At 48.4% G+C, this 57,671-nt stretch carries 55 protein-coding genes and 2 riboswitches (2 of these 57 only partly in view); of the genes, 37 read left to right on the top strand and 18 right to left on the bottom strand.

What is annotated here, in order from left to right:
- On the bottom strand, window positions 1–733 hold the 5' portion of the coding sequence (locus tag B3S86_RS11740; protein WP_290752776.1) for a 5'-nucleotidase C-terminal domain-containing protein. It extends 1,364 nt beyond the left edge of the window; the window shows 733 of its 2,097 coding nt (coding positions 1–733); the start codon lies at window positions 731–733; the stop codon falls past the left edge of the window.
- Between the two features lie 371 nt (window positions 734–1,104).
- Between B3S86_RS11740 and B3S86_RS11735 the strand changes: the two genes are divergently transcribed.
- The 3 genes from B3S86_RS11735 to B3S86_RS11725 all read left to right on the top strand — a co-directional run bounded on the left by B3S86_RS11735 (window position 1,105) and on the right by B3S86_RS11725 (window position 3,328).
- Window positions 1,105–1,227 (top strand): hypothetical protein, encoded by a 123-nt coding sequence (locus tag B3S86_RS11735; protein WP_290752773.1) that lies wholly within the window; start codon window positions 1,105–1,107, stop codon window positions 1,225–1,227.
- A 322-nt stretch (window positions 1,228–1,549) separates the two neighbouring features.
- On the top strand, window positions 1,550–2,359 hold the full coding sequence (locus tag B3S86_RS11730; RefSeq protein WP_290752770.1) for an ABC transporter permease: 810 nt from the start codon (window positions 1,550–1,552) through the stop codon (window positions 2,357–2,359).
- Between the two features lie 15 nt (window positions 2,360–2,374).
- Entirely contained in the window at window positions 2,375–3,328 is a 954-nt protein-coding gene (locus B3S86_RS11725; RefSeq protein WP_035410435.1) for an ABC transporter ATP-binding protein, read from the top strand.
- A gap of 153 nt (window positions 3,329–3,481) precedes the next feature.
- On the opposite strand, the gene B3S86_RS11720 is transcribed toward B3S86_RS11725, so the two are convergent.
- Complete coding sequence (locus B3S86_RS11720; protein WP_290752766.1) at window positions 3,482–4,063, bottom strand: TIGR00730 family Rossman fold protein; 582 nt, start codon at window positions 4,061–4,063, stop codon at window positions 3,482–3,484.
- A 78-nt stretch (window positions 4,064–4,141) separates the two neighbouring features.
- Here B3S86_RS11720 and B3S86_RS11715 point away from each other — a divergent pair, with 78 nt between their 5' ends.
- Together B3S86_RS11715 and B3S86_RS11710 are read left to right on the top strand one after the other, a co-directional pair.
- A complete protein-coding gene (locus B3S86_RS11715; protein ID WP_200934380.1) occupies window positions 4,142–4,315 on the top strand; it encodes a hypothetical protein in 174 nt (57 codons plus the stop codon).
- A gap of 292 nt (window positions 4,316–4,607) precedes the next feature.
- Window positions 4,608–4,988, top strand: a complete 381-nt coding sequence (locus tag B3S86_RS11710; protein WP_290752760.1) for a hypothetical protein — start codon at window positions 4,608–4,610, stop codon at window positions 4,986–4,988.
- Window positions 4,989–4,991: 3 nt separating this feature from the next.
- Here the strand turns inward: B3S86_RS11710 and B3S86_RS11705 are convergent, their stop codons facing one another.
- Entirely contained in the window at window positions 4,992–5,870 is an 879-nt protein-coding gene (locus B3S86_RS11705; protein ID WP_035410425.1) for a helix-turn-helix domain-containing protein, read from the bottom strand.
- Window positions 5,871–6,243: 373 nt separating this feature from the next.
- Between B3S86_RS11705 and B3S86_RS11700 the strand changes: the two genes are divergently transcribed.
- The 3 genes from B3S86_RS11700 to B3S86_RS11690 all read left to right on the top strand — a co-directional run bounded on the left by B3S86_RS11700 (window position 6,244) and on the right by B3S86_RS11690 (window position 8,632).
- A complete protein-coding gene (locus tag B3S86_RS11700) occupies window positions 6,244–7,449 on the top strand; it encodes a hypothetical protein (protein WP_290752755.1) in 1,206 nt (401 codons plus the stop codon).
- A complete protein-coding gene (locus tag B3S86_RS11695) occupies window positions 7,442–8,179 on the top strand; it encodes a class I SAM-dependent methyltransferase (protein WP_290752752.1) in 738 nt (245 codons plus the stop codon). The genes B3S86_RS11700 and B3S86_RS11695 overlap by 8 nt, the downstream gene beginning before the upstream one ends.
- Before the next feature lie 141 nt (window positions 8,180–8,320).
- A complete protein-coding gene (locus tag B3S86_RS11690; RefSeq protein ID WP_290752749.1) occupies window positions 8,321–8,632 on the top strand; it encodes a hypothetical protein in 312 nt (103 codons plus the stop codon).
- Between the two features lie 37 nt (window positions 8,633–8,669).
- Here B3S86_RS11690 and B3S86_RS11685 read toward each other — a convergent pair whose 3' ends face one another.
- Window positions 8,670–9,089 carry a helix-turn-helix domain-containing protein gene (locus B3S86_RS11685; protein WP_035410414.1) on the bottom strand — a complete coding sequence of 140 codons (420 nt, stop codon included), beginning with the start codon at window positions 9,087–9,089 and terminating at the stop codon, window positions 8,670–8,672.
- Window positions 9,090–9,296: 207 nt separating this feature from the next.
- On the opposite strand from B3S86_RS11685, the gene B3S86_RS11680 reads away from it, so the two are divergent.
- Together B3S86_RS11680 and B3S86_RS11675 are read left to right on the top strand one after the other, a co-directional pair.
- Window positions 9,297–9,821 (top strand): VanZ family protein, encoded by a 525-nt coding sequence (locus tag B3S86_RS11680; protein ID WP_290752745.1) that lies wholly within the window; start codon window positions 9,297–9,299, stop codon window positions 9,819–9,821.
- A 16-nt stretch (window positions 9,822–9,837) separates the two neighbouring features.
- Complete coding sequence (locus tag B3S86_RS11675; protein WP_290752742.1) at window positions 9,838–10,833, top strand: ATP-grasp domain-containing protein; 996 nt, start codon at window positions 9,838–9,840, stop codon at window positions 10,831–10,833.
- A gap of 66 nt (window positions 10,834–10,899) precedes the next feature.
- Here the strand turns inward: B3S86_RS11675 and B3S86_RS11670 are convergent, their stop codons facing one another.
- Window positions 10,900–11,658 (bottom strand): homing endonuclease associated repeat-containing protein, encoded by a 759-nt coding sequence (locus B3S86_RS11670; protein WP_290752739.1) that lies wholly within the window; start codon window positions 11,656–11,658, stop codon window positions 10,900–10,902.
- Between the two features lie 29 nt (window positions 11,659–11,687).
- The gene (locus tag B3S86_RS11665) at window positions 11,688–12,956 is read right to left on the bottom strand and encodes an O-antigen ligase family protein (protein WP_290752736.1); all 1,269 of its coding nucleotides are present in this window, start codon (window positions 12,954–12,956) and stop codon (window positions 11,688–11,690) included.
- A gap of 338 nt (window positions 12,957–13,294) precedes the next feature.
- Here B3S86_RS11665 and B3S86_RS11660 point away from each other — a divergent pair, with 338 nt between their 5' ends.
- The 13 genes from B3S86_RS11660 to B3S86_RS11600 are packed head-to-tail and all read left to right on the top strand — an operon-like array spanning window position 13,295 to window position 27,728.
- Complete coding sequence (locus B3S86_RS11660; protein ID WP_231496901.1) at window positions 13,295–13,930, top strand: YveK family protein; 636 nt, start codon at window positions 13,295–13,297, stop codon at window positions 13,928–13,930.
- A gap of 21 nt (window positions 13,931–13,951) precedes the next feature.
- A complete protein-coding gene (locus B3S86_RS11655) occupies window positions 13,952–15,817 on the top strand; it encodes a polysaccharide biosynthesis protein (RefSeq protein ID WP_290752731.1) in 1,866 nt (621 codons plus the stop codon).
- Window positions 15,818–15,831: 14 nt separating this feature from the next.
- On the top strand, window positions 15,832–17,091 hold the full coding sequence (locus tag B3S86_RS11650; protein ID WP_290752728.1) for an oligosaccharide flippase family protein: 1,260 nt from the start codon (window positions 15,832–15,834) through the stop codon (window positions 17,089–17,091).
- A gap of 12 nt (window positions 17,092–17,103) precedes the next feature.
- Entirely contained in the window at window positions 17,104–18,390 is a 1,287-nt protein-coding gene (locus tag B3S86_RS11645; protein WP_290752725.1) for a phospholipid carrier-dependent glycosyltransferase, read from the top strand.
- Window positions 18,380–19,414, top strand: a complete 1,035-nt coding sequence (locus B3S86_RS11640) for an NAD-dependent epimerase (protein ID WP_035410391.1) — start codon at window positions 18,380–18,382, stop codon at window positions 19,412–19,414. Before B3S86_RS11645 ends, B3S86_RS11640 begins: the two co-directional genes overlap by 11 nt.
- Window positions 19,404–20,753, top strand: a complete 1,350-nt coding sequence (locus B3S86_RS11635) for a phenylacetate--CoA ligase family protein (protein ID WP_290752719.1) — start codon at window positions 19,404–19,406, stop codon at window positions 20,751–20,753. The genes B3S86_RS11640 and B3S86_RS11635 overlap by 11 nt, the downstream gene beginning before the upstream one ends.
- A gap of 12 nt (window positions 20,754–20,765) precedes the next feature.
- Window positions 20,766–22,109 (top strand): nucleotide sugar dehydrogenase, encoded by a 1,344-nt coding sequence (locus B3S86_RS11630; protein WP_035410385.1) that lies wholly within the window; start codon window positions 20,766–20,768, stop codon window positions 22,107–22,109.
- A complete protein-coding gene (locus B3S86_RS11625; RefSeq protein ID WP_035410382.1) occupies window positions 22,097–23,206 on the top strand; it encodes a glycosyltransferase family 4 protein in 1,110 nt (369 codons plus the stop codon). Before B3S86_RS11630 ends, B3S86_RS11625 begins: the two co-directional genes overlap by 13 nt.
- Window positions 23,207–23,221: 15 nt before the next feature.
- Window positions 23,222–23,842 carry a sugar transferase gene (locus B3S86_RS11620; RefSeq protein WP_290752713.1) on the top strand — a complete coding sequence of 207 codons (621 nt, stop codon included), beginning with the start codon at window positions 23,222–23,224 and terminating at the stop codon, window positions 23,840–23,842.
- Entirely contained in the window at window positions 23,823–24,893 is a 1,071-nt protein-coding gene (locus B3S86_RS11615; RefSeq protein ID WP_290752710.1) for a lipid II:glycine glycyltransferase FemX, read from the top strand. Before B3S86_RS11620 ends, B3S86_RS11615 begins: the two co-directional genes overlap by 20 nt.
- Entirely contained in the window at window positions 24,890–26,041 is a 1,152-nt protein-coding gene (locus B3S86_RS11610; RefSeq protein WP_290752707.1) for an aminotransferase class I/II-fold pyridoxal phosphate-dependent enzyme, read from the top strand. The genes B3S86_RS11615 and B3S86_RS11610 overlap by 4 nt, the downstream gene beginning before the upstream one ends.
- Window positions 26,038–26,808: a hypothetical protein gene (locus B3S86_RS11605; RefSeq protein ID WP_290752704.1), complete on the top strand. Its 771-nt coding sequence runs from the start codon at window positions 26,038–26,040 to the stop codon at window positions 26,806–26,808. Before B3S86_RS11610 ends, B3S86_RS11605 begins: the two co-directional genes overlap by 4 nt.
- 29 nt (window positions 26,809–26,837) lie before the next feature.
- Window positions 26,838–27,728, top strand: coding sequence for an LCP family protein (locus tag B3S86_RS11600; RefSeq protein ID WP_290752701.1), 891 nt, complete (start codon window positions 26,838–26,840; stop codon window positions 27,726–27,728).
- Between the two features lie 275 nt (window positions 27,729–28,003).
- Here the strand turns inward: B3S86_RS11600 and B3S86_RS11595 are convergent, their stop codons facing one another.
- Complete coding sequence (locus tag B3S86_RS11595; protein WP_290752698.1) at window positions 28,004–28,609, bottom strand: AmiS/UreI family transporter; 606 nt, start codon at window positions 28,607–28,609, stop codon at window positions 28,004–28,006.
- 145 nt (window positions 28,610–28,754) lie between these two features.
- Window positions 28,755–30,008: an SH3 domain-containing protein gene (locus tag B3S86_RS11590; RefSeq protein WP_035410361.1), complete on the bottom strand. Its 1,254-nt coding sequence runs from the start codon at window positions 30,006–30,008 to the stop codon at window positions 28,755–28,757.
- 172 nt (window positions 30,009–30,180) lie between these two features.
- On the opposite strand from B3S86_RS11590, the gene B3S86_RS11585 reads away from it, so the two are divergent.
- Window positions 30,181–31,092 (top strand): Gfo/Idh/MocA family protein, encoded by a 912-nt coding sequence (locus B3S86_RS11585; protein ID WP_290752693.1) that lies wholly within the window; start codon window positions 30,181–30,183, stop codon window positions 31,090–31,092.
- A gap of 66 nt (window positions 31,093–31,158) precedes the next feature.
- Here B3S86_RS11585 and B3S86_RS11580 read toward each other — a convergent pair whose 3' ends face one another.
- On the bottom strand, window positions 31,159–31,779 hold the full coding sequence (locus tag B3S86_RS11580; protein ID WP_290752690.1) for a hypothetical protein: 621 nt from the start codon (window positions 31,777–31,779) through the stop codon (window positions 31,159–31,161).
- Window positions 31,776–32,465 carry a hypothetical protein gene (locus B3S86_RS11575; RefSeq protein WP_290752687.1) on the bottom strand — a complete coding sequence of 230 codons (690 nt, stop codon included), beginning with the start codon at window positions 32,463–32,465 and terminating at the stop codon, window positions 31,776–31,778. Before B3S86_RS11575 ends, B3S86_RS11580 begins: the two co-directional genes overlap by 4 nt.
- A gap of 133 nt (window positions 32,466–32,598) precedes the next feature.
- Here B3S86_RS11575 and B3S86_RS11570 point away from each other — a divergent pair, with 133 nt between their 5' ends.
- Together B3S86_RS11570 and B3S86_RS11565 are read left to right on the top strand one after the other, a co-directional pair.
- A complete protein-coding gene (locus B3S86_RS11570; RefSeq protein ID WP_290752684.1) occupies window positions 32,599–33,672 on the top strand; it encodes a glycerate kinase in 1,074 nt (357 codons plus the stop codon).
- Between the two features lie 63 nt (window positions 33,673–33,735).
- The gene (locus tag B3S86_RS11565; RefSeq protein ID WP_214852305.1) at window positions 33,736–34,305 is read left to right on the top strand and encodes a hypothetical protein; all 570 of its coding nucleotides are present in this window, start codon (window positions 33,736–33,738) and stop codon (window positions 34,303–34,305) included.
- Window positions 34,306–34,350: 45 nt separating this feature from the next.
- Here the strand turns inward: B3S86_RS11565 and B3S86_RS11560 are convergent, their stop codons facing one another.
- Complete coding sequence (locus tag B3S86_RS11560; RefSeq protein WP_035410348.1) at window positions 34,351–34,830, bottom strand: glutathione peroxidase; 480 nt, start codon at window positions 34,828–34,830, stop codon at window positions 34,351–34,353.
- Window positions 34,831–35,000: 170 nt separating this feature from the next.
- Here B3S86_RS11560 and B3S86_RS11555 point away from each other — a divergent pair, with 170 nt between their 5' ends.
- The 6 genes from B3S86_RS11555 (at window position 35,001) to B3S86_RS11535 (ending at window position 41,264) form a co-directional block, all read left to right on the top strand.
- A complete protein-coding gene (locus B3S86_RS11555) occupies window positions 35,001–35,195 on the top strand; it encodes a hypothetical protein (protein WP_023469379.1) in 195 nt (64 codons plus the stop codon).
- Window positions 35,196–35,436: 241 nt separating this feature from the next.
- Window positions 35,437–35,590: riboswitch (cyclic di-AMP (ydaO/yuaA leader) on the top strand.
- Window positions 35,591–35,811: 221 nt separating this feature from the next.
- Window positions 35,812–35,892: a potassium-transporting ATPase subunit F gene (locus tag B3S86_RS15415; RefSeq protein WP_081780413.1), complete on the top strand. Its 81-nt coding sequence runs from the start codon at window positions 35,812–35,814 to the stop codon at window positions 35,890–35,892.
- Window positions 35,893–35,915: 23 nt separating this feature from the next.
- Window positions 35,916–37,556: a potassium-transporting ATPase subunit KdpA gene (kdpA, locus tag B3S86_RS11550; RefSeq protein WP_290752677.1), complete on the top strand. Its 1,641-nt coding sequence runs from the start codon at window positions 35,916–35,918 to the stop codon at window positions 37,554–37,556.
- Between the two features lie 17 nt (window positions 37,557–37,573).
- Window positions 37,574–39,643: a potassium-transporting ATPase subunit KdpB gene (gene kdpB / locus B3S86_RS11545; protein WP_414651174.1), complete on the top strand. Its 2,070-nt coding sequence runs from the start codon at window positions 37,574–37,576 to the stop codon at window positions 39,641–39,643.
- A 14-nt stretch (window positions 39,644–39,657) separates the two neighbouring features.
- A complete protein-coding gene (gene kdpC, locus B3S86_RS11540) occupies window positions 39,658–40,179 on the top strand; it encodes a K(+)-transporting ATPase subunit C (protein WP_290752674.1) in 522 nt (173 codons plus the stop codon).
- A complete protein-coding gene (locus B3S86_RS11535) occupies window positions 40,176–41,264 on the top strand; it encodes a universal stress protein (RefSeq protein ID WP_056063215.1) in 1,089 nt (362 codons plus the stop codon). Before kdpC ends, B3S86_RS11535 begins: the two co-directional genes overlap by 4 nt.
- Before the next feature lie 331 nt (window positions 41,265–41,595).
- Here the strand turns inward: B3S86_RS11535 and B3S86_RS11530 are convergent, their stop codons facing one another.
- Window positions 41,596–45,183 (bottom strand): SH3 domain-containing protein, encoded by a 3,588-nt coding sequence (locus B3S86_RS11530; protein ID WP_290752669.1) that lies wholly within the window; start codon window positions 45,181–45,183, stop codon window positions 41,596–41,598.
- Window positions 45,184–45,384: 201 nt separating this feature from the next.
- Window positions 45,385–47,415 carry a thioredoxin domain-containing protein gene (locus tag B3S86_RS11525; protein ID WP_290752666.1) on the bottom strand — a complete coding sequence of 677 codons (2,031 nt, stop codon included), beginning with the start codon at window positions 47,413–47,415 and terminating at the stop codon, window positions 45,385–45,387.
- A 600-nt stretch (window positions 47,416–48,015) separates the two neighbouring features.
- Here B3S86_RS11525 and B3S86_RS11520 point away from each other — a divergent pair.
- Both B3S86_RS11520 and B3S86_RS11515 read left to right on the top strand, forming a co-directional pair.
- Window positions 48,016–48,195, top strand: a complete 180-nt coding sequence (locus tag B3S86_RS11520; protein WP_035410333.1) for a hypothetical protein — start codon at window positions 48,016–48,018, stop codon at window positions 48,193–48,195.
- Between the two features lie 129 nt (window positions 48,196–48,324).
- Window positions 48,325–51,075: an FN3 associated domain-containing protein gene (locus B3S86_RS11515; RefSeq protein WP_290752662.1), complete on the top strand. Its 2,751-nt coding sequence runs from the start codon at window positions 48,325–48,327 to the stop codon at window positions 51,073–51,075.
- 17 nt (window positions 51,076–51,092) lie between these two features.
- On the opposite strand, the gene B3S86_RS11510 is transcribed toward B3S86_RS11515, so the two are convergent.
- A complete protein-coding gene (locus B3S86_RS11510) occupies window positions 51,093–51,449 on the bottom strand; it encodes a hypothetical protein (protein WP_035410328.1) in 357 nt (118 codons plus the stop codon).
- 350 nt (window positions 51,450–51,799) lie between these two features.
- Between B3S86_RS11510 and B3S86_RS11505 the strand changes: the two genes are divergently transcribed.
- Entirely contained in the window at window positions 51,800–52,678 is an 879-nt protein-coding gene (locus B3S86_RS11505) for a CAP domain-containing protein (RefSeq protein ID WP_290752658.1), read from the top strand.
- Window positions 52,679–52,766: 88 nt separating this feature from the next.
- Complete coding sequence (locus B3S86_RS11500) at window positions 52,767–53,264, top strand: GNAT family N-acetyltransferase (protein ID WP_290752655.1); 498 nt, start codon at window positions 52,767–52,769, stop codon at window positions 53,262–53,264.
- A gap of 60 nt (window positions 53,265–53,324) precedes the next feature.
- Here the strand turns inward: B3S86_RS11500 and B3S86_RS11495 are convergent, their stop codons facing one another.
- From B3S86_RS11495 to B3S86_RS11480, 4 genes are all read right to left on the bottom strand, one after another.
- Window positions 53,325–54,140 carry a MetQ/NlpA family ABC transporter substrate-binding protein gene (locus tag B3S86_RS11495; RefSeq protein WP_290752652.1) on the bottom strand — a complete coding sequence of 272 codons (816 nt, stop codon included), beginning with the start codon at window positions 54,138–54,140 and terminating at the stop codon, window positions 53,325–53,327.
- Between the two features lie 27 nt (window positions 54,141–54,167).
- Window positions 54,168–54,833 (bottom strand): methionine ABC transporter permease, encoded by a 666-nt coding sequence (locus B3S86_RS11490; RefSeq protein WP_035410311.1) that lies wholly within the window; start codon window positions 54,831–54,833, stop codon window positions 54,168–54,170.
- Window positions 54,823–55,836, bottom strand: coding sequence for a methionine ABC transporter ATP-binding protein (locus B3S86_RS11485; protein WP_035410309.1), 1,014 nt, complete (start codon window positions 55,834–55,836; stop codon window positions 54,823–54,825). Before B3S86_RS11485 ends, B3S86_RS11490 begins: the two co-directional genes overlap by 11 nt.
- An 84-nt stretch (window positions 55,837–55,920) precedes the next feature.
- Window positions 55,921–56,025: riboswitch (SAM riboswitch) on the bottom strand.
- A gap of 62 nt (window positions 56,026–56,087) precedes the next feature.
- Window positions 56,088–57,275, bottom strand: coding sequence for an aminotransferase class I/II-fold pyridoxal phosphate-dependent enzyme (locus B3S86_RS11480; protein ID WP_290752645.1), 1,188 nt, complete (start codon window positions 57,273–57,275; stop codon window positions 56,088–56,090).
- 148 nt (window positions 57,276–57,423) lie between these two features.
- Between B3S86_RS11480 and B3S86_RS11475 the strand changes: the two genes are divergently transcribed.
- A protein-coding gene (locus B3S86_RS11475; protein ID WP_290752642.1) for an alpha-glucosidase crosses the window boundary here: on the top strand, window positions 57,424–57,671 show its start. 1,363 nt of this gene lie beyond the right edge of the window; 248 of the gene's 1,611 nt are visible here — the first part of the coding sequence; the start codon lies at window positions 57,424–57,426; its stop codon lies beyond the right edge, outside the window.

Here is a 57,671-nt window from a genome sequence, read left to right as displayed (position 1 = left end):
GTTCAAGATCTGCTTGACCGAGGAACTTGTTGAAGTAGAGTGTTCCAGAGAAGACGTCACCTGCATCTAAGAGAAGCGATGGTTTACCTTCTGCACGGTAAGCTGCGCGAAGTTCTTTGATGACTGTCGCACGTTTTGGTGTCTTATCGAGGTTCGCGTGCGTATCGTTCGTGTGCATCAAACCGATCGAGAAGTCATCCGTGTTGACGTCGAGAACTGTGATTTTTGCTTTTAATGTAATTGTCTTTCCGAGGCGTGTATAACTTGCGACCGCATATTTCACACCTGCTTCGCTCGTATCGACCTTCGACCAACGGACTGGTTTGTCATAGATACGACCTGTCGCGTAGAGAACAGCCAATGTTTTTGGCAATTCTGGCTTTTGATCAACGTAAATCGTTTGATCCGCGACTTTCTCTACGAACTTCACTGCATAGTTCTGGATGTAAATCTTGACTTCGATTGGATTCTTTTTCTTACCGTATGTGCCTTTGACCGTTTGGTAACGGTTGAACGCATGGCGATCGTAAGATTTCCATGTGATCTTCTCACCTTTATATGTAGCAGGGAGTTTGACCGGAGCACCTTTCGTGAAGACGAGTGACTTGAGTTTGACCGTTTTGACTTTGACATGCGTTGCAGCCGAAACTGTCGTTTGGGCAACCGGCACGATTGCCGATGTCGTCAGGGCGACAGCCACAGCTGCCGCGTAAAGCGGTTTTGATTTGTACATACGTAAAAATCCTCCTTCAAGAGTGGGGTATGAATGCAAGGTCGAGCTGCGATCGTTGACCTCTTCTTCTACTATAAAGGGTTCGGAAAGCTTCGTGGGATGAACCTTTTGTAAATAACGTAAATTCTTAGGTCCGACAACATGACAACCTACGGGAGTCGTTCGTTCGATGTAATTTAAATCCGAACGTTCGCTTTCTCAATCAAATGATAACGCTTTCATTATATCTTGTCTTGAATAAAAATGAAACGAAAGAATATGAACAATCGTTAAACATTCCCATTAAATGTCGATTTTTTAGTGGTCCAAAATTGCTAAATATTGTATGATGTCAGTATACAAGTAGTTCGGATGAAAAGGGGCAACGCTGGATGAATGATAAGGTTCGAGGAGGCGTTCTTGTCGGCATTATTTTTGTGATTACGGTTCTCCTCGTATGGGGACTCGCTTCTCCACCGACGACGATCGAATTTCCACATTTTAATCATGCGTAAAGGAAACAAACTAGGAGATGACCGGTGGTTACCCGCCGGTTTTTTCGTGTCTAAAAAACTACAGTTTGGTGTCGGTTCGTCCAATACATTGACACGCTTTTTCCCGATGGCTAGAATTGATTAAGTGTATATAGGAAGTATTGCTTCTATTATGCACGAGTAAACGAAGAAGGAGGCGAGTCAGAATCGACCGGGCAAGGTCCCGTTCACGCGGAGGGAGCGTTCGTTTGAGCAATCGCGGACGGCATCCGTCTTTTTTGAGTGGAATCAACGAATATGAAAATAAAATACATGTATCATGAATCGGAAGGAACTTACACTTATGCTGAAAGAAATGAGAAGTATCATCCGGGAACAGGTCGATAATTTCCCCCTGATTCGCCGGTTGGCGCGATATGAAATCAAATCAGCGCATGCAGAGCAACGCCTTGGCCTTTTATGGGAGCTCCTCAATCCGGGTCTCCAAATCTTCATCTACTGGTTCGTCTTCGGGGTCGGTCTTCGCGGAAATAGAGACGTCGATGGAAACATTCCGTTCATCGTCTGGCTCCTTTGCGGAATCGTCGTCTGGTTCTTCATCAATGATGCGTTGCTTCGGGGATCGAATTCGATCAACAGCCGTCTCGCGATGGTAACGAAGATGCGTTTCCCGATGAGTGCGATTCCATCGTATGTCATCTTGTCACGGATGTATCAACATTTTGCGATGCTTGCCATCGTCATCGTCGTCATCATTGCAAACGGCATTCCGATCACATGGAAACTGCTTCAATTGCCGTATTATATGATCGCCACATACATTTTCGTCTATGCATTCTCGCTTTGCTTTTCGACACTCGTCACACTCGTCAAGGACATCCAGCTCTTCTTGCAATCGATGATGCGGATGCTCTTTTATATGACACCGATCCTTTGGAACATCGAGCGGTTCCCGGACGTCTTACATGGGGTCCTCCGCTTGAATCCGGTCTACTATCTCGTCGAGGGATACCGGGCGAGCTTGCTCGGCGGACATTGGGTCTGGCAAGAATGGCCAACGGGTCTGTACTTCTGGAGTGTCACGCTCCTCTTATTCTCAGCCGGAACGTTCTTGCACATCAAGTTCCGTAAATCATTCACTGAGCTCGTTTAAGGGAAGGAAATCGCCATGTCTATGATTAAACTCGACCATGTCACGAAACGCTTCGACATGGTCACGACTACGAAAGAAAAATTCAAGCTCTTGTTCAAAAATCAAAGCAAGAGCGTTAAAACATTTACAGCTTTACGCGATATCTCACTTGAGATCGGAAAAGGAGAAGTCGTCGGTCTCGTCGGAATCAACGGTTCGGGTAAATCGACGCTCTCGAACCTGATTTCAGGGATTATCTACGCGAACGAGGGTAACGTCGCGATCAACGGAGAAGTCGCGATCATCGCCGTCTCCCAAGGATTAAAAAACGTGCTGACAGGACGTGAGAACATTCGTCTGAAGTGTCTCTTGCTTGGGATGGACGACGCTGAAATCGAACGTCGGATGCCCGGGATCATTGATTTCGCGGATATCGGGGACTTCATTGATCAGCCAATCAAGAAATACTCGAGTGGGATGAAGTCACGACTTGGCTTCGCGATTGCCGTTAATGTCGACGCAGACATCCTGATCGTCGATGAAGCCTTATCAGTCGGTGACCAAACCTTCTATAACCGTTGTATCGATAAGATGAACGAGTTCAAGGACGAAGGCAAGACGATCATCTTCGTCAGTCACTCGCTCTCACAAATCAAGAGTTTCTGTGAGCGGGTCGTCTGGCTCGAATACGGTCAAGTCCGCCTCGACGGCACGACAAAAGACGTTTTACCGGAATACAAGAAGTTCCTCGCGGAGTATAAGAAATGGTCAAAAGAGGAACAACATCAATACCGCCGCGATCGCTTGAAGGAACAAGCAGCGAATGCGCGGTCCGGTAAAGAAAACGTCGATGCCGACGTCAACGTGAAACATCCTGGCTGGATTTTATCTGGTCTCGGGTTGCTCGCGATTGCAGCAGGTAGTTTGATGGTCATCGACGAGACACCGTCTTTGACGAATCTTAGCGACGCGATCATGAAGTTCTTTTAATGTTCTACCAGATGCCTCCGTGCATCTGGTTTTTTTGTGCCAAAAGAGTAGGAATCCTGAAACGGAATGGAGAAAACTAGTAAGTGAGAGAGAAGTAGAATTGGAAGAGCATGCGAATTCATCAAAAAAACGGAGTCGAGGACTCCGTTTTCATCAAGTTTGTGAGCGATCCATATACGTTTTGACGCGTGGCGCTTCATATGTGGCGAAGCGTTCTAGAAGACGATTCGGATCCGACTCGACAATCAGCATCGCCCGGTGCTCGGGAATTAAGAATCCTTGACGTTCCATCGTATTAAACAGGGCAATCAGGGGGTCATAGTACCCGTCAATGTTGAGTACACCGCACGGTTTTTCGTGCAGACCGAGTTGAGCCCATGTGAAGACTTCGAAAAACTCTTCCATCGTTCCGGGTCCGCCAGGAAGAATAATGAAGCCATCGGCAAGCTCTGACATCTTCGCTTTCCGCTCGTGCATCGAGTGGACGAGATGCAATTCAGTCAGTCCAGGGTGTGCTAATTCCTTTTCTTGTAGAAAGTGGGGTAAGACACCGACTGCTTGACCTTGAGCGGCAAGCGTAGCATCCGCGACAGCCCCCATCGTCCCAACGCGGGAACCGCCGTATACGAGTCCAATGCCGTGAGCGGCGAGCGCTAGACCAAGCTTCTCAGCAGCCTCGCGAAAGACTGGATGCGCACCATCTTTAGAACCACAAAATACTGCAAGTCTATTCATGAACAGAACCTCCTTTGTTATTGTCACCATAGCATATTCGGTGAGCGGACGGCAGAGGAGACCAGGAAGGAGATCGGTATGCGACCACGTACAATCGTTTGGCTCGTCCTAATTATCGCAGCAATCAATTTGGGACTTGGGATATGGATGCCGGATACGTCGACTCGGACAACAATTAGTTCGATACTACTAGGTGTGATTCTCATACTCGGTATATTTTATGTCATCGCGTTACGACAATCATCAAAATAAAGAGAGCTGGTTCGACTCGTATGAGTTGGACTAGCTCTCTTTTTGTCTGTTACGAAATTTTATCATAGTTAAATATTCAGAAAAATCTATTTTCATACACAAGTTCTACATATTGATGGGTGATTTGTAAAAAAAATGCAGTATTCGGGACATATGACCCGCGCCAAAAGTAATAGAAAGTGAAAATAATGTGTAAAATACCATAAATATTCGTATTCGAATATTCAGAGGGGGTCTAAGGTTATATGATGTTGTTACGAAGCCATACGAAAAATAATAGGAGGTTAACTATATGAAATTGAGTAACAAAATAGTTATAGGATTAGGGGCACTCCTATTGAGTGTCGGCGTTGCGAATACTAACCTTACAAATGATCAAAATCAATTTGCTAAAAAAGATTTACCGTACGAATACTCTGTAAAGCAAGTAGCAAAAGATTTACCGTACGAATACTCTGTAAAGCAAGTAGCAAAAGATTTACCGTATGAATATTCTGTAAAACGAGTAGCGAAAGATTTACCGTACGAATACTCTGTAAAGCAAGTAGCAAAAGATTTACCATATGAATATTCTGTAAAACGAGTAGCGAAAGATTTACCGTATGAATACTCTGTAAAGCAAGTAGCAAAAGATTTGCCATATGAATATAGAATCGTTAGCAATAAAGCATAAAATTTAGACTAGATATTCTGATTTGTTTTCTAGTATGAAATACTGATATTCCTTCATCTTTAGTAAATCGAAAAAAACGAGAGCACGCTGATATGAAAGTTTTATTCGTTGATGATGTTCATGCGCATTAAAGCGCTCTAAACAAGCGCCTTGTTGATAATAAAGCTGTCCAAGCATTGACATGTCTTTATATTTCAAACTTTGTTCAATGCCTTCTTCAATGACTTTTAAAGCGTAGTTAGGTTCTTTCAATTGTAAAAGTGTTTTAGAGAAGTTATATAAAATACGAATACGATCTAAAACTAATTCTTCATTTTCAAAGTCTAAATCAATTAATTCTTCATAAACTTTCCTGCTATGAGTGAAGTTTTTATTTTCAGAATATAGATTCGCAATTGCTGATTTTATTCGAATTATCATACTTGGTGAATAAAAAATTGAAGAGTATTTTTCAGACAGTTGACGTAAGACTACAATACAAGTTCTGTAGTCAGTCATATTTAACTTATGAGCTGAAATACTATTATAGTAGTTAAGCAACAATATGACTTCTTCATCTATATTTGGTTGCTCTAACTTAGATTTAGTCTCATAGTAAATTTTATCAAATTCGTTATTTCGAAACTTTTTTAATAATTGTTCATCTAATTGATAAAACGCTTCACGATAATTGGCATGATCAAAGAATGAAGAAAAAGGAACTTGTAGTTTTTTAGATAGTGCAAAGAGAAGCTCAACCGTTGGTGAATGGGTACCACTCTCGATCTTACTGATCTCTGCTTGACTGCAAATTCCGTTTGCTAAATCTTTTTGTGTCAGATTATGTTTCTTTCGCAGTCGGCGTAATGCTAAGCCGATTTGCGGTGACATGAATTGATCCATCGGCTCCTCGTCCTTTCGTGAAGATTGAACTGGTACAGGGTACCAATTTCTATTATAGAAGCGAATGGAACGGGATACCACTGATTTACTTGATTTCGTATCAATGTTTCAACGACCATCTCACTTGATTCAGAAAGGGGTACAACCATGACACTCATTTTAAAAGAAACGCGACGTAACATGACTTCATGCGCTTGGTGTCTTAATCCTGCTATCGTCTCCGTCGCCCCCCTCGCTCATCGGGAAATGGGCCGGACTAATACGAAACCAAAAGCAACTATCAAATCGGCTTAATACACACAAAAAGGACTTCATTCGGATCGTAGAGAATGAAGCCCTTTTTTCAATCACTTGACGTGAAAGGAGAGAGGACATGATCGGATTATCACTTTTATCGGAACAAGACGGTTGGTTGCAACGTTCCTTGCCATCCATCGCGATGCAGACTTTTTGTGGGACACACCGTATTTCAATCGATGCCTTTGATTATGATACGCATACGTTTCATGATTTACTCGATTACATGGATTTTCAGGAATATGAGCACTATGTCTTCGTCCTCCAAGGAGAAGGAGAGCGTACGTTGCGTCTCGTCGCGTATTTGCAACACGAGATGCTACACGTCCAGTTTCATTTGATCCGGCAGAACGGGGAGGTTCTGTTCGGTCAACCGGATTTCCTGAACGGTCTCTTCTTACCGCAGGAAGAGATACCGGTTCCGGCATCCGTTCCGGCTGTTCATCATGCTCTCCTTTCGTTGATGACGGGTGTCTATCCGGCATCCGTGCCGCACCATCCGCAACCGCTGCGTCATATCTATATCGAGGACAGCTCATTGTTGGACCGGATTCCAGTAGACAGTTTTCAATTGATGACGATCAATAGTGTCATCTATTTTGATCATCCGATGCGGCACGATCTGCCGATCATCGAACTGATGAGTCGGACTCCGATTTTGTTGACGTTCTCAGACGGTTTATCTCCGTCACTTGCGTCACAGCTGACGGTTTTATCTCGCGACGCACTTGCCGAGCGGTTACAAGACTGGCAGCAAACGGGGTGCATTCAAAACGATCAATCGATGGGGATTCTCGATTATGCGACATTAAGCGGATTACGCGTCTCGCATCGCCTGTTCTTTTTTGCGGACGGGATTTACGCTGATCGACAAAAAACGATTCAGTTGAGTGCGGATATTTCAATCGATATTGAATGTCTTCGAGAACAGCAACCTCAACCGGAGGCGCTCGCGTCGCAAACGGAACTGGAGTTGTTTCCGTTGTTGTATCAACTGGCAGGATCGTTTCAAGGGACGAGCCGTTTCATCACCCCTTACTCGGATCTTGAATTACCCCGGACGTCTGGACGGATTGGACCGTTAACATTGATCGGCATTCAAAATGAGGAAGGGTGTTTTGCGTTCGATCGAACGACGTTACGCCTGTTCGAGACGAACGAAGCATTCCTCTGGATTTTAGAAGCGGATCAAAAGGAACAATTCGACGTGTTGTCAGAGCGACTCGGCGCAGACTATGCGGAAGCGATTCAGCATTACAAGGAGTTGATGTATCATGGGTGAGGTCTTATTTGGTCCGTTTTTGCGTAAAGGTAGCTACTCTCGCGTCCAAGTACTCGATCATGTACAGGGAGATGAACGATTTGGTCGATTGTACCAAGAAGCACAACAGTTAAATGAAGTCGATGAGTTGATGCTCTATCGACGTTATCTACAAAAGGGGGAGCGGATCCTGTTTTATGGAACGTTTGATCCATCGCTCTTTAATCTCTTGTCTGACGAAGGATATGATCTTTATTTGATCGAACCAGAAGCTGCGCGGACGAAGCAAATCGCGGAGGCATATCAGCATAAGGTTTACGGCTGGAGTCATGACGTGACGGACGTCGTCGGACCTGAGTATTTTGACCGGATCATCTTACCGGGAACGACGATTTTACGTTATACGCGCGGGGAATTACTGTTGTTCTTCCGCAACATCCGTCAACTGCTACGACAGGGAGGACGCTTGCTCGTGTCCTTGTATCACATCGATCATCTGAAATCAATTGTCCATCCGATTGCGACACGACGCTTTCAAAAGACATTACTTTTCTATGGCTATCACATCGATGGGGAGCGTCTTTTGTTCAACGCTTATCTCAAATCCGGACAAGAGGAAAAAGTCAGTTATGCGGTCGAATATCTATACGAACCAAAAACGCTGTTTGAATTTGCGACGTTATCGCGTTATCATGGACAATTTCTATATGAAGGAAAGACAATGATGGTATTGGAGTTCGAAAAACAATAAATGCAAAATATAATGTAATAATAAAATAAAAAATATATGTAATATATTGGTTTGAATAGGTCTAAAGACTGGGTAATGAGATACAGTAGTTTCCTTTGCACGATTCAAAGTACATCATAAGAAAGAGGAGCCGGATGTATCATGGAAAATCAGAGCGGAAGTACCTTTCAACAAAGTTGTCTATCGTTCATTGAGACCTTGTTTCCAGACGAACCTTTTCATTTCTTAGAAGAATCGAAAGCGATGGACGCCTTTGGTTATCCCGGTCGTCAATTGTTTTTCTCTTCATCTGCCCGTACTTTGAAATTCACTGTACTCGAGCAGGCGCATAAGCATTACGCACGTGTATTCGTATCCGAGAAAACAAGCGAAAATACGTTTTTTCGTCAGTTATTAGAAGCAACATATGACGACAATCAATTATACATCGATCATATCGTCCAAACAGAATAAAAAAAGAGATCAAAATCAGCTGATTTTGATCTCTTTTTTACGCTTCGATAGAAGAAAGACCCCGCTTTAATGCTTGATCAATGGACGTTGCCATCTCATCCCGGACAGGTGATGAGACGAGTCGACCATCAAAATAGATTTCCTTCGATAGACTGAGATGAACCAGTAAATCTTCAAGAATGAGCTTTAGATCAAGCGGTTGCGATGGTTCAAGCGCTTGTTGCATGAATTCACTCAATGAAGGATGCTGTACATACTTCGGATCGATGAGATCAATGATCGTCGTGTCTAAAGCAAGAGCCAATCGTTCCAAAACTTGAGCAGAGGGAATGCGCTGACCACGTTCGTAAGCGGAAATGTCCGTTGCTGATTCACCACACCGTTCACCTAAAAATTTTTGAGTATACTTGTGTTGTTTGCGCAATTGCATGATTTTTTTACCTAGTGCACGATTCATGGCACTCCACTCCTATTCTTCAGCTCATTCTTTATAGTACTAATTAACCACTTTCATTATAAAAGAAACCTGATAAATGTAAAATATCGTTTTTCAAGGAAACTAAAAAAATGAACTGGGTTAAAATAGAAATTGATTTTCGGAGATAATCGCCTATCGTTTCTGTCCGTGCTATTCTAAAGTGATATCACATAAGGGAGTGTCTTCATGAAAAAAATCACCTGGTCCGGCTATGTCGTCTTTGCCGTCCTATTGATCCTCTTCATCTCAAGTTCGATGCCTTATCAGGCACAATCGATCAAACCTGGTCTATCTCGCTATATCCCATTAGGATTCGTCGATCATCTGCGATTCATCTCCTTCTCGTATCATGGAGAAGTCAGTGTAGCGGCGCTCGGACGCAGTGGATTCATTGAATTTTTCATTCGTAAAGCAGCGCACGTCTCGACGTTTCTCGTATTAGGTATCGGTTTGATTGATTTGACGCGTCGTCGTTTGACACCGGGTCTTGCTGTCTTGTTCGCTTACTCATTAGCAATCACCATCGCTGTGTTTGATGAGTTTCATCAAATTTTAACGGGTGACCGGACTGGTCTCGTCCAAGATGTGTTACTCGACGGAACCGGAGCATTGATCGGAATCGGATGCTATCTGCTCGTTCGTAGGAAAAAAGTACAGCGCCAAGCAGGAAGTCTTTCTTTCTGGCACGAAAAGAAAAGACATCACTTTTAACGAAGGAGATGGCCCTATGAAGACTGCCCATTTGTTGATGACAAGCGTCGGTCGCCGAACGAAACTGGTCGAGTACTTCGTTCGTGAGATGCCGGACGGTCACGTCAGTACTGCGGATTGTAATCCACTTGCACCGGGTCTTTATATGACGGAGCGTCATCATCTTGTCCCGCGCATCGACGCACCGGGGTATATCGATCATCTACTAGAGTTGTGTCAGCGGGAAGGCGTAACGGCGCTGTTGTCATTGATCGATCCCGAACTGGAGTTGCTCGCAGCGGCAACGGAACGATTTGAAGCGATCGGTGTCACGGTCCTTGTCTCACCGATGGATGCGTGCCAGTTATGCTTTGATAAATACGCTATGTATACGTATTGTGTCACGGAAGGGATTGCCCATGCACGAACATATGCGACACTCGACGCATTTAAAAATGCGCTCGCGCAAGGGGAAGTCGCATTTCCAGTCTTCGTAAAACCACGTAACGGCAGTGCTAGTCTTCATGTCCAGGTTGTCTCCTCCCTTCAGGTCGTCGAAGGATTGTTCGCTGTCCATCCGAATTTATTGATTCAGGAATACTTAAGAGGACAAGAACTTGGCGTTGATGTGTATGTCGATTGGCTGACGCATGAAGTGACGGATATCTTCATTAAGGAGAAACTCGTCATGCGCGCAGGAGAAACGGATAAGAGTCGCTCCGTCAAACGCGACGACGTCTTTGAATTGATTGAGCAGGTCTTAGCGGGAACTCGTCTTGTCGGTCCACTAGATTTTGATCTGTTCGATGTGGACGGAACGCTCTACTTATCGGAAATCAATCCACGATTTGGTGGGGGGTATCTTCATGCCTATGAATGTGGGGTCAATTTTCCGAAAGCGATCCGAAACAATCTCCACGGGCAACGCAATCCTCGACGAATCGGGGCGTATACGGAAGACATCTATTTGTTGAAGCACGATACGGTGACACTATTGCCGGCATCTCTACTTGAGCAGATCGAAAAATCATGATACGCACGAAAAAAGGAGTGATCCGGTAACGTACCGGGTCACTCCTTTTTAGATGGAAGAAAAGGATTAGGAAAGAGAAACGCGTGCACGCTTGAGGCATTGCACGGCGGAGGTCCAGCTACCGAAGAGGGCGTTGATCGTCGAGGTACTTGGAACCGAGCGACCTTCTGCCCATTTCCGGTAATGGATGATGCTGAGAGAAGGTAATTCTTCTTGTGCCTGCCGCAGTGCTTCAAGGACATCTTCTTCGACCCATTTCCGGCGAGGTGGAGCGATGTCAAGGCAAGCGAGAGCATCTGCCCACGAACCATATTTACGGGCAATCGTCGCGACTGTCGGATGTCCATTTTCCTGTGCCCAAATCGCATACGTCTGTGTTGTCAGACGCGAAAGGACATCGGAAGCTTCAAGTAAAGCAGTGATGATTCGTTCTTCCGTCATCGAGATGGAGCGTGTCATCTCAATCTGTGCTTCTTCAAGCGCACGTGACCAAGAACCGAAACGTAAGTTGATCAGCGTCAAGGATGGTCCGTGTTTGGCTTTTGCCCACTCCCGGTAGCTATTACTATGGAAGGGATGTAAACGTGTCGATGCTTCCTTGATGAAAGTAAGAATCTCTTCATCTGAAAAATACGGACGAATTGATGAGAGACCAGCGGCTTGGAGTGCTTCACGCCAAGAGCCGAATACATTGATGATCGTCGTGATCGATGGAATGTCTTTTCCGACCGACCAGCGCGCATATGTCTTTGCGTCGAGAGAGGGATATTCGATACTAGCTTCGATCAGGCTATCGATGACTTGTTGTTCTGTCCATTTCTTCATGATGTCATACCCCTTTCGTGTAGGTGCGTCTAGGTGTGGGTACTGTCGTGAGGTGGAAGTCGACGAAGCGACGCATAAGCAAGAAGGCTGAGCCAAATGAAATAAAATCCACTCGGTCTGACGAGAACACTTTCCGTGAATTGGAGTAACCCGAGCCAGCTGGCTAGCAAGAGCGCGAGGAAAGCGAGATCCGTCGTCTGAATGCGAAGCAGTCGATAAAACAGATACAGAAAGACTGCACCGTACAGCAGACAACCGATGAGACCGAATTCGTAGAGAAACGTGATCGGTGTGCTGTGAAATGTATAAAGAATCCGTTCCCCGAGTTGTTCCTGCAGTCCACGCTGGGCACTTCCAATCCCGTGACCGAACCAGAGCGCGTCAGCGGAAGCGTGCCATCCTGCTTGCCAAAGCGTAAATCGTCCGTTAAGACTGAGCAGACGGGGAAGCAGACCTTGAAATGCGAAGACGGCACATAAGATCAGGCTTCCTGTCACATAACAGGCAGCTACCTGCATCCGGCGTCTCGTTCCCGGAACCATTCGAATACTCGTCAAGAGTGCCAGGAGGACGAAGGAGTAGATTCCTGTCTGCGAACCGCTCCTTAGCAAAGCAATGACGATCAGGAGTAAGAAAACAGCGTGCAGAAGACTTTGCCAACGTGGAAACTGTCGCAGTAGATAGACCCAAGCAAGCAGTCCTCCCGGAACGAGCCACGCTGCGAACGTATTCGGATTGTTCATCAGTCCAGCAAGGCGAAGGAATGAACCTTGCTCTCCGACATACAGCTGAGGAAACGACAAAGGACCGATTCGAAGCCATTGTAGGTTTTCGACCGGAACATACTCTGTGCCAAACGAGACGATGAGTGCGTAGGAAGCGAGAAAGACGGCTTGTCCGTAAAGGAAGTAATACAGAAGACGATGCCATTGATTGATCGATGTACGTGAGAGCGAAGAGACGATGCCGACGAAAAGCCAAGTCGAAATGAGGTAAAGCGAAGCAAGGACACGATCCGTATTCGCGTTAAAAAAGAAAAATACGATATGAAATGTCAGATAAATCAGAAAAATAAATCCGATTTGATGTCCAGTTGTGCGATTGACGCGATAGAACGGTCGTAAGATGAACCAACAGACGCTGAACAGAACGATGTAGGCAGGAAGCAACCAAAGTGACCACTTTTTCGGTAACACTTCGTCCGTAAAGGATAGAGGACGAATCCAAGCATCGAGCATGATCCAAATGACTAGGATGGATAAGGCAAACGATGTGGGTATATTGACTGATTTTAACATGATTTCTAAAGACTATCCACCCTTCATATAGGACTTATTACCGATTCAAATACTTTTTAATCGTCAAATTTGTATTTACCCTCATCTTTTAAAAAATCATGCATACCAATGAAAAAATATTAAGAAAAACGCAATCATTTTTTTGTGAATCGCGTTTTTTTTGTGACATGAATTCCTGCTGTGAACTCGCGTCACGCAAACGAGATAGCTACCGAAAAAAATATAATCATTTTCACCAAGCTCTAATTGTTTTGGAATTCGATTGGAAATAAGGTGTAGACATAACCAATGTCCATCCATTCGGTCAAGCTAGAAAGAGGTGAACAACAGTGAGCTCGATGCATCAAAGAAAAACCTTTGGAGATCATCTGACGACACTCCGACGCGGCTGGTGGCTACTGGCACTCTTCACGATGCTCTTCGCAGGTGCCGGATATGCACTCAGCACGTATGTCATTCCGAAGACATATGAAGCGACGGCCTACATCCTCGTCGTTCCTCAAGCAAACGCAGAGGCGACATCGACGCCGACACTCGTCAGTACCTATCAAGATATCTTGCGAAGCCCAGAGGTCGTCGATCAGGTCGCCCAAAAGATGAACGTCACCGACAAGCGATTATTCGATTTGACGGATCGTCTGACGGTCTCTAGCAATCTCGATTCGCAAGTCATCGCCTTATCCATCACGGATCGTTCAGCGGAGCAGGCAGCCATTCAGGCAAATACGATGACGGAAGTCTTCCAGGATTATCTCCCGCAACTGATTAACACGAGTAAGACGGAAGTCTTCTCCAGTGCACGAATTCCAACGAAGCCCGTATCCCCGAACATTTTGATGAATACGGGAATCGGTGGTGTCCTTGGTTTAATGCTCGGACTCCTGATCGTCTATTCGCGCTCGTTAAGCAAAAAAGAAGTGACACGTGAAGCGACCGACAGTTATCCGAAAGTCATTCCCCGGACGCACTCATGAGAGAGGAGAGGAGACACCATCATGCAGCATTCCCCGCTTACCCCGTATCGTCGGCAGTTGAAGATTGGACTCCTTCGCCTGATCGACGCCGGAGTCATCGCACTCGCAACCGTAGTAACGTTCTACTTCTTTAATCCGCTCCATCTCACCGTCAATTTCGAGTTACAGGATGCGCTCGAAATCGCACTCATCCAGTGGATTGCCCTCACCTTCGTCGCTCATTGGATGCGTTTCTATCAAATCATCTGGCGCTACGCGAGTTTACGTGATCTCGCCGTTCTCCTCGTCGTCGTCCTTGCCAGCAGTTTCGTTTTACTTGGTCTTGAATATGCGTTGTTCGACTTTGCGGTCGAACGGGCGATCTTCTTGCAGACAGGACTTGTCTTGAACGGTATCTTATTCGTCCGGTTGTTGATTCGTGGCCGTAGTCTCAGACTCGTTCCGGAGCATAAGACGCTCGGCAAACGGACGCTAATCATCGGTGCCGGAGCTTCCGGACAGATGATCACGAAAGAACTGAAACAAAAGAAATCGCATATCTTAAACGTCGTCGGATTACTCGATGACTCGCTTGAATTACGCGGGATGCGAATTCACGGTGTTCCTGTCATCGGAGCGATCGAGCAACTTGAATGCATCATCGAGGAACAAAAGATTGAAGCGGTCGTCCTCGCGATCCCGTCCTTATCGTATCCGCGACGAATCGAACTGTTGAATCGAATTAAACAGACGCAAGTCGAGGCGCATACGTTACCGATGCTCGTCGAACTCGCTTCCGGTAAGGTCTCGATTCAACAAATCCGTGAAGTCTCAATCGCTGATTTACTCGGACGGGAACCAGTCGAGCTTGATATCACGGAAATCGAACGAAGCGTGCATGGAGCGACGGTCCTCGTCACCGGTGCCGGTGGATCAATCGGTTCCGAGATTTGCCGGCAACTGATTCGTTTTCGTCCTGAACGACTTGTTCTTCTTGGACACGGTGAAAACAGTATCTACCTGATTCGCCGGGAACTCGAGTGTCTCAGCCAGGACATCCAGTTCGAATCCGTCATCGCCGATGTACAGGACAGTGACCGGATGCTTGAAGTCATGCGACGCTTCGAACCGGACCTTGTCTATCATGCGGCAGCCCATAAGCACGTCCCGCTGATGGAGGATAATCCGAGCGAAGCCGTCAAGAATAATATCTACGGAACACGTAACGTCGCCCGAGCAGCAGAAGCGGCTGGAGTCAAACGCTTCGTCATGATCTCGACCGATAAGGCAGTCAACCCGACGAGCGTGATGGGCGCGACGAAACGAATCGCTGAGATGGTCATCCAGCAGATGGCAAGAAATAGCGAAACGACGTTCGCCGTCGTCCGGTTCGGCAACGTCCTCGGTAGCCGCGGTTCCGTCATCCCACTTTTCAAGGAACAAATCGCGAAAGGTGGGCCGATCACGATCACCGATCCTCGGATGACACGTTACTTCATGACGATTCCGGAAGCGAGTCGTCTCGTCATTCAAGCGAGTGTCCTCGCAAAAGGAGGCGAAGTGTTCGTCCTTGATATGGGTGAACCGGTCCACATTACGACACTTGCGAAAAACTTGATTCACTTGAGTGGATTTACGGAAGAACAGATCCCGATCGTCTACAGCGGGATTCGAAAAGGGGAGAAACTCTACGAGGAACTGCTCGCTCGTGATGAGGTGCATGACGAACTCGTCTTCGATAAGATCCTCGTCGGAAAGACACGCCCCTTCGGCTCCGTCGATCCGTACTTGCGTGAGATCGCCCAAGCGCTCGATCGGGATGATACACTTCGCCAGTATTTATTAGAAGCGACGAACGAGACCGATGCCGATCCAGTCGCACCAACGATGCGGATCGCTCGTAAATAGAGAGGGGGAGAACGATGAAAACGGTCCGGCTGTCTCGCTTCAATCTCATCTTCATTGCGGATACAGCATATTCGTTGCATCAATGGATGATTTTGACGCTCCTGATCAAATGGAGTACGCCGCTCAATATCGGCTACTTCAATTACGCCCTTGCCATCACCGCACCAATCGTCATGTTCTGTTGGCTGAATGCCAGTACGATCCTGACGGCAGAACGGGCTGGACTGACGAACTTCTGGCTCTTCATCAAGACCCGTTTTTCGCTCCTCTCGGCAGGTGTGTTCGTCCTCCTTGGTGTCTATTATTTCTTCGGTGAAGCGAACATCTTACTGCTGACGTTACTCGTCTATCTCAATAAATACATGGAGTCGTTCGCTGATCTCGGATACGGCTTCTTACAGGGACACACTGCCTTCAAGGAAGTCGCCATCTCGAAGATTTTTCGCAGTCTCCTGAATGTCTCAGGCGCAGCACTCGTCCTCTTTACGACCCATTCGATCCAGGGATTCGTCATCGCCTTGATTACTGGTAACTTGATCATGTTACTCGTCTACGATCTCCCGACGATTCGCCGGGTCGGTCGTGGTTTTGACAATCAAGCGCTCGACTTACGATATCGATCCGGTAAGGAGCTGTTCCTTAAAGCGATGCCACTCGGGTTCGTCGCTCTCCTGATTGCCTTGAACGCAAACATCCCACGATTATTCGTTGGACATGCGATCGGAACGGAAGAGCTCGGATATTATGCAAGCATTGCCTATCTACTCGTACTCGGTAGTCTGTTCATCCACTCCTTGATTGCTGTCTTATTACCGAACTTCTCGTCAGAGACTGGAGAACGCCAAAGTTTACCGGAACTGCGCAAGCTGACACGGTCGATGTTACTGATGACGAACGTCGTCGGAATCCTCCTGATTCTTGGAGCAATCTTCTTCGGAAAGTGGGGTTTGACGATTTTCTACAATGCGTCGTTCGTCAAATATCATCTGATTTTCGTCTTGATGATGGTCGCGTCGTTGTTCTTCTATAATTCGACCGTCATTCAAGCACTACTGACCGGCTTCCAGCAGTTTCGAATCCAGACACTCTCGATCTTCGGCAGTGTCGTCGTCAATCTCGTCGCTTGTAGCCTCTTGATTCCGTTGTACGGACTATACGGAGCGACGATTGCATACACACTTTGCGCAGTCACTCAGATCGTCCTACTGTTACCCGCGCTCTATCGCTCCTTGTATCCACGAAACGTCGCCTTCGTCGTCGAACAAAGCAGTTAAGGAGGGAAGAAGATGCGACCAATTCTCTTACTCATCGTCATTGAAGCGCTCGTTTGTCAATTCGCCCGGTCGCTCTTCCCGGACACGTACGTGACCGCCTTGCTGCTCATCAACTCGGTGTTGTTTCTCTATTACCTACTCCGCCAAGCCGAGACGACGCCGCTCTATCTTGTCTTCATCACCGCTTTCTTCGTCCGATTGGTTTTGATGTTCATCGATCTCGAACTGTTCCGCTTACCACCGCACAGTGGGGACGATACGGAAGCCTTTCATCTCGAAGGTGTCCAAATCTTCACCGACCCGTCGACCTTTAACGATGTCGTCCGCGGCACCTATTCCAAGTTTCTCGGAATCTTCTATCTGATGTTCGGACCGGAACGAATCCTAGCTCAGTTCTTCAACGTCATCCTTGGCGTCGTCGCCGTCGTCATTCTAGCAAAGACATTACAGCGATTACGTTTACCGGAACGATACGTCTTCGGTGCAACACTCATCTTCGCGTTCTTCCCGCAAGGATTGTTGCTCTCACCGATTCTCTTACGGGATCAGATCGTCGCCCTTGGAATCGTCTATACGCTTTATTACATGGTCCGCTGGACGGAAGAGAAGTCCAGCAGACATATGGTTCTCGCGTATCTCGGCTACTTCGTCAGTACGATGTTCCACTCCGGTCTTGCCGTTGGAATCGCCGTCTTACTCGTCTACTTCTCGTTTTATAGCCATGAGACACGACGCATGGACTTTGAACCGACGAAGGTACAGCGACTGATTTTCCAAGTACTCGTCGTCGGCTTCATCGTCTACAGCTTCCAAGACGTCTTGTTCGCGAAGTTCACCCACGTATCGGAAAACGGACAGTTGTTCAGCGGGATGAGCTACGATCGTGGCGGCTCCGCTTACTTGAATGGATTGACGGTGACAGGTCCAGGCGACATGATTCTCTACTCACCGATCCGGATGATTTACTTCCTGTTCTCACCATTCCCGTGGCAATGGTCGAGTGTCATGAACATCCTGATTTTCTTCCTTGACGCCATCTTCTACTTCATCGGTTGTTTTGCCATCGTTCGGTCGTTCAAACTGATTCGTCAGCATCCGTTCGGCAGCGTCCTCTTCTTCTTTTTCCTTCTTTTTGCACTCAACGCGTTGATCTTCGGTCTTGGAACCGGCAACGTCGGAACGGCCATCCGACACCGGTATAAGTTGTTCCCGATGTTACTCATCGTCTACACAACCGTTCACTACATGCGCCTGCAAGCGCGCCACTACTTCGAGGAGGTCGAACACCGTGCCGAATAAAACGATCTTAATCACTGGTATCGCAGGCTTCATTGGATTTCATGCCGCACGCCGTTTCATCCGGGAGGGTTACCGGGTCATCGGACTCGATGAAGTGAACGACTATTACGACCCGACGTTAAAAGAAGCCCGGCTCGCTGAACTCGGCACGAATTATACATTTTACCGGGTCTCACTCGAAGAGACGGAAGTCGTCGCGCGAATCTTTGAACAAGAATCAATTGATCTCGTTCTCCACCTGGCAGCGCAGGCAGGCGTACGCTATAGCATCGACCGACCCGATGTCTACATGACATCAAACATCGTCGGTTTTCTCTCGATTCTAGAAGCCTGTCGCCATCATCCCGTCGAGCAGTTGATCTACGCTTCATCGAGTTCCGTCTATGGATCGAATACGAAGATGCCGTTTGCGACGACGGACGCCGTCGATCATCCGCTAAGTCTTTACGCCGCCTCGAAAAAAGCAAACGAATTGATGGCACACACCTATAGCAGCCTTTACGGCATCAAGACGACAGGGCTTCGCTTCTTTAGCGTCTACGGTCCATGGGGGCGCCCGGATATGGCACTGTTCAAGTTCACAGAGGCAATTGCGAAGGGCGAACCAATCGATCTCTACAACTACGGCGAGATGGGACGAGACTTCACCTACGTCGACGATATCATCGAAAGCATCTATCGTCTGTTCCAGACTGAACCGGAAGTCGACGCGACGTTTGACGCGTCAAATCCCTTACCGGATCGTAGCAACGTCCCGTATCGCGTCTACAACATCGGTAGTCATAGCCCGATTCGCTTAAGTGAATTCGTCGCCTTGATTGAACGACGCCTCGGTAAGACGGCGATCAAGAACGGGATGCCGTTACAGCCGGGTGACGTCCCGGAAAGTTTCGCCGATGTCTCCTCACTATTCGAGACAATCGGCTACCGACCACAGACGACGGTCGAAGCTGGTGTCCATGCATTCATCGACTGGTACGAGAGCCATTACTTGATGAAGGAGGAAATCCAAGATGGCGCTTAAAGAGAATATCTACTATCGCTCTCCAATCTTCATCCAAAATTGGCTGACCTCGTTATACGGTCGGAAGTTGATGCAAGAACGCTACGGTCGCTTCTATGAGCAAAAGATGAAGGAGCTCCGGATGAAGGACCGGACGCGGGATTACCAAGCGGAACAACTCGACCGTCTGAATGCGTTCCTTGCCTTCGCCGTGGCGCATACACCGTATTACAGACAACTCTTTCACGAACATGACATCCAGTTACCGTTTACGTCACTCGAGCAGCTGAAGACGATTCCGATCCTTGAAAAAGAGACGCTTCGCCAAAACAATGATGCGTTCATGTCCCGTGTCGATGCGCCGGTTCGCGGACGGACGGGAGGGACGAGCGGAAAGTCACTCCAAGTCGCCTTCATGCGAGAAGATGTACAGGAACGGATGGCCCATCTTGATTACTTCAAGGAACTCCACGGTTTCAAGGCCGGAATGCGCCGGGCAAGCTTCACCGGTCGGACGCTGACAGCCGTCGATCAAACGAAACCGATCTTCTGGCGGATGAATCGACCACTCAATCAATTGTTACTCTCGATTTTTCATATGAAAGAAGAGAACTTCCCAGCCTATATTGAAGAGCTGAATCGTTTTCAACCACGCGCACTCGACGGAACACCGACAGCGATGGTCGAAATCGCCCGTTATATGCTGAAGCACCACATTCAACTGGATATCCCGCTGATCGCCATCTTCCCGACATCCGAAACGGTGACGGAGGAGATGCGCTCCATCCTCGAGGAAGCATTCGGTGTCCCGGTCTTTGATCAATACGGTTCCTCGGAAGGAGCACCAATCATCTCGGAGTGCCGCCATCATAAACTGCATCTGCACCACGAAACTGGCATCATCGAACCGTATGGAGAGGACGGAGAAGTCGTCGTCACCTGTTTTACGACACGCGGCACACCGCTGATTCGTTACCGGATCGGTGACCGGATGACACTCAGTGACGAGACATGCGGCTGCGGATTAAATGGTCCCGTCATCGCCTCGATTGATGGTCGGGGAACGAGCTACATCGTCAGCGAGAAGCGTGGCAAAGTCTTCGAAGGAGACATCACGACGATTGCCCGGGAGCTACCGAACTCAGTTCTACGACTCCAAGTCGAACAGCATGCGCTCAATCATGTGACACTCCGCTATATTCCGGATGCGAAACGTTTCCAACCGAAGCACGAACAGATTCTCTTGAACGAGATGCGCAAGTTACTCGGCTCCGACATGAAAATCGTCCTTGAACCAGTCGAACACGTCAAACAAGAGCCAAACGGAAAAACGTTGATCGTCAAACAGTCGATGAAATAGGAGGAACCCAACATGAACAAGGCAGTCAAACACATCGTAGATACGACAGCAGCCCATACTGGTGCACTTCCCATTGCCAACCGTTCGATTGCCGTCGTCGGACTCGGCTACGTCGGACTTCCCGTTGCCGTTGCGTTCGGTGAAAAGACGGGCGTGATCGGCTTTGACATCAAGGAACAACGAATCCAAGAACTTCAAGAAGGCATCGACGCGACACTCGAACTGAGTCCCTTCACGTTGAAGAACGCAACCGTCGATTATGTCTCAGATCCATCGGCACTGCAGGCGAGCGACTTCATCATCATCGCCGTTCCGACCCCGATCAATGCACAGAACCAGCCGGACCTGACACCACTCTTACGGGCGTCGCACCTCGTGGGTCGCCAGCTCAATAAAGGCGACATCGTCGTCTACGAGTCGACCGTCTACCCTGGAGCTACGGAAGAAGATTGTATCCCGGTTCTTGAAGAAGCGTCCGGCTTATGCGCTGGTGTCGACTTCTTTGTCGGCTACTCACCGGAGCGAATCAACCCGGGTGACCATGAGCACACGTTTAAAACGATTAAAAAAATCGTCTCCGCCCAAGATGAACAGACACTGGATATCGTCGCGGAAGTTTATGAAGCCGTCGTCGAAGCCGGTGTCCACCGTGCCTCATCGATCAAGGTCGCGGAAGCAGCAAAAATCATCGAAAACACACAACGCGACCTCAACATCGCCTTGATGAACGAACTCGCAATCATCTTCGACCGGATGAACATCGATACGCTCGAAGTCCTCGAAGCAGCCGGTACGAAATGGAACTTCCTCCCGTTCCGTCCGGGTCTCGTCGGCGGTCACTGTATCGGTGTCGATCCGTTCTATCTGACGATGAAGGCGGAGTCACTTGGCTACCATCCGGAAGTCATCCTTGCCGGTCGCCGGATCAACGATACGATGGGGCGTTTCATCGCCACAGCGCTCGTTAAGAACTTGATCAAACAGAACATGCCGGTGCTCGGCGCCCGGGTCACCATTCTTGGATTATCGTTCAAAGAAAACGTCAGCGACATTCGCAACTCGAAAGTTGCGAACCTCGTTCATGAAATCGAAGAGTTCGGAATCGACGTCCAAGTGACGGACCGACTCGTCGAAAAGAGTGAGGCAAAACGTGAGTACGGGATCGACTTACTCGAGATGAGTGAACTCAAACCAGCCGACGTCGTCATCTTTGCCGTCTCACACGAAGAATACGTTGAAGGTGGTTGGAATCTGGCACAACACTTACTGAAGGTCGGTCGCGGCATCGTCGTCGACATCAAAGGCATGTTGCCACGAGCAGAACAACCGGAGGGGGTCCACGTATGGCGCCTCTAAAAATCCTTCAAGTCTGTGCTCTCGATACGACGGCAGAGACGATGTTGCAGCCGCTCTTACTGGCTTTACAAAATGCGGGGCACGACGTCGGCATCGCCTGTGCCGACACGGGTGCCTCGGTGAAACTGGCAGCAAAGGGATTCCGGATGCATGACATTCCGATCGAGCGGCGAATCGACTGGACGAGTAACTGGCGGACGATCCGTGAAATCACGCGAATCTTGAAAGAGGATGGTTACGACGCCGTCCATGTCCACACACCAGTCGCCGCTGCCCTTGGACGGGTCGCCGCCAAACGTGCCGGGACGAAGCATATCGTCTATACGGCACACGGTTTTTACTTCCACGAGAAGATGGGGCGGATGACGTATCAGCTAACGTATTCAGTCGAAAAGTGGTTGGCACGTCTCGCGACCGATTATCTGCTCCTTCAAAGCGAGGAAGATTATCAACTCGCCCAGCGCAAACGCTTTAAAGCGAATACCCGGCTGATGCATCTCGGAAATGGAATCGACTTGACCCGCTTCTACCCACGACCACGTGAAGCCGGAGCGCCGTTTACGTTCTTATTCATCGGTCGGATCGTCGAAGAGAAAGGAATTCTCGAACTGCTCGATGCATTCGAGGATGTCGTCTATCGTCACCCGGAAGCCCGTCTCGTCATTGCCGGTGAGATGATGGCAAGCGAGCGCGATCAGACGACGAAACACTTATTCTTACGGCGGATTCGCGAGATTCCAAACGTCGACTACCTTGGATTCGTCGAAGACGTACCGGGTTTATTCCAACAAGTCGATGCCTTCGTCTTACCGTCGCATCGTGAAGGCGTACCACGATCAATCATCGAAGCGATGGCGAGCGCAAAACCGGTCATCGCGACAAACATCCGCGGCTGTCGTGAGGAAGTCGTCGAGGGGAAGACAGGCTATCTCATCGAAGTCCGCGATATCACGAAGCTTGCCAAACGGATGAACACACTCGTCGAACATCCTGACCGTGCCAACGAGATGGGACGGAACGGATTTGACCGTGCCATGAAACATTTCAACGAAGCCGACGTCATCAAACGACAACTTGATCTCTTTTCAGCTATGTAAAAGGAGGACGTCATCATGAAACGCACATTCGACTTCACGGTTAGTCTTATCGCTATCTTGATCCTGATTCCCGTCTACGCCCTCGTCGCCTTAGTCATCTATACGAAGCTCGGTCGTCCGATTTTCTTCAATCAAGTCCGCCCAGGTTACAAGGGGGAGTTGTTCAAAATCTACAAATTCCGCACGATGACGAACGAAACGGATGCTGAGGGAAAACTTCTCCCGGATGCAGACCGGATTCCCGCATCACTCGAGTGGATTCGTCGCTTAAGCCTTGATGAGATTCCGCAGTTCTTTAACATTCTCCGCGGTCAGATGAGCTTCGTCGGGCCGCGTCCGTTACTCGTCAGTTATTTGAACCACTATACGAAGGAGCAGATGACACGGCATGATGTCCTTCCTGGTCTGACGGGCTGGGCGCAGATTCATGGACGGAACGCGACGACGTGGCAACAACGACTCGAGCAAGATCAATGGTACGCAGCGAATCAGACATTCCGACTCGATCTCTATATCTTGTTCAAGACGTTCAAAATGGTCATCTCGTCAGAGGGGAACTCGACGGCTCATCAGACTGGAATGGGTGAGTTCAAGGGTCTCGACGGAGGTGTTCCCCATGATGTCGTTAAGCGATGAACGGTTGATCCGGGATCCGCGCGAATGGGATGCACTCGTTGCGACCTATCAGCTCGATTGTTATTACGAACATGCTTACTTCGAACTCGCGAAGGAACACGACGAGATTCCTGAGTTATTTTATTATCCGACGGAGTTTGGGACGTTGATCTATCCGTACTTGCGGCGACGGATTCCAGGCACACTCTTTGAAGATATCACGACACCTTACGGCTACGGTGGTCCTTCCTTCAAAGGCATCTGGTCACTCGATCAGATTCGCGAAGCGCGCGAGCGATTCGAACGCTATTGCAATGAGACGGGAATCGTCACAGAGACGGTTCGCTTCCATCCACTCTTGCACAATCAAGAACTGGGTCAGTACTGGTGCCATCAAACGGAGATCCTGCAGCCGACCGTGACACTGGAACTAACGGACCCGTTCGAGATGATCGAAAGCGACTTTTCGCAAATGACGCGACGCAACATCCGGAAGGCGCGTCGCGAAGGCGTCACGATTCGTCTGGGACGCCCGGAAGAATACCGGGACTTCGCGCGTCTCTATCAGATGACGATGGACAAACATCAAGCCGATGCCCGGTATTACTTTGATCAGACCTACTTCGATCACTTCGCGGACGGACGAATCAAAAATGTCCTGTTGCTTGCTGAACATGACGGACGGATCATCGCCGGATGTATCGTCTTGACTGGTCGCCAGTTCGCGCATTATCACCTCGGTGCGTCTGATCCCGCATCGTTAGCACTTCGACCCAACCACCTATTATTCGCGGAGATGATTCGTTGGGCAAAACAAGCCGGTTTTCAAGCGCTTCATCTTGGTGGAGGCACGACACGATCGAATACGGATAGCTTGCTTGCCTACAAACGATCCTTTAGTGCGAATCAAACGTTTTTTGGACTCGGTACGTCGATTCTGGATGCCACGATCTATGAGCGTCTAACGCGACAATTCGAACGACAACATCCGGAAACTCAAATGGGTCACTGGTTCCCGCTCTACCGAACACCGATTCGTCATCTGTCACCTCGAAGGGAGGAAACATCATGAAACACATCCCACTCTCCATCCCGCATTTAAGTGGTCAGGAAGCCCGTTACGTCAACGAGGCACTCGAGACGAACTGGGTCGCCCCTCTTGGACCAAATGTCGATGCCTTTGAACGAGATATGCAAGCATACACGGGAGCTGGTGCAACGCTTGCGACGAGCAGTGGGACAGCAGCGATTCATCTGGCGCTCGCGACACTTGGTGTCACGACGGGGGATGATGTCTTCTGTCAGTCCTTGACGTTCATTGCCTCGACGAATCCGATTCGGTATGTCGGAGCGCGACCTGTATTGATCGACTCGGAAGAAGAGACCTGGAACATGTCGCCCGTCGCACTCCGTCGGGCCTTGATCCAGGCGGCAACGCGTGGTCGACTTCCGAAGGCTGTCATCGTCGTTCATCTGTACGGTGTCGCCGCGCGAATCGAGGAGATTGCTGCGATCTGTGAAGAGTACGATGTTCCGTTGATCGAGGATGCTGCAGAATCACTCGGGACTCGTGTCAACGGGCGGATGACCGGAACGTTCGGAACGTTCGGTATCTATTCGTTCAATGGCAACAAAATCATCACGACGTCAGGCGGCGGGATGCTCGTCGCAAATGATCCGGCTCTGATTGAACGTGCCTTTTATCTCGGAACACAGGCGCGACAGCAGGTCTTGCATTATGAGCATACGGAAGTCGGCTACAATTACCGAATGAGTAATGTCGCTGCTGGGATCGGACGGGGACAGCTTGAGGTTCTCGATCAACGCGTCGATGCACGGCGGAAAATTTTTGATCGCTACGACCGTGCCTTTGCCCCGGACGGCGTCACGTCGCAAGTCGAGCAGCCTGGAACGTTCGCCAACCGCTGGCTCAGTGCCTTTCTTTTACCGGGTGGTCAAGCGCAACGCGATGCGATGATTCAGACACTGCAACAAGCGAATGCCGAGTCTCGCCCGGTCTGGAAACCGATGCACTTACAACCCGTCTATCGCGACGTACCATTCGTCACAGCAGAAGGGGTTGACGTCAGCCGTCGCTTGTTTGAAGACGGTATCTGCCTTCCGTCTGCTTCACAAATGACGTTCACTGAACAAGCCGTCGTCATCCGAAACGTTCGTCATGCTTTACAGACGACCGTACGCAGGAACGTCCAGTCATGAATATATGGGAAGGGGACATCGTCATGCGCGATATGGAGGAAGCGATCCAAGCACTCCGTCTCGCTGCGAACGGGAAGAATGAATTGACGGCCAATACCTATTTCCGCTGGCAACTCCACACCACTCATCCAAGCGTCGCGGAAATCCTGATGATGTTTGGATCGTGGCAAATCGCCTTGGAACGAGCAGGCATCGGGCATGCCCGCTTGACGTTCACGAAATCGGAAATCATTGACGCCTTGCGTCAGGCACGGGAGGAACTCCATCCTTTCACGAGTGCGACGTACCGCGAATGGGCACAACAGAAACAAGCACCAAGCCTGACGGATATCGTCCATCAATTCAACTCGTGGCAGCAGGCATTGTCAGAAGCGGATATCTTAAAGGAACGCGTCCAGGAAATGGAACAACGGATCATCGAGTCATTACTGGAAGCGCAAGGGGTCTTGCCGGTCTTGACGAGTCAGACCTACACGAAGTGGGCGGCTGGTCAAAATCGTCCGACTGTCGCAACGATTGCCCGCCGGTACGGCTCTTGGTCAAACGCACTTGAAATCATCGGCATCGAATTCCCGCGTAAACGCTGGCGGGAAGAAGAAGTGCTCGAAGTACTTGCTGAAGCCGCACAAGAGACGGAGCATCTGACGATCGCAAGTTATCAACGGTTCAGTATCGGACGTGATGCGCCAAGCATCGGAGTCATCACTGCCTTGTTTGGTAGCTGGCGCAATGCTTTACTGGTACTCGAAGCACAACGACCGTCCTGAATTGAAATTGAAGAAAAGGAGAATGGGTGATGAAGAAATGGAAATGGATCGTACTGACACTTACGGGGATTTGCCTGCTCCTTCTCTTTAGTTCAGGCGGATATGTGTATCATAAAGCGAGTCAGACGCTCAAAGAAGTTCAGGTACCGGTCAAAGCAAGCGTTGAGACGGAAAAAGCCGTCGAGCAGAAAAAAGGACTCTCGTTTCTCTTACTCGGCGTCGATCAACGAAAAAATGAGACAGGACGGAGTGATACGATCATCGTCGTGACGATTGATCCGAAAACGAATACCAGTCAGATGATCAGCATCCCGCGCGACTTAAAGACAGACATCATCGGCAATGGTTCGAATGATAAAATCAACCATGCCTATGCCTTCGGTGGTCCACAGATGGCGCTTGATACGGTCAGTCATCTGTTAAAGATCCAGATCGACTATTTCGCTGAGATCAATCTAGCGGGCTTTACGGATCTCGTCAATGCGGTGGATGGGGTCAGAGTCAAGAACGATATCAATTTTTCGTACTATGAGATGCAGTTCCCAAAAGGAGAACTATCATTGAACGGGAAGGAAGCACTCGCCTATGCCCGTATGCGGCACGATGATCCACGTGGGGACTTCGGACGACAAATCCGCCAACGGCAAGTCGTTCAGGCAGTCGCTGATAAGATGACAGAAGACTTCTCGATTCGTCGTTTCAACGCTATCCTCGATGCCCTCGGGAAAAACGTCAAGACGAACGTACCATTTTCCGTTGCCCGGACGGTCGCGACGGACTACCGGGATGCCTTACGCAACGTCAAGACCTTGTCGCTTGACGGATCAGGAGGCATCGAATCGGACGGCATCTATTACTGGCATCCGACGGATAAGTCGTTAAAAGAAGTTCAAGCTCAACTGCAGGAAGCGCTCAAATGATTGGAATGGAGAGGAAATTGCGATATCAGGACTGATTGATAACGAAACGAACGCTACTCTCATCCGCGCTTTCCTCAGGCGGGAAATCAGCCGCGGCAACCAACATTTCATGCTGTTTGCCAGGTCTGATTCATCCCTGACGAAAGTACCAATGGCACTTTCTTTTCCTGTAGGAGTCGCGGATGAACGATAGCGTTCTCCATCAATCAAAAAAGATGTCCATCTCCGATTCATAACCGAAAATGGACATCTTTTTTGATGAATCGATTAGCATGTCACGACGAGCGGATCGTCCGAAGCATCGAGAATTTCATCATCGTATAGAGGAAATAGACGACAGTCAGAACGGCAGCCCCACTCCATAACCATTGATATGCAGAACTAAAGTAGCCGAATCGAAGACCGATCAATGCCGGTACGATCAATGTCAACCAGCTTAATACGAGGGCGACGCGGGCAGTGATCGCGTCAATCGGACGATTCATTCCCATCCCGAGGAAAAACAGGCTCCAGAGCAATACCCAGAACAACCATGTCACCCCGCCGATGATGTCTGCTGTCGTGAAGCTGACGAATGCATAAAACAAAGCGGCGATTGCAACGAACAAGGAAAACCAACCGACACCGCTTCCGTCGAGGTTAAATAAGAACGTGATCCCGACATAAACATACGTAAAGGCAAACAGATAAATACTCGCGTACCCGAACGTCAATGCCGGATCACCTGCAGCACCGATGACGAGATACGTTGCGATGAACGTTTGCAGTAGACCCGTGATGAGACTGAAGACACCAGCGCTACGGAGATCGACTTTTCCGAACAAGGTCAAACTATTTAAAAAGAGCGCAACGCCCCCAAATAATAAACTGACATTTCCCACGTAAAAACTCTCCTTCATTAAGACGTCAGACGTCTGATTCTAATTTCAACTCTAAGATGAATTCGTTTTCAGCGCAAGTATAATTTGAAAAAAAAAGAAAACAGTCTGGCTCCCGAAACGGAAAACCAGACTGTTGATGAGTCGATTATTGATTTAAGACGGAGCGAAGTGTCGTCTCGGTTTGGGACAACGTTCCTTTCAGTGTGACGAGACCATATCGTGTCGATCCTTTTTTGATGAAGAAGACACGTGTGTAACCAGATTCCGGTGTGTAACCAGTCTTGCTCGCATAAACACGTGTATCTCCTGGAAGCGACGTATTCGTATGATACCACGTCAATGTCCGTGCATACGGTCCTTTAACGGTCGTCTGATACGACTTGCGTCCACTGATCGTCATCAAGGCGCTGTACTTCGCATATGTATTCGCGAGTTTTTGCATATCAGCAGCTGTCGTGTAATGACTTGGATGATAGAAGCCGTGTGGGTTCATGAAATGGCTTGCACTCATCCCGATTGAACGGGCGCGGTTATTCATGTACGAGACGAACTTCGATTCAGAACCTGCTGTCCGGACGGCGATCGCTTTTGCTGCATCGTTGCCAGAGCGGATCAGCATCCCGTTCAAGAGTTGGCGCATCGTCACTTTGTCGCCAACACGGAAACCCGCTACGCTACTGCCAGCAGGGACAGATAACATCGCAGACGTCAGGGTGAACGTTTGATCGAGTGTACCTTTACGCGCTGCTTCGTCATAAGCGACGATCCCCGTCAATAGTTTCGTTGTACTCGCTGGGTAACGGCGAACGAAACTTTCTTTCGTCAATTGATAACTTGACGATCCAAGCTTAAAATACCGCATCGACGCAACAGGATAACTACCACTCGATGGTTTTGGACTGCTCGTCGTCACTTTTCTAGCAACTTGGTTCGACACATAGTAGTAATTGGTCGTACCTTTGACCTTATACCAACCGTTCGAATACGAAACCGCATTGAACTTCGAGTTGTAAGGTGCGAGTCGCTTGATATTCTTTGACGATGCCGTGCTTGGGGATGTTCGGACGTTCGCTCCAGCTTTCGAGTAGACGACGATTTTGTACGTCTTCACTGAGCTACTCGATACTTTTTGAGCGACCTGGTTCGATAGATAACGATATGTACCTCCGTCCTTGATCTTGTACCAGCCATTCGTATACGAGACGGCTGTGAATTTTGCCTTGTACGCAGCACGTCTTACAATCGTTGCGGACGAGGCGGTACTCGGCTTCGAGCGGATGTTCGCTCCAATCGTCGAAGTGACGACGACTTGGTAACTGGCTGCCTGAGCCGGAATGGCGGGAAGGCACAAAGCGAACAATAATAAGAGCGTAAGACTAGTACGGAGCAAGCGCTTCATAAAAACTCATTCCCTCCTTGTTCAAATATGGTTTTATCATAAAACAAAAAAAGGAAATTCACTTCTTTTCAAAAAAAGGAATTTGATGCCTGTAAAGGGCTGTTTCTCATCTTTTCGTGTCAATTAACGTATCATAGGGAATGTAAGCAACAGTCGAAAAGGAGGAGTTCATATGAAATTAGCCGTCATTGGTTTAGGGGACATCGCTCAAAAAGCCTATTTACCGGTCTATGCTGAACGATCTGATATCGAGGTATATTTGATTTCACGAGATGAAGAGAAAGCAAAACGATTGCAAGCAGACTATCGCTTTGCGAGGACATACGCGACGTTTACTGATGCTGTACAGGAAGGGATCGACGCGGTCATGATCCATTCAGCGACAGTCGTCCATGCCGAGCAAGCGCGACAAGCGCTAGAAGCAGGAATCGCCGTCTACGTTGATAAACCAGTCTCGATGGAAATTGAAGAAATTCGTGAACTGACTCGTCTATCGGAAGAGAAGCAGTTACCGTTCATCACGGGATTCAATCGTCGCTTTGCGTCAGCACACCAGCGCTTACTTGAAGTGAACGATCCGAATCTCGTCCTCATGCAAAAGAATCGGACGTCGTTCATCGAAGACGCCAAGCCATTTCTGTTCGATGATTTCATCCATGTCGCGGATACGCTTCGCTTTTTGACGGGACGTGGTGAGATTGAAGACTTACACGTCAAGAGTAAGCAAGACGAAAGCGGGCTACATCACGTGACGATTCAATTCGTCTCAAACGGCATCACGGCAATCGGTGTCATGAACCGCGATAACGGTATGACGGAAGAACGCGTCGAAGTGATGGGACCGGAGGAAAAACGGGTCGCAACCGACGTGACGACACTCGATCAATTGACGAAGCAAGGAACGCTCCGGTATCCGCTCGATAACTGGGAAGCGACATTAAAGCGACGCGGGTTCGTCGATATGTTAGACGCGTTCCTTCGGACGATCAAAGGGGAACATTCCGAATCGGTCGTAGCGTCTGATAGCCTCGCGACACATGAATTATGCCAACAGGTGTATGAACACGTTCAAGCTGCGCGCTGAGTAGGAATCGTCAAAAATGCCGCTTCACTCGAGGATATTCTCTCAAGTGGAGCGGCATTTTAGCGTTTACTTCTTTGATAGTTGTTTGAGTTGATAAATCCGCTTACCGCTCGGTCCTTCGAACGTCACACGAAGTGTCGAGCGGGCGAAGCGGTAACTGACTTGTCCTTCGGATAAGTTAATACGAGCAGAGAAATCCGGTTCAAAACGAATGATCTCTTCGTCGTTTCGCAGTGCGTCCGGGAGACCGAACTGCTCAAAGCGAATCATCGCGATGAATGTGTCCTGCTCGTCAAAAGACACATGAATACGTCCGGTTCCGTCGAACGGCTCGTCTTCGAGTATACTTCGTTCGACTTCATACGTACCTTCGAACTGTTTGACTTGCTTCAACATCTCTTTTGCACTGAGGGCAATGGCTTCTGCCCTTTTTCGAACAGGATGATCCGTTGTGAGTTGAAGACGTTCGATTGCTTCCGCTGTTTTTAAGACATCACGCAGTTGATAACCAGCAAGCTGTCGTTCAAGCTGAACCATCAGCTGAGCAGCCGGTTCATCGATATCTTGTTCCGATCGTTCGACGGCACGGGTGTAGGTTTGCTGCTCGAGCTGTTCTTGAATCCTAGATGTTTCTGGCGAACACGCCATCAGAAGACAAAGAGGCAGACAAAGGAGCACTCGTTTCATGAAGTCACCTCCGTTCGATTAACATCAATGATTTGAAGATGATCCGTATGCACTTTCAGACGATAATGGACGCGATACGTCACAGGCTCTGAACCGTTTGCTGTCGCAATTTGGTACGTTTCTTGTGTACGTAAATGATACGTAACTCCCTTTGACGTGAATTTTTGGAATGTCACGGCGAGAACACTTGGAGCGACAGAGGCATCAACGGCATTCGTTATACGATGGAGATGCTTAAACTCTGATTCAAAGACGTTCAAAGTCGTGAACTGGATCGCAGAAAACGTCTCGATGGAATCGTATTTCTTCGAGAATGTCGCAAGCTCCGGAATCGTCCGAGTATATTGACGGACGAAGCGAAGGACATCATAGGACGTTGGAGGACGGTCTTTCGAGTATGTTTGATTGTACGCTGTTTGTTCATCGGACCATTCCGAAAGCGCGAGTGCTTCGACACTAGGTGTCGGACCCGCTTCAGGGGAAACGGGATCTTGTAGCGAATACCACAGGAAACCGGCTCCTCCGACGAGAAAGAGCAAAAGGCAGGTACTGATGAGCCAAGTCCGTGAAGTGGACGAAGTGGGTGGTTCGGCGAGTTGTTCTTTCTTGATAACAGGATGTTGGCAATGCGAACAAGTCGTATCGTGTTGACGAAGTGGTGTTCCACATAACGAACAGCGTTCCATGGGATAAGACCTCCTGTGTATGTAAAATGAAATGTCAGATAAGGGAATGGTAATTTGAAATTAGTATCATCGTAACATTAATTGGAAACGCAATCAAAACTTGATATGAGATTTTTGAAGGGAGAGCTTACAGATGGAACGTCACTTGATTTTAATGGATGCGTTCAAAGGTAGTATTTCTTCGAAGGAGGCAGCAGAAGCCGTCACGTCCGGAATACTGGCACATGATCCAACCGCGATCATCGATTCCTCACCTGTCGCGGACGGTGGGGAAGGAACGCTTGAAGTCTATCTCGCGCTTGGATATGAGGAAAAGACGACCATGACGATTGATCTAGCAGGTCGTCCGTGTGAAGTGCAGTATGCCGTAAAAGATTCAGACGCCGTCATCGAAGTCGCGCGTATTTGTGGACTGCCGATGCGACAAAGCGGAGATAATCCTGTTCGAGTGAATACGCGTGGCGTCGGGCGTTTGATGGAACAGTTACGCAATCAAGGAATAACACGTATCCGACTGGCGTTAGGGGGGACAGGTACGACGGATGGGGGACTTGGTTTACTCGCGGAAGTCGGTTGTCGTCTTCAAGATGCCTCGGGTAAGCCGATTTTGTTTTGTACAAATCCGTTACTTGAGACGCAAGCCATTCATTGTTCAACGTATCCGGTTCAGCTGGAAGCCCTCGTAGATGTGACAGCTCCCTATCATGGTCTAGATGGTCCGGCTTATCTGTTTGGTCCACAAAAAGGACTGCTTCCGGATGACATCATAAAACTCGATCAACAACTCGAACAGATTGGAAAGTTACTTGGATTAGAGGGCGTCAAAGGAGCAGGGGCAGCCGGCGGACTCGGTGGAGCCGTGTATGCGCTTGGTGGACGAATCGTTCCGGGCGCATCGACGATCTTGCAACACCTTCGTGTAGCAGAGCGGATGCAACAAGCGGATTATGTCTGGACAGGGGAAGGACGGGTCGATCGTCAAAGCCAAATCGGAAAGTTGCCAGGTGAGGTCACGCGGATGGCGAGAACAGCTGGCGTTCCTTGTCTGATCCTTGCAGGAATCGTCGAAGAAAACATCCCGCAGGCACTTGATTGTCGATCGATTCATGTCGATCAGCCGATCACACTCGACCCGGAACAGACGAAAACGCGCCTACAGGAGCAAACACGTAAGTGGCTCGAGGAACTTTCACTGAAACAGGGATGAAGTCGGAAAAGTTTGGGTAAATAACTGTATATTGCCATACTTTTAGAGAAAGTAGGTCATCCTATGATCAATCAATCGATCCAATTATCGTTTCGCCAAGTCCGAGCGCTTGTCGAACATACTTTGCTGTTATTCAAAGAGCTCGATCAACAATTAGCGAACCGTGGATACGAACCAGTCCTACCGGATGTCGTCCAAACGGAACATGGTTTGAGCATCCATCAGACGAAAGAGAGTGCTGAGTCACTCGTTCCACATTTCCTAACGCGGACGTATGTCCGACAACAGGAAAAAACGAACCAACATGGATTACTGATCTCTGTTCAATATACGCATCCTCTCCATGAACGATTCGATCCCGTCGTCCTCGTCGGCGATGTGACGTTCAAGCAGGCGAAGCATGCCCACAAAATCTTGAGTGAGAAACCGTGGCTCCTGAAGTATGCTGCCTTTGAATCGACGATTGCGCAAGAGTTCGTTGCCGATGGTACACGATACACGACGCAACCGATTGAAGAAATCGAAGAGCTGATCGTCTGGGGGCATCCGTTCACAGAAATGCGCGATATCGATGATGTCAAACGATTGGCGGAAGAAATGATCAGTCGTCATCTTGAGCCGGGGACAACATAAAAACAAGCTTTCGTCCTTCGTACGAGAAGGACGGAAGCTTGTTTGTTAGACTTGAACGAGCAATCGTTCGATCGCTGCCGTCAAATCCGTCGGGTTCGTTTTTGGAGAGAACCGCGTCACTTCTCCATCACGAGTCACGAGGAATTTCGTGAAATTCCACTCGATGTCTGTTGTACCGTCCGTCGTCGGTGCTTGTGCTTTCAGTTCTTCGAATAACGGATGTGCTTGCTCACCGTTGACATCGATTTTTGAGAAAACGGGGAACGTCACGCCGTAGTTGACTTGGCAGAACGACTGAATCTCCTCGTCCGTTCCGGGGTCTTGGTTCGCGAACTGATTACATGGGAAACCAAGTACGGTCAATCCTTGCGAACGATAGTCTTGATGCAATTGCTCGAGTCCTTCGAACTGTGGCGTCAAGCCGCATTTACTGGCTGTATTAACGATCAGCCATGCTTGAGCTGGGTAGTCACTTAAGGATGCCGACGTTCCGTCGACGCGTTGAAATGAATGATCTTGTAACATATCAATTCCCCCTTTTTAAGTACTTCTCTAGTGTAACAAATCCGTTTTCCTGTCGTCTGCTATCATTACTTGCGTGATGACAGAAACATCACAATCAAGTATCAACGACGCATTTGATGTCAATCTTTGTTACGATGAAAAGGAATATGGAAGGAAAGGAGAGATGCCACATGAGAAAAATGTTGAAACAATCGCGGTTCGTCATGATCGCGACGCTTTGTCTCGTCCTCGTCGGAAGTTGTATTACCTTACTGACGCTTGGATTCGAACGCGATATTGTGATTCTTGTTTCTGGAGTGGTTGCCCTATGGGTGACGATGCTAGCTCCTTTGACGGTCCATGCCAAAATGAATCAGCAATCATAATTCTGATTTGCTTATGAAACCGCAGAGCGATTCGATCTAAAAAGGAGCTCCTCCATTTTAGATGAAAGAATCGATTTCTGTGGTTTTTTTTCTTCTATAGCATAGAGTCAAAAAACACTATTTTTCGAAAGTAAGTCATTAAAAAATCAGACTATTTTTTTTTCATTTTTTCTATTTACATCCTTAAAAAATCGGAGTAATATCCATCTCATCAACGAACACTAACATGTTAATGCTTCGATCTCAAAGTACGCCGAATTCATGATTGAAGCGGGGGACCCAATCGTCACGACACGTGACACGGGGTGAATCCTTTCCGAACGGGAAAGGTAGGGCGAAATCCTAGGTATGCCCGAATCCGACAGCTAACCTCGCAGGCGTTTTTAGGAGGGAACGACTCTTTTTCAGTATGCCAAGTTATAAAGGCGATGCTGGGGCCGTTTTTCGCCTCACATCGTCTTTTTGTCGTGCTTAATTGTAAAAATATTGAATAATATGGGGGTAATTTCATAATGGGAGAACTATGGAGTATCGTACTGCTCGTCTTCTTCTTCGGTACGACGTTCGGAATGATTCGACTGATCGAACGTGTCCAGTGGAGAGCAGGTGACCGGAAATGACGTGGTTTTTACTAGCAATGGGATGTCTCGTCTTTTTGTATCTCGGTTATTGTCTGATCTATCCAGAAAAATTCTAATCGCATAGGGAGAAAAGAAAAACATGTGGACTCAATTCCTGATCCAATTTTGGATCCTACTCGTCATTGCACTTTGTGCAGCGGTCTTGCTCGGTCGCTACATCGGGATGTACTTTGCACCAATCGCAGAGCGTCGGGTCGATACAATCGGTAAGGTCGAACGACGCCTTCTATCGTTACTCGGTGTCGATGAAAAGAAACAAGATCAATCGTGGGTCGGCTATTCAAAAAGTCTATTAGTCGTCAATCTACTGTTTTTCATCGGTGGGTATTTGTTGCTTCGCTTTCAAGAAAGTCTACCGCTCAATCCGAACGGCGCCGCTAATCTTGACTGGTCGACAGCGCTCCATACGACGATCAGCTTCATGACGAACACCGATCAACAACACTATTCGGGTGAAGCTTTATCGTATCTCTCACAAACGTTCGTCCTCGGAACGATGTTATTCGTTGCACCGACGATGGCATTCACGGTCTGTATCGCTGTCATCCGTGGTCTTGCGAATAAACCGCTCGGTAACTTCTACGCCGACTTCGTTCGCTTCATCTTCCGCATCCTGCTTCCGATTTCATTGTTCTTCGGGATGTTGATGATTTTACTCGGCGTACCACAGACGTTTAGTGGCGCAATCAGCGTCACGACGCTTGAAGGGGCGAAGCAGTTGATTTACCGTGGACCGGTCGCAGCGTTTGAGGTCATCAAACAGCTTGGTAACAACGGCGGTGGTTTCTTCGGAGCAAACGGAGCACATCCGTTTGAAAATCCGAATCAGTTCGTCAACTTCATCCAGATGTTCTTGATGTTATTGATTCCAATGTCACTTCCTGTCGCGTATGGAAAAATCATCGGTTCTGCGAAACAGGGGCGGCTTTTCCTCGGTGTCATGACGATTTTATTTATCATGATGACGTTCGGAATGGCAGGTAGCCTGTTTGCGAACCCGACCGCACATGGTCAGGAATTACGCTTCGGTCAAGTCGGTACAGCGCTCTATAGCTCGATTACGACAGCAGCCGAGACGGGTGCAGTCAACGCGATGCATGACTCGCTCCATCCGCTTGCTGGATTGATCCAGCTCGGAAACATGATGCTCAACGTCGTGTACGGCGGTGCCGGCGCTGGATTCTTGAATGTCTTGCTTTATGCTTTCGTTGCAGTCTTCCTGACAGGTCTCTTGATCGGTCGGACACCAACGTTCCTTGGTAAGAAAATCGAGACGTTCGAAGTGAAGATGATCGCTATCGCACTTCTCGTGCCACCATTCTTGATTCTCGTCGGAACAGCGATCTCCATGTACGTTGCACCAGGCGTCGCTGGCATCTCGAATCCAGGCTATCACGGGCTATCACAAGTCTTGTACGAATTCACGTCGGCGACAGCCAATAATGGTTCCGGATTTGAAGGGCTCGGGGACGCGAATGTCTACTGGAACGTCTCGACATCGTTTGCGTTATTTTTCGGACGTTACATCCCATTGATTTTAATGCTTGCGATCGTTGGTTCGCTGAAGGCGAAGCCATCCGTGCCGCAAGATGAGTTCTCATTCAAAACAGACACACCACTCTTCGGAACAGTCTTCCTCGGTACGGTCGTACTCGTCGGTGCATTGACATTCTTGCCAGTGCTCGTACTTGGACCGGTCGCGGACTGGCTGACGATGTGAACAGGAGATAAAAGCATATGATGGAACGTATCATGCATCCGACGTCCGACGAACACCAACCGAATGGGCAGCCGGAACACCAATCCAAATCAGCAATCAACGGCTCAATCGCGCGCCAGGCGACAATCGACGCCTTTAAAAAAATGAATCCCGTCAACATGATCAAACAACCAATCATGTTCGTCGTCTGGATCGGTTGTTTGCTCGCAATCGGCTATACGATCTTCATTGATGAGATGCGTGGATTTAACTTGACGGTCAGCATCATACTCTTCTTGACGGTCTTGTTCGCGAACTTCGCAGAATCGATCGCCGAAGGACGCGGGAAAGCACAAGCAGACTCGTTAAAAGCGTCGAAAGCGGACGTCATGGCACGTAAACGTGTCGGACAATTGATTGAGAGTGTCTCGTCCGCGACACTCCGGAAAGGCGACATCGTCTTCGTCCGGGCCGGTGAATATGTACCAGGTGACGGTGAGATCATCAAAGGTCTTGCTTCGATTGATGAATCGGCGATCACAGGGGAATCGGCACCAGTCATCAAGGAAGCGGGCGGTGATTTCTCATCGGTCATCGGTGGAACACTCGTCGTTAGTGATGAGATTGAAATCCGGATCACGAGTAATCCAGGGGAATCGTTCCTCGATCAGATGATCGCGCTCGTCGAAGGCGCAAGCCGTCAAAAGACACCGAACGAGCTCGCTTTATCAACACTGTTGACGAGCTTGACATTGATTTTCTTACTCGTCGTCATGACGTTACCAGTCTTTACGAACTATCTTGGATTCAATCTTTCTGGTCCAATCTTGATCGCCTTGCTCGTCTGTTTGATTCCGACGACGATCGGTGGCTTGCTGTCCGCGATCGGCATCGCCGGGATGGACCGTGTCACCCGTTTTAACGTCATCGCGATGAGCGGGAAGGCGGTCGAAGCAGCAGGGGATATCCAAACGATCATCTTAGATAAAACGGGAACGATCACGTTCGGGAACCGGATGGCGTCAGAGGTCACGCCAATCGGTGGACGCTCTGTCGAGCAAGCATTCGAAGGGGCGATCATCGCTTCTTTAGCCGATGAGACACCGGAAGGACGATCCGTCTTAGAACTCGCAGAACTACGAGACATGCCAGTCGAGCGCCAGTGGTTAGATGGCGCAGAAATCATTCCGTTTCGTGCGGAAACACGGATGTCAGGTCTTGATTTGACGGATGGTCGCCGGGTGCGTAAAGGAGCGGGACAAGCGATCCAAGAATGGGTGACAGAACAAGGTGGAACGATTCCGAATGATTTGCAAGAAACGATCGATTCCGTCTCACGCTTAGGTGGAACCCCACTTGTCGTTGCGATGGATGCGACGATTCTTGGAGTCATTTACTTGAAAGACACCGTCAAACCAGGAATGCGGGAACGGTTTGATCGGTTGCGTGAGATGGGGATCAAAACGATCATGTGTACCGGCGACAACCCGTTGACGGCAGCAACGATCGCTCGCGAAGCAGGCGTTGATGACTTCGTCGCCGAATGTAAACCGGAAGATAAAATTCGTGTCATTCAGCAAGAACAAGCAGCTGGTCACCTCGTCGCGATGACAGGGGACGGTACGAATGATGCACCAGCACTCGCTCAAGCGGACGTAGGTCTAGCGATGAACAGTGGGACACAAGCTGCGAAAGAAGCAGCGAACATGATTGATCTTGATTCGAACCCAACGAAGATCATCGAAGTCGTCGAAATCGGAAAGCAGCTCTTGATGACACGGGGAGCGTTGACGACGTTCTCGATTGCCAACGATGTCGCGAAATATTTTGCGATCATCCCGGCGATGTTCATGGTCGCGATTCCGCAGATGGAAGTACTCAACATCATGCGACTCGATTCCCCGACGACAGCAATTTTGTCGGCTCTAATCTTTAACGCGATCATCATCCCGATGCTGATCCCGCTCGCGATGAAAGGTGTCTCGTATAAACCGATGACAGCCGATCAATTGCTAGGGCGTAACTTACTCATCTACGGTCTTGGTGGTGTCATCGTACCGTTCATTGGGATTAAAATCATCGATGTCTTGCTTGCAAGCATCCTTTAAGGAGAAAACGAATCATGAAACAAGCCATTCGTGTGACAATCTTCATCACAGCATTATGCGGGATCGTCTTTCCCGCCTTGTTGACGCTGTTCGGTCAGATTCTCGTACCGGATAAAGCAGCCGGTTCACTCGTACAGGAAAACGGAAAATTCATTGGATCGGAATTGATTGCCCAACCGTTCACGTCGAAACAGTATTTTCACGGACGTCCATCAGCGGTCGATCAATTAGCGGGATCATCTGCTGGGGATAACTTGGCAGCATCGAACCCGGAGCTTGGTACGAAGATAGCGGCATTGCAGAAACAGAATCGAGAGGACGGCGCTTCGCTTCCGGACGATGCTCTCGTGACATCCGGTTCTGGTTTCGATCCGCATATCTCAGTTGCTTATGCTTTGGATCAAGCGAAGCGTATCGCAACCGCACGCGACCTATCGCATGACGAGGTACGCAAGCTAATCACGAAAGAAGCCGGGACGCATGATTACGTCAATGTCCTCCTTTTGAACCTAGCACTTGATCGGAGCAAATCATGACACGGGGAAAGCTGAAGCTTTATATCGGCTCAGCTCCCGGTGTCGGAAAAACGTATAAGATGCTTGCTGATGCACGAACCTTAACGCTTGAAGGCAAGGATGTCGTCATCGGTCTGATCGAGACGCACGGTCGAAAAGAGACGGCGGAGATGGTCGGACAGCTCGAACAAGTCCCGTTACTTGAAGTCGTCTATAAAGAGAAAGTGTTTCCTGAGGTGAACGTGGACGCGATCATTGCCCGTCACCCGGATATTGTCCTGATCGATGAACTGGCGCATACGAATGCTCCCGGATCAGAACGGAAAAAACGCTATCAAGATGTCGCGGCACTCCTTGATGCCGGGATCAACGTTTACTCGGCCGTCAACATCCAGCACTTCGAAAGCTTACTCTTTAAAGTCAAAGAAGTGACGGGTGTCGAGGTCCGGGAGCGGATCCCGGATCCATTTCTCGGAGAGGCCGATGAGATCTTACTCGTCGACGTGACGCCGCAAACGTTACGGGAGAGACTCGAGCAAGGGAAAATCTACAAGAAAGAAAAGATTGAACAGAGTCTGAATTCGTTCTTCTCGCTTCAGAATCTCGCGAGCTTACGGGAGTTATCGTTACGACAAGTCGCGGACGAAGTCGACGATCAAGTCTATCAATCACGTTTGTTGATTGAAAAAGACCCAGCGACGTTACAAGAACGGATTCTCGTCTGCATCCAGCTTAATGATAACGCGCGAAAGTTGATCTATCGCGGATTTCGCATGGCCAGTCGATTGAAAGCGGAACTGTATGTTCTGACGATTTTACCGGCAGCGGAAAATCAATTGAATGCGAAACAGAAGGAAGTGCTTGCGATGGTGCGGGAGAGTGGTGCCTTGTTCGGAGCAGAAGTGCTGATCCGGATTCAAGGCGAACGTTCGATTGCGCAAGCGATTACTGCCGCTGCCAAACATCATCGCATCACGCAAATCGTCCTCGGTCAATCCGCGCGGACCCGCTGGCAGGAAATCCGACGCGGATCGATCATCAATGAAATCATGCGTCATGTCCGCGGCATCGACATTCAAATCGTCGCCGACGACATGGAACGCTAGGGGAGCCCTTCCGCGTAAATGCAGGGGTTTTCTTCGCAACATCATCAGTCTATCGTTTCATAAGACGAACGAGTCAGTTGGTCATCCTCCCTTTCCGCAGGCGGGAGGTAAGCTGCGACATCCTCGCATTTCATGCGGTCTACCGGGTCTTACCTATCCCTGTCGAAAGCGTCGAGCGCGCTTTCTTTTCCTGCAGGAGTTGAGGATGATCCTGCTCGTTCGCTACTAATGAAAAAGGAAAGACCGTTCCGGTGGGATCACCAGAACGGTCTTTCCTTTTTTTGATGTTGGAACACATTCATTGATTTAAAGACGTTGGTTCATCGTCTCCTTAACGAGCGAAGACTGGAATATCAAAGACAGCTGTGTAGCTATCCATTTGTTGATAGAGTGAATAGATCCGAGACGTTTGCTTAACGGCCCATCCCATGTCTGTTGCGTATTGATGGCTACCAGGACGCATCGGACTCCAACGCATCTTGTAGAGCGTGTTTTGTCCGTATTCATTATGGATGTACTTCGTGCTGATGAATTCAGCACCACCGACGATTGCCGCTTCTGGTGTAAACCAGCCCATTTTGTAGGCATAAGCAGCGCCGGTGTTGATCGCATCATAATCATACGCACCGATTCCATACATGTTATAGACTTTACGTCCATTCCATGTCACACCCATTGCGAGTGTCGATTGTCCATTGCCTGTCTCAAGTAAAGCGTGTGAGATCAAGTAAGCTTCGTTGACGCTGTATTTTTGACCAGCATCGATGAACGCTTGTCCACAACTACCGTTGCTACACTTGTTGAAGATCCCGAGTCCTTTCGTTACGTTCGCTAACATCTTATCAAGTGTCGCAGCCGATGCTCCTGTCGTTTTCGAGAGATCGAGGAACTGATAGAAGGCAGAAGAGTTGCGGTCGACTTTCAGTGGATCGGCAACATCACGGACGTCCGTTTCCAATGCATTCAACCATTGGATCGTTGAGTAACCACTTGTCGCACTCGTGTAGACACGTGGCTTTGTCGTATAGAAGCCACTGACTGATTGATAGACGCGAATCATTCGACCAGGTTGGAACTGACCGTAGACGTGACTCGCCGTCGAAGCACCAGAGCGGATGTTAAGTGGTGTCGTCGCTGTGACAGTCGCAATTGTTCCATTGACTGGATCAAGTGCGCCGCCGAGACGGACGTAACCCGTACTGACATACATCAATTTATCTTTATAGATATCCGTTTGTGGTGGTGGATTTAGTTTCATCTGGGCGCTGATGAAGGTATCGAACGTATACGGTGTCGCGACAGAGTTATAGACGTTTAATTTCGAAGAAGTCGTCACGAACGCCCCCTTATACGCGTACCCACTTTTTCCATCATAAGAAATCTTATACCAATCACCGATTTGACCGGAGACAGTAACGACGAGGTTTTTCGGAATCGTCTTGATAACATTATAGGAGCTACCAACGTAAGACCGTAAGGCAGCGTCTGATGTTGCCCGTACATACATTTTGTCCTTTGATTCATATTTGATCGATGACGTATTTTGTCCGGTACGGATATAACCCGTTTTGCCATCGATCGTTACTTTATGCCACGACGTGTTCGTGTACGACGTGATCAAAGCAGAAGTGTAATAGACATTTCCGAACGCGAGTGTCGTGACATTCGATGCTTGATCGTCCGGTGCTTGTTTGACGACGAGCGATTCATTCGCCAAGAAGCGTGCACCTGTGATCTTTTTCGTTTCGGTATACGGTGTCAGTGTTGATTTTAAGACATAGCCATTTTTCCCAGCGTAGCTGATCTTTAACCACTGATCGAGACTGCCTGTTACTTGAACGACGGCTGCTTTTGGTAGCTTCGTCACTGTCGCATAGGCTGAACCGGCATCCGACTGGAGTGTCGTATCCGTCGTTGCTTGATAGCGGTGGTTATTAACGCTCTCATAGGTGACCGGTGAACCTTGATTGATTTGAACGTAGCCGGTCTTCCCATCGACTGTCAGGCGATGCCATTGCTCGGAATGACCATTCGTGACGACTTGATTCGTCGTGTAGACGTCTCCAGAAGAAAGGCGAACGACGGTTTCTGCTGTCGCATGGTGCGATGCTTTCACTTCGACGGTACGTTCAAGGCGATAATAAGAAGAAGGAATCGATTGCGTCATGACTTTTTCCTTGGCGTAACGTGAAGCGATATAACCCGTCTTCCCGCTGTACGTCACGCGATACCAGTCATCGATCATTCCAGTGACAGTAATGCTTGTACCAGAAGGAATCGTTTTAACGGTCGCGTAAGTGTTTCCGGCATACGAGCGAAGTGGAGTCGAAGCCGTCGTCTGCATGACGATCCGGTCCGATTGGTACTGCACACTCTTGCCTTGGTTGACAGGAATGTAGCCCGTCTTTCCATCCTTACTGACACGATGCCATTGCTGTCCGTTTGACGTGACGAGCTGTGTCGTGTAATAGATGTCACCGCTCTGCAGTGTTGCAAGTGTCGATGCTTGTGCGTCGGGTGAAGATTTGATGGAAACCGTGTTTTCCAGTTCGAAGCGGGCGCCTGAAATCGTTTGTTTCGTCGCAAGTGTCGTAAACGTGTTTGATGCGGCATATCCCGTTTTACCGTTATAACTGACACGGTACCAATTCCCGATCCGTCCAGAAATTTTGATGACGGTATTGCTCGGAATCGTTTGTACTGTTGCATACGATGGACCAGCATACGAACGAATCGCCGTCGATGCCGTCGTTTTTAAAGAGAGGTTTGATTCAGTTTCGTATGCAATCGCTGTCCCTTGATTGGCTGGTACGAATCCGATTTTACCTTCCTTCGATACTTGATGCCATGTTTCGCCGAGCGGATTCGTCACACGTGTTTTCGTATAATAGACGTTTCCGGCACTCAGTGTCGCAAGTGCTTCTCCATTCGCAGCAGGTGTCGTTTTGATGACGAGTGGTGATGTCAATAAGAAGCGTGAAGACGGAAGCTTTGTTTTTTCTGTGTATTCTGCCAACGTAGCGGATAAGACATACCCTGTCTTTCCGGCATATGTGACTTGATGATAGATTGCCGTCTTAGCATTCGAGGTGACGACCGTACCTTTTGGTAGACTCGCTAGACTTTGTTTTGCCTCGGCTTGACTGTAAAGTGGTGTCACACTTTTCGTCTGATACCGTGTTTGTGGAATTAATGTCACATTTTGCTTTTCAGAAGAGGCGAACGCATCTTGATGCATGTAGCCTGTCTTCCCGTCGTACTGGATACTGACCCATTTTTCGATCCGACCGACGACTTTGACGTCTTTTCCAGATGGAATGGTCTGAACTTTGGGATAACCTGTTCCAGCGTACTGACGCAAGATGTAAGCATCGATCGTTTTTAACGTCGTGTTCGTCACCTTTTTATACGCGACCGCTTTTGCGCCAGCTGCGACATAGCCTGTCTTGCCGTCATATTTGACGCGGTACCATGTCTCGCCATATGGATTCGTCACACGTTGTGACGTGTAGTACACATCCTCTTCGTTCAACGTGCCGATCGTCGTTGCAGTATCCACTGCTGTCTTTTTGATCGGTGTCTTTTTGAGGACGAGGTAGCGCTGTCCTGAAACGGTTTGTTTCTTTTCATACAGCGTGAGGTATTTCGACGCGACATATCCCGTTTTTCCAGCATATGTGACCCTTCTGAACGAGCCAGAAGCATACGTAGATGAAACGACAGTTCCGGTCTTGATCGTCAACAAGCGTTTCCGAGAAGATGCCGTCTTATCGTACAGATAACTATCGGTAGACAGACGGTAGGTCGTCGCTTTCGTCGTTGCTGCTTCAGCCATCGGAAGAGATGTCAAAACGATGCTAAAAACGATGAGAAAGCTTGCGAACACCTTCAAGGTCTTCGAGAATGATGTCGTGTTCAAAGTATCTTTCCTCCTAGTAGATATTCGTCCGGATGGACGGAATCGGCTTCTAGGATGTCTAAGTCTAAGTTGTAAAATCTATTGCCTATCCTTACTATCGACAATATCGGATTTTTATGAACAAAAGATTGAATAATTTTGAAAAAAGGGGTCTGGTTTTTTGAAAAACCCTCCTGTTTTTTTAAACAAGAGGGGATATGGTTAGATATGGAGACGTGCGAGGATTTCCGTTAAACGCGTCGTCGGACGTTCGCAGGAAAAATCATGACAGAGATAAGCCGTTGGTGCGTCTGGTTCTGGATACTCCGCAAGCAGTGGGACGTGCGGAAGAAGGTCGCGCTTCGTACCGATCAACAAAGCAACTTCCGGTAAGCGTAACTGTTGCAGTTGCTTGATTTCGAGCGGGATGTCTACTTCTTCCGGAAGCAAGATAATCAATTCCTTCGGTTCCATCTGCCGGTAGGTGAAGGTACTGACAAGTGAGGCGAATCCAGTCGGTTGTTGCTCGACTTCCTCTATTAAAGTTGCGAGAGCCCGTTCAGCACTCTCTTGGTAAACGAGACGACCAGTAAGACGACTGAGCGTGAAAAGGGCGTTCAAGGCAATGCTATTTCCGGCAGGTGTGACGCCATCATACAGATCGAGTGGACGAACAAGTAGTTTGTCGGAGCGTGACGACGTCAGATAAAAATAACCATCTGCTGTCTGGAACTGGTCCTGCAGCACATCTGCGAAAGCTAAAGCTTCCTTTAGATGGAGAGCGTGGTGTGTAGACTGGAATAGTTCAAGATGTGCATCAATCATGTACGCATAGTCATCGAGGAAACCGTGACCGGTCGCTTGTCCATCGCGGTAATGGACAGCAAGGTGCTGTTCGGTACGAACGAATCGTTCGAGGGACGTCATTGCACGCGTTGCGACATGCGTATAATGCGGTTCGCCAAGGACACGGCCGGCTTTAGCGAACGTCGAAATCATCATCGCATTCCACGATGTCAACCGTTTATCATCACGGAACGGTCGCATGCGTTCATTTCGCGCACGAAGAAGAATTTGGCGCTCGTGTTCGAGTTGCGACGCTGTTTCAGCAAGCGACAAGTGAATAGAACGTGCGAATGCCTCGAGTGTTCGTCCTGTCCGGTAAAAGACGTTCCGTCCCTCAAAGTTTCCCGATGCTGAAGCATGATAGAAGCGGGGGAACAGCGCGTTTGGTCCGAGTAAGTCGGTCAGCTCACGCTCCGTGAACGTATAAAAATGTCCTTCGCCCCCTTCGCTATCTGCATCCAGTGCGGCATAAAAGGTGCCGTCCGGTGCGGTCAATTCCTGTTCTACAAACGTCAGCACTTCTTCTGCGTAGCGACGGAAGCGAGTTTGACCCGATGCTTGATACGTTTCGATGCATACTGTCGCAAACCAGGCATTGTCATAGAGCATCTTTTCGAAATGAGGAATTTCCCACTTGGCATCGACCGTGTAGCGGAATAGACCGTAGCCGACTTGATCCGTCATCCCGCCGTCACGCATCGCGATCAGCGATCGCATGACCATATGAAGTGCCGTCTCGTCTTCCGCGAACTGATAATAATCGAGCAAGAAACGGAGCAGGGCAGGCGACGGGAACTTCGGCGCCTCTCCGAATCCGCCATGTTGACGATCAAATTGTCGCATCGCTTGATCAAAGGTGTCATGAATGATCGATTCATCCCAAGTACGGGTAGACGTCGCAGGCTGCAATACGTCGCGAAGCGTCTGCGACATATTCTGACCGACTTGTGCGATTTTCTCTGGTGAACGGCGGAATTGTTCGCTGAGCTGGAGTGTCACTTGACGAAAACTCGGACGATTGAATTGAGGCGTTTTTGGAAAATACGTGCCGATATAAAATGGCTGTTGATCCGCTGTCATGAAGACGCTCAGCGGCCAGCCGCCTTGTCCGTTCATGACTTGAGCAGCCGTCATGTACAAATGATCGATGTCGGGACGTTCTTCTCGGTCGACTTTGATCGAGATATAGCGTTCATTTAAGAGTCGTGCCGTTTCTTCATCTTCGAAACTTTCGTGTGCCAGCACATGGCACCAGTGGCACGTCGAATACCCGATTGATAAAAAGATTGGCTTACCAGTCTCACGCGCGGCAGTGAAGGCATCCTCACCCCAGGGGTACCAATCGACAGGGTGGTGGGCATGTTGCAATAGATAGGGACTCGTTTCATGGATAAGTCGATTCGACATGATGGATTTCCCTCGTTTCTTCTATAGTAATGAGTCCTCTTCACGATACTCGGCTTTTGTAGCAGGTGCAACTCTGATTCCAAGACGAGGGAAAACGATTTTCTAAAAGAAAGATTGACTTTATAAAAGAAAGTATGATAAATTAATATAAGTCATGAATCGGGGATGATCACTCATGTGAGAATCTTCAATCCATATCATACAATTAAATCGACAGGTCAGGATTTTTAGACCGCTACTGACAAATGAGTCAGACATAAGTCATCGCTTTTATTTTGTCCTTCTTCATACTACGGGAAGAAGTCGACCCAGCAAGATAAACCTTCCAATCGATACTTTTCCGCTCATTCCCGAGCTATTTCTAAAAATCCCAGTATCATGCGTCCGTTGCAGACGCATCACGATTCTTGCTAAAATGCTTGATTCAGCTGGCGCGGCCAAGGAGCCGTAACAACGAAAGAGAGGTAGGGCTTTCGTCGTTTCAGGTGTTTTGATCACCTGTAATCCTCGATTCTCATGACAACCAAAAACAACGACACGCTGATGAGGCGTTTTTTTTATGCCTTTTTTCGGGTAAAGCGGAAAGAAGGGGGTGACGACATGCCATGGAATGAGAACAACTATCCGGATTCATTCAAGAACTTTGATCCACCGCTTCGAAAAAAAGCGATTGAGATCGCGAACGCTTTGTTAGAAGAAGGGTATGAAGAGGGACGCGCTATTCCGATTGCGACATCACAAGCTGAAAAATGGTACGAAAGTCACAAAGACGAACAATAAAATGTTGTAAGCGATACCATATCTTTCATTTACGAAGGATGGTATCTTTTTTTACGAAAAATATACACTCTTTTGAATATAATCTGATATTATAAAGAAGTGTCAGAAAATTCAATAGGGGGTCACATCATGAAATACGGCAGTACGTTTGGAAAGTGGGCATTGGCCGGAATATTGACTGCAGGAATCCTTCCACAAGCGGGTCTTGTCGGGGCAGAAGGCGAAGGCGTCATCTTGTCTGAATACATAGAAGGAACAAGTAACAACAAGGCAATCGAGCTATACAATGGATCGGGGCAAATCATTGATTTAGCAGACTATACACTCGTTCAATACACGAACGGTGGACCATCTGAGTCCAAAATCACATTATCGGGGAAAGTAGATCCAGGTAAAACATTCGTTATCGCGAATTCAAGTGCGAATGCAGACATCAAAGCAAAAGCGCAAATGACGACGGGTTCGTTGAACTTCAACGGAAATGATCCGGTTGCATTAAAAAAGGGCGACGTTGTCCTTGATATCATCGGACCGATCGGTTCATCCGTTGATTTCGCAAAAGACACGACACTTGTTCGGAAATCAGGTGTTACATCAGGTGTTAAGACGTATGAACCATCACAGTGGACGAGCTTTCCTGTCGATACACTGACGAATCTCGGTAGCCATCAGACGGAAGCCGGCGATATTCTCGTTGCACCAACGGCTACTCCAGTCGGTGAGGTCGAGCGTGGGGATCAAGTGACACTGTCGGGTGAAGGAACGATCCATTATACAGTTGATGGTACGACACCGACTGTTGACAGTCCGGTTTACACATCACCGATTACGATCAATGACGAAGTGACGATTCAAGCAGTTGCTGTCAAGGACGGGAAAACGTCAGCTGTCTCGACATTCAAGTACTACATCGCACCACCATTCACTAAAATCAGCAGTATCCAAGGCGTCGCGCACACATCACCATACGCAGATCAACTCGTCCGGACGACGGGTGTCGTCACGTATGTCGTTGATGCGAACAACTTCTACATGCAGGATCCAAATCCGGATAACGACAGCCGGACATCAGAAGGTATTCTCGTCTACGCAAAAAACCACGGTGCTGCCGTTGGACAAAAGGTCGCGACGACAGGTTACGTCAAGGAATGGATCCTTGGCGGATACAGCGATAAATTCGATACGGATCTAGCCGTTACGGAAATCAGTACGGTCAATCTCGTAAAGGGTGCGCTCAACGAAGGGTTACCAGCGAGCATCGTCCTTGGTGATAAAGGCGTCTTGATTCCGACTCAAGTCGTCGATAACGATTCTTTCGCTCAGTTTGACCCGGAAGAAGATGCGATCGATTTATATGAAAGCTTAGAAGGCATGCGTGTTGCTTTACCGAACGCGATCGTCACAGGACCACAAGCGAACCGGACGATCCCAGTTCGTACACAAACAGACACAAACAAGGTCTACACGAAACGTGGCACACCGATTCTGACGAAGGACAACGTCAATCCGGAGCGCTTGTTCGTCGAGATGGGAAGTTCATCGTATCGTGCGAAAGCCGGAGACACATTCGATGGAACGATTGAGGGTGTCATGAGCTACAACTATTCGGCTTACAAAGTACTCGCAAAAGCAGCAGACCTTCCGAAACTCGTTACGAGCGAAGTGGAACGTCAACCGACGAACATCGAAACGGGTGAATCACGCCTGACTGTCGCTTCATACAATGTCGAGAACTTTGCTTCGACAGCGGATGCTGGAAAAGTTGATCGTGTCTCGGAAGGCATCGCGACATTCCTGAAGACACCAGACATCGTTGGTTTGACAGAGATGCAGGATAACGACGGCGCAACAGATAGTGGCACAGTCGACGCTTCGAAATCATTTGAGACATTGATCGCAGCGATCGAAGCAAAAACAGGTGTCCGGTATGCGTATACGGACATCGCACCAGAAGATAAAAAGGACGGCGGGCAACCAGGCGGAAACATCCGTGTCGGATTCCTCTACAATCCAGCGCGTGTATCACTCGCACCAGGAGAAAAAGGTGGAGCGACGGAAGCCGTGTCAGTTGAAAATGGTAAGCTGACGAAAAACCCGGGTCGCATTCAGCCGACGGATCCGAACTTCGCGAGTTCGCGGAAACCGCTCGTCGCGGAATTCCTCTTTAATGGTGATTCATATTATGTCATCGTCAACCACTTCAACTCAAAAGGTGGCGATGGAGCTGACTTCGGGAAAAACCAACCGGTCGTTCGTAAGAGTGAAGTCCAGCGTCATGCGATTGCGAACATCGTCCAAAACTTCGTTTCTGAATTGAAGACGGAAGTCAAAGATTCGAATGTCGTCGTTCTTGGTGACCTCAACGACTTCCAGTTCTCAGAAACGTTAGACATCCTGAAAGGGAAAAATCTCTGGAACACAGTCGATGATCTTCCGAAATCTGAGCGTTACTCGTACGTCTACAACGGAAATGCGCAAGTACTCGACCATATCTTAATTTCGAATAACTTGAAGTCGTATACATCGTCGGATATCGTCAACATCAACTCGGATTACATGGAAGCAGACGGTAGCGCGAGTGACCACGATCCAGCGATCATCTCGATTCAAGGTGCACAAACGGCAGTACCGGTCAAAGGAACGGCAGAAGTCGGTATCTGGCGTGCTGTTCAAAAAGGAAAACACATCTTCATTGAACGTAAATTGGGTCGCAACTGGGATAAAGCCAGTGAAACACACGCCGATCAACAAGGTGAATTGCTCGCACTTCGCGTGTCACAAGGGCGTCCATACATTCAAGTGAAGACAATCAAAGGCAAAACGATCTGGCTTGAATTGTCGAACAAATACAAACTAGCTGAAACAACGAAATACCAATAAAATCAAAAAAAGCGGACTTAGCGGTCCGCTTTTTTGCGTGCTGGGATAAAGAGTAAAAGAAGTGAGAGTGTACTGATCGAGAGTGTGGAAATTAAGGCAACGGGTAACGGGATGGCACGGAACATATACGTGAAGTGAATGATGATCAATAATAGAATAATAGCGAGACCAGGAATGAATTGTTTTGAGAGCAACATACCGGAACCTGGAACGAGTATTTCAAATCCAAGTCGTTGATTGAGACGAACATCTTCGTGGGCATTGGCTAAGCTAAAGGATACAGTCAAGGCGACAAGAATCATCCAGCCGGAGAATAAGTATTGTTGAATGGGTAAAAAGGCAATGGATTCATAAATGAAATACAGTAAAACCATAGGTCAGCTCCTTCATATCATTATGTTATTTGGAAAAGCATTGAAAGTTTGGCTTACGAATTTTAATGATACCGAGTCAAGATTCGGAGAGCAACCAAAATTCGCTGAGAATGAAATAAAAGAATGTTCACACATTTTAAGAAAAGGGGAATATACTTTAGTCTCTGTACTAAATGTTTTCAAGAATCGTTTAAAAGAAAGCATTTCACTAAAGGAAGAGCGTTCTCATGAAATGTGTCAGGTTTGTGGACAGAAGATGTGATTTAGATAAATGAGAGCCAATGACTGTTCGGGGGAAACAATTTCTTTTAAAATAAAGGTAATGAGATTAAAGGAGGCGAAACGACGACATGAAAAAATGGTTGATCATCGGAGTAGCAGCGGTAGCCTTTTTCGGCTATGAAAACATTCCAATGGAACAGGCAGAAGCCGATTACCCGAAAAGTGGCGGCAAGCTGATTGATCGATATAGCAGTGAGTATCCCGGATATGACTGGGAAGTCAGACGGACTTCAACGGAAGAATTCGTCGCCTTAACGAAGGATGGTAAGGACTACGGAAAATATCGTTTCAAAAACGGTGTGACGACACAAGGTGCAGTATTGAATAAGGATACGGAATCCTCTTTGAAGAAAAAGGGTTGGACCGCAGTGAAATCCTATCGTAAAGGCAACACAAACTACATGCTGAATCTGGACCATGCCGCCGTTTATGAGAAGAAAGGGAACTATGTGACGTACTTCTTCGATCAACATGACGGCAATAAAGTCAAAGCGACACTTGCGATTCCGAAAGACGTCGAAGCGAAGAAAAAAGGCTTCTACGGTACGTCATCAAATGCGCTACGGACGACGGATGAGAAATTGATGCTTCGCTTGATGAACTGGGAACGCGCTGACTATAAGTTGAATCCGTTAGCACCGTACACAGCATTGAAGCCGGTCACCCGTGGTCACAGCGAAAACATGGCGAAACATAATTTCTTCTCGCATACAGATCCACAAGGTCGTGATCCGTTCGACCGGATGAAACGCGGAGGAATCACGTTCAGCTATGCTGGCGAAAACCTCTCGATGGGGTATCCGAACGTCTTTGCCGCGCATTGGGGTCTAATGAATTCACAAGGACACCGAGAAAATATTTTGAAAAAAGAGTACAAGCAAGCCGATGTCGGTGTGGCATTCCGAGACAACGCACCGTACTTCACGATTAATTTCCGAACACCTTAAGTATGTAAAAAAGAGGATGACATTTCACGATGTCGTTCTCTTTTTCATGAGATTGTTTGTTTTATACTAAAGGCAGGAGGTGGGGCGATTGGAAATCCGTCGATTGAATCCAGAAGATGCAGTACTCTATAAAGCATTGCGATTAGAAGCATTACAGAATCACCCGGAAGCGTTCGGCTCCGATTATGAAGCGGAAAAAGATCGATCGGTCGACCAGTATGCTACGCGATTTCAGAGCGAACAGGCAGCGACGTTCGGTGCCTTTCATGAAGCGCAACTCGTTGGGGTCGTCACCGTTGTCTGCTCCGAGCTGGACAAGATGCGACATCGAGCCAATTTATTTGCGATGTACGTCACTCCAAGCATCAGAAAACAGCAGGTCGGACGGCAATTGGTACAAGAGGCATTACGGGCATTAGAGGAACGTCCTTGGATCGAGCAGGTTCATCTCTCGGTCGTTCGGACGAATGAAGCCGCTAAAGCCTTGTATCGGTCGCTTGGCTTCGAATCGTACGCGATGGAACCGCGGGCGTTGAAAATCGATGGTACCTATCATGATGAAGAACTCATGTGGTATCGGTTCTAACACAAAACGACCGAAATTCAATGAGAGATGATCTCTTTTGAATTCCGGTCGTTTTTAAAATCAGTTTGCCCAATTTGGTTTGCTGAAACCTTTGAATGATTTTTCGATGACTGTGTTGAAGGCATCGGATTCGACAGCCGTCTTCAGGTCTTTTGCGACTTGTGAGTCTGCATCTTTCGTTTGGACAGCAATGAGGTTCCGGTATTGCTCGTCCATCGTCTCAAGTGCTAACGCATCGAGTAAATCGAATTTCGCAGCAAGCGCGAAGTTCCCTGGAACTGCTGAGACATCAACGCTTTCGATGGCACGTGGCAGTTGCGCTGCTTCAAGCGGCTTGATGACGAGTTTCTTCGGATTTTTGACGATATCTTTCTCTGAGACGGTCAGTGGATCGACATCTGGCTTCAGTTCGATCCAGCCTTGTTCTGCCAAGAGGTTCAGCGCGCGTGCCTGGTTCGTTGGATCGTTCGGTGTCGCGACTTCAGCGCCCGTCTTGACGTCGTCAAGTGTCTTCGCCGTTTTACTATATAGTCCCATCGGTGCCGTCGGGACAGTGATGAGTCCTTTAAGGTCGAGGTTCTTTTCTTTAGAGAACGTCTTCAGGTAAATCGAGTGTTGGAACAAGTTAGCATCGATATTGCCGCTACCGAGTGCGATGTTCGGTTGGATATAATCGCTGAACTCGACGATTTCGACTTTATAGCCTTTCTTTTCGAGTTGCGGTTGAATCGCTTGTTTGACCATGTCACTATAAGGACCGCTTGTCGCCCCAATTTTGATCGTCTTGTCTTTTTCATCAGCACTGCTGTCTCCGCATCCTGCGAGGATTCCTGCACCGAGTAAGGCTGTAGCTAAAAAGGCATATCGTTTTTTCATGATTCAACTCTCCCTTTGTATGTATGATTAGCGTTTATCTGTTTTTCGCGCCAGTTGATTGCCGAGTGCTTGAATGCTTTGGACGATGACGATGAGGACGACGATTGTCACGATCATGATGAGATTATCATAGCGATAGTAGCCGAAGCGGATCGCGAGGTCACCGACACCTCCGCCGCCGACAATCCCAGCCATCGCCGAGAAGCCGATCAAACTGATCGTCGTTAGCGTGATGCCCTGAATGATGCCAGGGAGTGCTTCTGGTAAAAGGATACTGACGATGATCCGTAACGGTTTCGCTCCGCACGCTTCCGCTGCTTCGATCAAACCAGGTGGAATCTCACGCAGTGATGTTTCGACGAGTCGTGCGAGAAACGGAATCGCTGCGACACTGAGGCTGACGGATGCTGCTGTCGGACCGATCGTATTATCAAGCAAGAACTTCGTTAATGGAATGAGAGCAACAAGCAAGATGATGAACGGCAAGGACCGGACGATGTTGACGACGAAGTCAAGGACACGTCGGATGGCAATGTTTTGAAAGAATAAGCCGCGGTCGGTGACGAACAGGAGAATCCCAAGTGGAATCCCGACGACCAATGCGAAGGCAAGCGAAATGCCAACCATCCACGCCGTCTCACCAAGTGCCTTCAACAACTCGGGTAACATCGTTTGTATACGATCAAGCCACATCCTGAATCACCTCGAGTGTATGAAGTTCCGCCGCAAGCCAGTCGAGGGCAGGTGCGATTTGATCGGAGGATCCCGTCAAGCTGACGATTAGGACACCAAAAGCGACGTCTTGGATGTAATCGACTTTTCCGTGCAGGATGCTGACCGAGATATCGTATCGACGGATGGCTTCCGACAACGTACTTTCACCGGTCTTCTCGCCCGTGAACTGCAGGCGGATGATCTTTCCCGGTGTCGCTTGCAAGATGCGTTCCGGTAGCTCGATCTGGAGTGCCGTGTCGACGTAATGTTGTGTCACCGGATGTTTGGCTTGACTGAACAAATCGTATGTAGAGGCGACTTCGACGACTTCCCCTTGCGACATGACCGCGACACGATGGCAAATCTGTTTGACGACATCGATCTCATGCGTGATGAGGACGATCGTCAATCCGAGTCGTTCATTCAAATCTTTCAACAAATCTAAAATCTGCAGCGTCGTGACCGGATCAAGGGCAGAGGTCGCTTCGTCACATAACAAGACGGTTGGATCATTCGCGAGTGCCCGGGCAATCCCAACGCGCTGTTTTTGTCCGCCGCTCAACTGACTCGGGAAGTTCGTTTCGAATCCTTCGAGTCCGACGAGTGAGACGAGTTCACGGATCCGTTCTGGAAAATCTGCTCGTTTGACGCCAGCAGCCTTCAGTGCGAAAGCAATGTTATCTGCGACATTACGCGACTGGATCAATTGAAAATGCTGAAAGATCATTCCTGTCCGCAAACGAAGTTGACGCAAATCTGCTTTTGACATCCCACCGAGCGAGACACCGTCGACCTTGACCGTTCCTTGTGTCGGATGCTCGAGACCGTTGATCAGACGAAGTAACGTACTCTTACCGGCACCGGATTCGCCGATGATCCCAAAGATTTCTCCTTTTTGAATCGTCAAATCGACATCCCGTAATGCGAAAATCGGGGTCCGGTCTCGGACGAACCGTTTCGTAATCTGTTTGAATTCGATCATTTGCTCATCTCCTTGTACAAAAAAAGTCGCTTTTTCCTAGTAGCAGAGCAACCAGAAAAAAGCGACGAAAGTGTAAGATTTCGTAACTTATCTCTCAGAATGAATCCATTCTGTAGGATGTGGCACCGTTCCTGATAGGTGGTTGCCGGACGTCGTTGGGCCTAATCCCTCGGTCGCTCTCGATAAGTAGTTATGCTGTTGGGATTTACTTTAACGGAAATGATTCCCATCTGTCAAATGTTTTTTCAGAATTATTCCGCAACAGGTGTCCGGAACAGGTTGAGCGTTCCGATTCGGTCGACGGCCTCCTCTAGCCGTTCGACGTCAGCAATTAAGCTGATCCGCACGTATCCTTCGCCGTATTCACCGAAGAATGATCCAGGGGTCACGGCGACGTGTGCTTCGTCAAGCAGATGATCCGTGAAGCTTTGGGACGTATATCCTTCCGGCACGGGGAGCCATACGAAGAAGGAACCGCCCGGTCGTGGTCCACTCCAGCCGATTGCATCGAGTTTCGTAAACAATGCATCGCGTCGTGTTTCATATAAGCTACTTAACTCACGGACACATGTTTGGTCACTCGTCAGGGCAACGGTCGCTGCATGTTGGATCGGTGTGAAGGCACTGACGTAGAGATGTTCCTGATACGTCTCGATGCTTGAGATGACGGACGGATTTCCGATCGCGAAAGCGATTCGGAAGCCAGACATGTTGAAGCGTTTCGAGAGTGAGAACAACTCGATTCCGACATCTTTCGCCCCTTCCGTCTGCAAGAAGCTTCGTGTGGAACCATCAAAGCTGATGCCACCGTAGGCTAAATCATGGACGACACAAATATCATGGGCATCCGCGAAGGCAACTGTCTGTTCGAAGGCTTGTGCTGTCGCTGTCGCACCTGTCGGATTACTCGGGTAATTGAGGAACAACATCCGGGCGCGCTCGACATCTGTCGTATCAAGTAAATCGTAATCCGGCAGGAAGTTATTTTTCTCAAGCAATGGAAGCGTAATCGGGTAAGCACCAGCAAGTGCTGCTCCAGACAGGTAATCCGGGTACCCCGGATCCGGGACGATGACACCTTCTCCAGGATTGACGATTGTTTGTGGTAAGGCGACGATTCCGGCTTTACTACCGAGAAGAATTGCGACCTCGGTTGCCGGATCGATCGTGACGCCGAATTCGTTCGCATAAAAGCTCGCGACGGCTTGCTTTAGAAAATCATGTCCACGAAATGGTGGATATTGAAGGTTTGTTGGCTCATCGATCGCCTGTTTCAAGGCGTCGAGAATATGTACGGGCGTCGTTTGATCGGGTGTTCCTTGACCAAGGGTGATGACATCATGTCCGGCAGCTTTCACAGCACCGATCCGGTTCGCAAGTTCAGCGAAAACGGGAGCAGGAAGCCGATCGATGGCGATGGATGGAGCGAAATGTTTCATGGATGTGTGCCTCCTTCGTAGTATTGTCGTCAAGGATAACGAATATTCAGTCAAAAGAAAAGAACTTTTTTGAAATTCAAAAAAATCGTCCAATAAACAGGTACAGATATGTGGAGCGGGAATAGAGAGTAGGGAGAGGAGTGAGGAGATGAAGCGAGCTAGCTGGAAAGAAGCAGTCGTCTATCAAGTCTATTGGCGCAGTTTTAAGGATTCGAATGGGGACGGCATCGGTGATTTGCGAGGTGTCATCGACAAGCTAGATTACATCGCATCGCTTGGTGTCGATATCGTCTGGTTAAATCCATGTTACCGTTCTCCAGACATCGATAATGGCTATGATATTGCCGATTATTACACGATCATGGACAAGGCGGGGACGATGGGCGATCTACAAGA

The sequence above is a fragment of the Exiguobacterium sp. UBA3968 genome, from assembly GCF_002385115.1.
Classification (GTDB): Bacteria; Bacillota; Bacilli; order Exiguobacteriales; family Exiguobacteriaceae; genus Exiguobacterium_A.
This window is presented reverse-complemented; position numbering and strand designations above follow the sequence as displayed.

Bases quoted from the DNA above. Each gene is read 5' to 3' on its own strand.
- B3S86_RS11655 (WP_290752731.1), top strand. From the start codon at position 13,952: ATGCAGCATTCCCCGCTTACCCCGTATCGTCGGCAGTTGAAGATTGGA.
- B3S86_RS11710 (WP_290752760.1), top strand. From the start codon at position 4,608: ATGAAATTGAGTAACAAAATAGTTATAGGATTAGGGGCACTCCTATTG.
- B3S86_RS11565 (WP_214852305.1), top strand. From the start codon at position 33,736: ATGATCAATCAATCGATCCAATTATCGTTTCGCCAAGTCCGAGCGCTT.
- B3S86_RS11600 (WP_290752701.1), top strand. From the start codon at position 26,838: ATGAAGAAATGGAAATGGATCGTACTGACACTTACGGGGATTTGCCTG.
- B3S86_RS11700 (WP_290752755.1), top strand. From the start codon at position 6,244: ATGATCGGATTATCACTTTTATCGGAACAAGACGGTTGGTTGCAACGT.
- B3S86_RS11480 (WP_290752645.1), bottom strand. From the start codon at position 57,275: ATGAAACATTTCGCTCCATCCATCGCCATCGATCGGCTTCCTGCTCCC.
- B3S86_RS11495 (WP_290752652.1), bottom strand. From the start codon at position 54,140: ATGAAAAAACGATATGCCTTTTTAGCTACAGCCTTACTCGGTGCAGGA.
- B3S86_RS11705 (WP_035410425.1), bottom strand. From the start codon at position 5,870: ATGGATCAATTCATGTCACCGCAAATCGGCTTAGCATTACGCCGACTG.
- B3S86_RS11695 (WP_290752752.1), top strand. From the start codon at position 7,442: ATGGGTGAGGTCTTATTTGGTCCGTTTTTGCGTAAAGGTAGCTACTCT.
- B3S86_RS11485 (WP_035410309.1), bottom strand. From the start codon at position 55,836: ATGATCGAATTCAAACAGATTACGAAACGGTTCGTCCGAGACCGGACC.
- B3S86_RS11725 (WP_035410435.1), top strand. From the start codon at position 2,375: ATGTCTATGATTAAACTCGACCATGTCACGAAACGCTTCGACATGGTC.
- B3S86_RS11505 (WP_290752658.1), top strand. From the start codon at position 51,800: ATGAAAAAATGGTTGATCATCGGAGTAGCAGCGGTAGCCTTTTTCGGC.
- B3S86_RS11715 (WP_200934380.1), top strand. From the start codon at position 4,142: ATGCGACCACGTACAATCGTTTGGCTCGTCCTAATTATCGCAGCAATC.
- B3S86_RS11625 (WP_035410382.1), top strand. From the start codon at position 22,097: ATGGCGCCTCTAAAAATCCTTCAAGTCTGTGCTCTCGATACGACGGCA.
- B3S86_RS11535 (WP_056063215.1), top strand. From the start codon at position 40,176: ATGACACGGGGAAAGCTGAAGCTTTATATCGGCTCAGCTCCCGGTGTC.
- B3S86_RS11665 (WP_290752736.1), bottom strand. From the start codon at position 12,956: ATGTTAAAATCAGTCAATATACCCACATCGTTTGCCTTATCCATCCTA.
- B3S86_RS11675 (WP_290752742.1), top strand. From the start codon at position 9,838: ATGAAGACTGCCCATTTGTTGATGACAAGCGTCGGTCGCCGAACGAAA.
- kdpA (WP_290752677.1), top strand. From the start codon at position 35,916: ATGTGGACTCAATTCCTGATCCAATTTTGGATCCTACTCGTCATTGCA.
- kdpC (WP_290752674.1), top strand. From the start codon at position 39,658: ATGAAACAAGCCATTCGTGTGACAATCTTCATCACAGCATTATGCGGG.
- B3S86_RS11730 (WP_290752770.1), top strand. From the start codon at position 1,550: ATGCTGAAAGAAATGAGAAGTATCATCCGGGAACAGGTCGATAATTTC.
- B3S86_RS11680 (WP_290752745.1), top strand. From the start codon at position 9,297: ATGAAAAAAATCACCTGGTCCGGCTATGTCGTCTTTGCCGTCCTATTG.
- B3S86_RS11670 (WP_290752739.1), bottom strand. From the start codon at position 11,658: ATGAAGAAATGGACAGAACAACAAGTCATCGATAGCCTGATCGAAGCT.
- B3S86_RS11615 (WP_290752710.1), top strand. From the start codon at position 23,823: ATGATGTCGTTAAGCGATGAACGGTTGATCCGGGATCCGCGCGAATGG.
- B3S86_RS11585 (WP_290752693.1), top strand. From the start codon at position 30,181: ATGAAATTAGCCGTCATTGGTTTAGGGGACATCGCTCAAAAAGCCTAT.
- B3S86_RS11735 (WP_290752773.1), top strand. From the start codon at position 1,105: ATGAATGATAAGGTTCGAGGAGGCGTTCTTGTCGGCATTATTTTTGTG.
- B3S86_RS11525 (WP_290752666.1), bottom strand. From the start codon at position 47,415: ATGTCGAATCGACTTATCCATGAAACGAGTCCCTATCTATTGCAACAT.
- B3S86_RS11580 (WP_290752690.1), bottom strand. From the start codon at position 31,779: ATGAAACGAGTGCTCCTTTGTCTGCCTCTTTGTCTTCTGATGGCGTGT.
- B3S86_RS11605 (WP_290752704.1), top strand. From the start codon at position 26,038: ATGAATATATGGGAAGGGGACATCGTCATGCGCGATATGGAGGAAGCG.
- B3S86_RS11630 (WP_035410385.1), top strand. From the start codon at position 20,766: ATGAACAAGGCAGTCAAACACATCGTAGATACGACAGCAGCCCATACT.
- B3S86_RS11650 (WP_290752728.1), top strand. From the start codon at position 15,832: ATGAAAACGGTCCGGCTGTCTCGCTTCAATCTCATCTTCATTGCGGAT.
- B3S86_RS11490 (WP_035410311.1), bottom strand. From the start codon at position 54,833: ATGTGGCTTGATCGTATACAAACGATGTTACCCGAGTTGTTGAAGGCA.
- B3S86_RS11575 (WP_290752687.1), bottom strand. From the start codon at position 32,465: ATGGAACGCTGTTCGTTATGTGGAACACCACTTCGTCAACACGATACG.
- B3S86_RS11520 (WP_035410333.1), top strand. From the start codon at position 48,016: ATGCCATGGAATGAGAACAACTATCCGGATTCATTCAAGAACTTTGAT.
- B3S86_RS11570 (WP_290752684.1), top strand. From the start codon at position 32,599: ATGGAACGTCACTTGATTTTAATGGATGCGTTCAAAGGTAGTATTTCT.
- B3S86_RS11635 (WP_290752719.1), top strand. From the start codon at position 19,404: ATGGCGCTTAAAGAGAATATCTACTATCGCTCTCCAATCTTCATCCAA.
- kdpB (WP_414651174.1), top strand. From the start codon at position 37,574: ATGATGGAACGTATCATGCATCCGACGTCCGACGAACACCAACCGAAT.
- B3S86_RS15415 (WP_081780413.1), top strand. From the start codon at position 35,812: ATGACGTGGTTTTTACTAGCAATGGGATGTCTCGTCTTTTTGTATCTC.
- B3S86_RS11690 (WP_290752749.1), top strand. From the start codon at position 8,321: ATGGAAAATCAGAGCGGAAGTACCTTTCAACAAAGTTGTCTATCGTTC.
- B3S86_RS11660 (WP_231496901.1), top strand. From the start codon at position 13,295: ATGCATCAAAGAAAAACCTTTGGAGATCATCTGACGACACTCCGACGC.
- B3S86_RS11555 (WP_023469379.1), top strand. From the start codon at position 35,001: ATGAGAAAAATGTTGAAACAATCGCGGTTCGTCATGATCGCGACGCTT.
- B3S86_RS11620 (WP_290752713.1), top strand. From the start codon at position 23,222: ATGAAACGCACATTCGACTTCACGGTTAGTCTTATCGCTATCTTGATC.
- B3S86_RS11515 (WP_290752662.1), top strand. From the start codon at position 48,325: ATGAAATACGGCAGTACGTTTGGAAAGTGGGCATTGGCCGGAATATTG.
- B3S86_RS11560 (WP_035410348.1), bottom strand. From the start codon at position 34,830: ATGTTACAAGATCATTCATTTCAACGCGTCGACGGAACGTCGGCATCC.
- B3S86_RS11510 (WP_035410328.1), bottom strand. From the start codon at position 51,449: ATGGTTTTACTGTATTTCATTTATGAATCCATTGCCTTTTTACCCATT.
- B3S86_RS11720 (WP_290752766.1), bottom strand. From the start codon at position 4,063: ATGAATAGACTTGCAGTATTTTGTGGTTCTAAAGATGGTGCGCATCCA.
- B3S86_RS11685 (WP_035410414.1), bottom strand. From the start codon at position 9,089: ATGAATCGTGCACTAGGTAAAAAAATCATGCAATTGCGCAAACAACAC.
- B3S86_RS11645 (WP_290752725.1), top strand. From the start codon at position 17,104: ATGCGACCAATTCTCTTACTCATCGTCATTGAAGCGCTCGTTTGTCAA.
- B3S86_RS11590 (WP_035410361.1), bottom strand. From the start codon at position 30,008: ATGAAGCGCTTGCTCCGTACTAGTCTTACGCTCTTATTATTGTTCGCT.
- B3S86_RS11610 (WP_290752707.1), top strand. From the start codon at position 24,890: ATGAAACACATCCCACTCTCCATCCCGCATTTAAGTGGTCAGGAAGCC.